Annotated in this window: 14 protein-coding genes and 1 tRNA gene (2 of these 15 cut by a window edge); 14 read left to right on the plus strand and 1 reads right to left on the minus strand. The window is 38.5% G+C overall.

Translation table 11 applies throughout. From position 1 onward, the window contains the following. The 10 genes from C0W29_RS03560 to C0W29_RS03605 all read left to right on the plus strand — a co-directional run. Positions 1-936 carry the 3' portion of an L-type lectin domain-containing protein gene (locus C0W29_RS03560; protein ID WP_107174112.1) on the plus strand. The gene continues 17703 nt to the left of window position 1, outside the view, so only the last 936 of its 18639 coding nucleotides appear in the window; the start codon falls outside the window, past its left edge; the stop codon is at positions 934-936. Between the two features lie 269 nt (positions 937-1205). Further along, positions 1206-16034 carry a GEVED domain-containing protein gene (locus C0W29_RS03565; protein WP_158260013.1) on the plus strand — a complete coding sequence of 4943 codons (14829 nt, stop codon included), beginning with the start codon at positions 1206-1208 and terminating at the stop codon, positions 16032-16034. Positions 16035-16420: 386 nt separating this feature from the next. Beyond that, positions 16421-26212 (plus strand): GEVED domain-containing protein, encoded by a 9792-nt coding sequence (locus C0W29_RS03570; protein ID WP_045045471.1) that lies wholly within the window; start codon positions 16421-16423, stop codon positions 26210-26212. Positions 26213-26350: 138 nt separating this feature from the next. Next, entirely contained in the window at positions 26351-30616 is a 4266-nt protein-coding gene (locus tag C0W29_RS03575; RefSeq protein WP_045045470.1) for a GEVED domain-containing protein, read from the plus strand. Between the two features lie 191 nt (positions 30617-30807). Next, entirely contained in the window at positions 30808-38094 is a 7287-nt protein-coding gene (locus tag C0W29_RS03580) for an L-type lectin domain-containing protein (RefSeq protein WP_235868993.1), read from the plus strand. A gap of 294 nt (positions 38095-38388) precedes the next feature. After that, positions 38389-38871, plus strand: a complete 483-nt coding sequence (locus tag C0W29_RS03585; RefSeq protein WP_036792252.1) for a DUF11 domain-containing protein — start codon at positions 38389-38391, stop codon at positions 38869-38871. Between the two features lie 104 nt (positions 38872-38975). Next, positions 38976-42320 carry a hypothetical protein gene (locus tag C0W29_RS03590; RefSeq protein ID WP_045043371.1) on the plus strand — a complete coding sequence of 1115 codons (3345 nt, stop codon included), beginning with the start codon at positions 38976-38978 and terminating at the stop codon, positions 42318-42320. Between the two features lie 106 nt (positions 42321-42426). Beyond that, on the plus strand, positions 42427-49086 hold the full coding sequence (locus C0W29_RS03595; RefSeq protein WP_045045469.1) for a DUF11 domain-containing protein: 6660 nt from the start codon (positions 42427-42429) through the stop codon (positions 49084-49086). A 13-nt stretch (positions 49087-49099) separates the two neighbouring features. Further along, positions 49100-49642 carry an OmpA family protein gene (locus C0W29_RS03600; protein WP_045043370.1) on the plus strand — a complete coding sequence of 181 codons (543 nt, stop codon included), beginning with the start codon at positions 49100-49102 and terminating at the stop codon, positions 49640-49642. 17 nt (positions 49643-49659) lie between these two features. Continuing rightward, positions 49660-52425 (plus strand): hypothetical protein, encoded by a 2766-nt coding sequence (locus C0W29_RS03605; protein ID WP_045045468.1) that lies wholly within the window; start codon positions 49660-49662, stop codon positions 52423-52425. Between the two features lie 161 nt (positions 52426-52586). Here C0W29_RS03605 and C0W29_RS03610 read toward each other — a convergent pair whose 3' ends face one another. After that, positions 52587-53705: an SEL1-like repeat protein gene (locus C0W29_RS03610; RefSeq protein ID WP_107174110.1), complete on the minus strand. Its 1119-nt coding sequence runs from the start codon at positions 53703-53705 to the stop codon at positions 52587-52589. 61 nt (positions 53706-53766) lie between these two features. On the opposite strand from C0W29_RS03610, the gene C0W29_RS03615 reads away from it, so the two are divergent. The 4 genes from C0W29_RS03615 to selB form a co-directional block, all read left to right on the plus strand. Then, positions 53767-54372 (plus strand): hypothetical protein, encoded by a 606-nt coding sequence (locus C0W29_RS03615; protein WP_036792264.1) that lies wholly within the window; start codon positions 53767-53769, stop codon positions 54370-54372. A 217-nt stretch (positions 54373-54589) separates the two neighbouring features. After that, positions 54590-54681 (plus strand) — tRNA-Sec (locus C0W29_RS21620). A gap of 99 nt (positions 54682-54780) precedes the next feature. Further along, positions 54781-56190, plus strand: coding sequence for an L-seryl-tRNA(Sec) selenium transferase (selA, locus tag C0W29_RS03620; RefSeq protein ID WP_045045467.1), 1410 nt, complete (start codon positions 54781-54783; stop codon positions 56188-56190). After that, positions 56190-57671: the 5' portion of a selenocysteine-specific translation elongation factor gene (gene selB, locus C0W29_RS03625; RefSeq protein ID WP_045045466.1), read on the plus strand. Its footprint extends 360 nt past the window's final position; only the first 1482 of its 1842 coding nucleotides appear in the window; it begins with the start codon at positions 56190-56192; the stop codon falls past the right edge of the window. Before selA ends, selB begins: the two co-directional genes overlap by 1 nt.

Below are 57671 nucleotides of genomic sequence, written 5' to 3' on the forward strand. Positions count from 1 at the left end.
GAAGTGCAAGTGGTTAAACAAGCTGCGTGGGTTGATATTTCTGAATCAGATGTGACAGATCCGGCCTTGAATTTAGTCGGTAAAGTTATTAATAGCTCACTGACAGATAGTTTGATGCTAGTCACGGCGACAGCGGGTGATTACTTAACGAATATTGATTTTGGTAAAGTGACCGTTCCAACGTTAGAGCCGGATAACTACACGGAAACAGAGCCGGGTTTAGCGGTGCTGTTTAGCCATAAGTTTGATGTTGATACTAGCGGTGATGTCAGCTTTAGTATTAGCGATCAACAAGCGTCACCATCCGGTTACCCATGGAATGAGATATTGTATTTTGATGCTAATTGTAATGGTGAATTAGATGCTGGTGTAGATGGCTTTGTGACCAATCCAACAGCGGTTAATGCTGATACCAATACCCAAGTGTGTATATTAGTGAAAGTGATAGTTCCTGGAGATGTGCCATTACATGCGGTGTATAATTATCAACTTAATGCCGACTTAGCCTTTGCCAATACCAGCGAAACCCGCCGAGTGAGTGATGTGGATACGATTAAAGTTAGCTTTAGTGGGGCTGGTGAACTTGAAATAGAGAAAACGGTGAAGAATATTACTACTAATGGTGCTGAAGGCCGCAGTAATCAAGCGATACCAGGTGATGAGCTAGAATATAAAATTTACTTTATCAACAATGGTTCAGGCCCAATTACTACGATTAAGCTTTATGATGCAGTACCAGAGTACAGCCATTTATCTCAAGTTATTGGTTGCACATCACCAGAGACATTATTGCCATCAAGTATAGTGAGTTGCTCAATCATAACGACCGACGGTACTAATGCCGTGAGTTATGAGGGCGGTATAGAGTGGCAATTAGGGGGTACGTTAGCACCAGGTGAAAGTGGTTATGTAACCTATCGAGTAATAGTGAAATAAACGAATCGTTTAATAAAAAGCAAAATAAAAAGCAAAATAAAAATATAAGAAAGTCCTTAACAGTAGGTGATTAATATTACCTGCTTCTAAGGGCTTTTTTTTTGGCGTGATAATTGCTGTATTGACGGGAGTATCATCTATAGGGATTTGACATGTTAAGAATCAATAAAAATTGGGTAGTTATTGCTATCACTCTTATATTGTCTTATTTGTTTTTAAATTTCAGTAATAAATTTTATTTTACTGAAAATAATTCCCATGGTTCTTCTTTGTCTAATAAAAGGATGGTATTTATTGATTCTGAATTAGCAGAAAAATCTTATTTTAAAGAAAATGGAATAGTCGTCCATGAAATATCTAATTTTGATCAATTGCTCGATAAAATAACAAAAGAAAGTAATGTTACTGTGATAGATATTTTTATTCATAGTGATAAACAAAAAATAATTATCGGACAAGATATAATAACGATAGATAATATTGAACGTTATCAACCAAAACTTAATAAATTCGGTCAATATTTACCAGCTGATGCCCATATCAATTTATTAGGTTGTGATATTGCCAAGACACTGGAAGGTAAAGCGTTAATTGATTTATTTGCAAAATACACGGGGGTGACTGTCGCCGCGTCTGATGATAAAACCGGTCTTACTGAATTAGGTGGTGATTGGGATTTAGAATATGTAACTCATATGTCAGTATTAAAATTATCACAAGTTCCGCTTTTTTATCAATCATATCCGGCAATTCTTTCTCACGATGCCAGTTATATTCATCCTACGAAAATTGATCCTAGTACCACGGATACTGATGGTGATGGTGTTATGGATGATGTGGATGTCGATGATGATAATGACGGTATTTTAGATACCATTGAGCGTGATGCATTTTGTGTTGCAGCTGGAACAAATTATATTGGTCCTGCTTATTTTTCACATGTAGATATCGAAAATGTAGCGGCTACACCTTATGGTCAACCTAAGCCTTATGAGTGGGTTGATGGTAATCCTTCATCGGGTTGGCAACCATTCACTTGGACTGATCAGAGTCTCCCCATTAAATTTACCTTCAATTTAGTGGCACCTTTAGCGGCAGATGGCTTTTCTTTAGCGAATGACTACGGTGCTCATGGTGACGGTGTATACAATGGTGATGGTATTAAGGAAGCCAAGATCTCGTTATATAATAGCAATGACGATTTATTAGGTACTGAAACTTTCACGCCCTTGTATACCACTTCAAATGTGACAAAACAGTATACTTTTAGTCAGCTGTATACAGATATTGCATATTTTATTATTGAAGCACCGTGGAAAGGACCTGGTACTGGTGGTGCTGCTCCTTATTATCAAGTCCGTGAAGTTGGGTTATTTACAGCCTCTGATTATTGTGCTCAATATGATACTGATGGTGATGGGATTCCTGATCATGTTGATTTAGATTCTGATAATGATGGCATACCAGATAACTTAGAAGCGCAACCAACCAATAGTTACATCCCTCCCAGTGGTATTTATGATGCTAACGGGCTTGATACCGCTTATGCTGGTGGGCTTACTCCAGAAAATACTGATGGCATTGATGAGCCTGATTGGCGTGATTTAGATACCGATAACGATTTAGGTTCGGATGAGAGTGAATCTGCGGTGTCGATAACACACAATGATTTAAATCATGATGGTATTGATGACAATATATTACCCCCGCCAGCCCCCGGCATTTGGGGACCTGGTATTGTTAATTTAACGGTTAATACTTCCGCAGATTTTCTTGCGTTTTACCCTCAAGCTGCAACTGTGTCAGAAGTCCTTTGGCGAACAGATGCTTACCCTGCCGCTGATTATGGTGATGCGCCCGATACATCAGCATCAGCTGCTATGAATAATTATCAAACCAAGGAATCTAACCTCGGCCCAGCTCACCTTATTGATCCTAATTTATATATTGGTACAACGCCTGCCGATATTGATAGTGGCTTATTGCAAGATCTAAATGCAATTTCTGATGACAACGATGGAATGGATGATGAAGGCGGTATGACATTAATACCTATTCAAATTTCGTCAACTGATTATAAAATTTATATTCCTACGACCAATAATACTGGATCGACTGCAACATTAGTGGGATGGATAGATTTCAATCGAAATGGACAATTTGAAGATGGTGAAGGGCAATTAGTTCAAATCCCATCGGGAGTGACACAAGTTAATACTGAACTTGAGTGGGATAATATTTCGCCAAGTAATAGTACTCATTTATTTATGCGTTTACGCTTAATTAATCGAGTTATCACCAATATTACTGATGTATCGTCGCTAGGTTTTGATGGTTCAGGGGAAGTAGAAGATCACTTAATTGTAATAAATGATATTGACTTAGGGGATGCGCCTGATAGTTATGGTATTGATCCGTCATTGGGTGGTGCATATCACTTAATTCATAACACTGCGAATTTATATCTGGGTAATTCAACGATTGATAATGACACTTCAGATCAAGCCTCAAATGATGCATTGGGTGATGATAATAGTGGCAGTGATGATGAAAATGCACTGACATCAATGTTAACGCCTATTGCGTTGAATAGTACTTCGTATGCTGTTGAATTAACTGTACGTAATACCACCGGTAATCCTGCTTATTTAGTCGGTTGGATTGATGCTAATCGTAATGGTAAGTTTGATGCGATTGAAGGGCAAGTTGTTACGATAACCACCGGACAAGACGGTGCTTACACCTATACTTTTAATAATAATCAGCTACGTTATCTAACGGCGGGTAATAGCTATTTACGTTTTCGTTTATCCACTGATCCACTGACGGTTATTGATAGTAATGGTGCAGCCAGTGATGGTGAAGTTGAGGATTATGCTGTATTGCTTGGTAGTATTGATTTAGGCGATTTACCTGATACCAACAATAATACTAGTGTCGGTAATTATCAAACTGATTTGGGCAATAATGGCGCACATCACAGTACTGATGGATTACCGACAATATATTTAGGTAGCCAATCCCCTGATGCTGATAATGTTTCTTTACAATCGACCAATGCTGATGGTGACAACCTTGATGGTATTAATGATGAAGATGGCTTACTGTCACCAATACTACCAGTACTAAATAATGGTGCGGGTTATCAAGCCAATATATCCGTTACTAATAATTCAACCCAAAATGCTTATTTATATGCTTGGATTGATTGGGATCGTGATGGTACCTTTGAACCTGATGAGCTGATTCAACAAGCTGTTACCTTACCTAATAATGTTCAATTTATACCTGCGAGTAGTGGTACTAAAACCTATACATTAAGTTGGATTAATGATGTCGCGACATCTAATGGTATCAAATATGGTGTGCGCTTACGCCTGACTACCGAGGTATTAATTGATGATACTGGTACGACATTCGATGAGCGTTCGCTTGGTTTTGCTGCTAATGGTGAGGTTGAAGATTATTTATTATCAGCGACGAATAAAATTGATTTAGGTGATGCGCCAGATACTTATCAGACAACTATAGTCAATAATGGCCCAACGCATACTTATTCCAATGGGTTATATTTAGGCGCAAATAATATTGATTCAGAATACAGTGTTGTGCCTAATCCTAATGCCACTACTGATGATGATACAGTTACGGATGATGAAACGGGTATTACTAAGCCATTAGCTTTTTATGATGCGCGTAATACAAGTTATAGCGTTGATATTGCAGCAAATAACTCTTCTGGTTCAATGGCAACACTCGTTGCATGGTTAGACATTAATGGTGATGGCCAATTTAGTAGTAACGAAGTAGTTGATAACATTAATGGACTTCCGTTTACGAACTCTCCTTTCAGTCCTGATAATTATCCTTCAGGTAGTAATAATCTCACTAATAAAATCACCTTAACTTGGAATAATATTACTTCATTGACTGCCGGTCCTGTTGCGTTACGGGTACGTCTTGCGAATACCTCGTTAACGGCATATTCATGGTTTGGTCATGCTAATGGTGGTGAAGTTGAAGATTATATGGTGCAAGTGCTGGGGGCTGATTATGGTGATGCCCCTGTAAGTTTTGGTAGTGCCTCACATTTAGCCAGTAGTCATGATATTAAGCTCGGTGTGTTATTAGATTTAGACTCTGGTAATTGGGGCGATGGTATTGATGATAATAGTAATGCTACAGATGATGATACATCTAACGATCCAATTGCCGGAGTCGATGATGAAGATGGCATAGGCTCTTTGCCAAGTCTTAACGCTGATGATAATAGTCTCAATGTCGATATTAGTGTGACGAATAATCATAGTGCACCAGCAACTTTATATATGTGGTTTGATAGTGATGGCAATGGCACTTTTGATGTTGATGAATTGGAAACAGCCACAGTAGCAGCTAGCTCTGGTACTAATAATCAAACAATTATATGGAATAGTATTTTCCCTAAATATGGTACTCGCTATATTCGAGCACGGATCACCTCAGATAATTTAACCACGACAGCAACGGGTAGCGATCCTGATCCTCGTGCAATTGTTCAAGCGAATGATGGTGAAGTGGAGGATTATCAATTACCCGTGATTTATACCCATCCAAGTATTACTACACCAACAACGACTGACACGGACTTAGATGGTGTGACTGATGATATTGATATTGATGATGATAATGACGGTATTTTAGATGTTGATGAGATGAATAACGATCCTAATTATCTGTATGTTGATTATTTTGAAGCCGTTAATCCAAGCGATCCTAATCAGTGTCCATTAGTTAAACATACTGGTGATGGTAATTATGGTTCTCCAGCTCATGTCGGTGGTGTTGGCGATTCAAATCCATCAGGTAGCCCATTAGCATGTGCAGGGCAGCATGGTATGGGCAGTTCAGGTCATTCACAAGTTAATAATATGTGGAGAAATTATGGCGGAAGTTGTTCGAGCGGGCGTTTTTATGGTTATCTCACGCTGTGTAATGAGTTTGATACGACCAGTACACGTTGTCCACCACCTAGTGGCGGTGGTGCACACGCCTTTAATAATAATTTCTATCGAGTATTAAATAGTTATCTACCGACGGTAACGCTACAAGCTGGAGTTACTTATCAATTACGAGCGTTAATGTCTCAAGGTGTGATGACTAAAACACAGGGAGTGATAAATGGTACCGCGATTAATCCGAATGAAACTATTATCGGAGGTGAGAATTACTATACCTTTGATTATACGCCGACAGTAAATGAGCCTTTATCAATGCTGGCCATTAAAAATAATTTTGTGGCGAGTGGCAGTAATAATAGTGGTGGCGGTAATGATTATGCATTATGCGGTGTTGATTTTGCAATTAAGGACTATGTGGCAGTCATTGACACTGATCTTGATGGTATTCCGGATCATCTTGATTTAGATAGTGATAATGATGGCATCCCCGATAATATTGAGGCGCAAACGACGGCTGGATACGTTCAACCTAATCCTGATTCAAATGGAACCTATGCCGCTAATGATGGTTTAAATAGTGCTTATATTACAGCTACCTATGGCCAGAATGGTATTACACCAAACAATAATGACGCGACAGATGAGCCAGATTGGCGCGATATTGATTCTGATAATACTGAAACTAATGATACAGAGGAGGCTGGGTTAACCTCTGTTCTATCGGGAGTCGATAGTAATTTAGATGGTATTGATGATGCCGTTCTTCCACCTGTTTCTGGTGTGTGGGGACCAATGAATGCCAATATTAATAACCCACTAAGTCATTATCCTGATAACGGTACAGAAATGCTGTGGCGCTCTTCTAATGGCCGTGATTATGGCGATGCGCCTACCACTTATGGTGAAGCTTCTCATGATTTACGGTTAGGATTAGCACAAGTTTATTTAGGTGCGACGCAACCCGATAAAGACAGTGGGTCTTGGGGAGATGGTATCGATGACAATACGAATGCCAGTGATGATGACACTATCGATGATCCAAGTGGTGGTATTGATGATGAAGATGGCTTAACCATACGACCACATTTAACGGAAGGTGATACAGCGGCTTTATTTACTGTTAATGCAACGAATAGTACAACTGATCCTGCAACGCTAATAGCATGGTTTGATAGTGATAAAAATGGCACATTTGATGCTGATGAAGCGCAAATAGTGACAGTAAACAGCGGCGAATTAAATAAAGCAGTAATACTTACGTTCCCAACATCGGCACTTACCGTTGGTGACCATTATTTACGAATTCGTATCACAACAGATAATTTAACGGTGATTAATGCTAGCAATGATGTTAGTGATGGTGAAGTTGAAGATCATTTAGTTATTGTGGCACCAATAGCAACGGCTGCTCATGATGGTGGTGATGCACCTGATACTTATTTAACGACTTATAGTAGTGGCGGCCCATATCATACACACAGTGCACAATTGTATTTAGGGGCAAATAACGTTGATGGTGAAGATGCTATAGCGAGTGTATCAGCTAATACGGATGATAATTTAGTTAATAGTGATGAAGAAGGTTTAACGCTTGTTGCCATGAACAGTGGTGATACTAATTACACTCTCACGGCCAATGTATTTAATAATACAGGTAATGATGCTCAATTAATCGTTTGGATTGATTGGGATCGCAGCGGTACTTTTGAGGCTAGTGAAGCGCAACTTCAAGATGGCTTAGTCAGTAATAATACTGTGTCAAATACCGTCTTAAATTGGACTGGAATTACCCCGGCTATATCTGGTGGACGCTATATTATTCGCGCACGATTAATGCCTACCAGTGATGGTCTAACGGTTGCGGATGTCGGTGGTTATGCCTCTAATGGAGAGGTTGAAGATCATCTGTTGTATGTTAAAGATGCTGATTATGGTGATGCTCCTGCTAGTTATGGTAGTGCATCACATAATATTGGGATTCATACGATTCAACTTGGTACAGTTGTTGATTTAGATGCAGGTGATTGGGGTAATGGCATTGATGATAATGGCGATGCTAGTGATGATGATGCCATTGGCGATCCGATTAACGGTGTGGATGATGAAGATGGTATTGCGACTTTACCTGATATTGAGGTAGGCAGTGATAATTCTTATAGCTTGACGATTGATGTTAATAATTCTCACCCAACATTAGATGCTTCTTTACATGTATGGCTAGACAGTGATGGCAGTGGTACGTTTGATGTTGATGAATATCAGATGGCGACGATTGTTGCCGCAACTGGCGTTACTACAGAAAATATTATGTGGTCTGGATTAAGTGGGATGACAGCAGGCACACGCTATGTCCGTGCTCGTATTACTACTGATAGTCTTACAACACTAGCAACAGGTAGTAATCCTGATACTCGTGCAATTGGTTTGGCAACGGATGGCGAAGTAGAAGATTATGCCATCACATTTAACTATATACATCCAAGTTCTACATCATCAAGTACAACGGATACTGATAAAGATGGTGTAATGGATGATATTGATATTGATGATGATAATGATGGCATTACTGATTGTAATGAAATGCTCAATGCAACGGATCCTTTTGATGGTTCAGAATTTTTACAATACAGTGCGGTTAATTATGATATCTCAAATGGTCTAAGTGATGTTGCTGCTTATCGTGTAAAAGCCGATACAACTTGGATATTAGGTACTTATCAAGCCAATCGCATTGTTGCAACAGGCGTATATGATAAAGTTGGCGCAACCCACCCAATGGATATTGTTTTAGGCGGGGGGACAACACAATATGCTAAAAATATTGTTGATACCACCGTTGGGTTAACCAATATTGTTTATCAGAATGGGTTTAGTTCAGGGAATGGGCCTGATTCGAATGTATTCAGGTTTACAACGACGATACCAAATAATATGGCAGGAAATTATAATTTCCGCTTGAGCAGTACTGATGAAGATAATGCGATTGCAGTTAATGGGGTAGTGATTGGCCATGGTGGTTCTAATTATTCAGGTTCTAACACCATTGATGTTCCAGTTACGTTGGCAGCTGGTGATGAATTAGTTATTGCATATAGAAATATTTATCCGGTTCATCAAAACGGTAATGTTTTTGTTACCTCAACGGTACAACTATGTGTGCCTATCGATACCGATAAGGATTCGATTCCAGATCACCTTGATCTAGATAGTGATAATGATGGCATTCCTGATAATCTTGAGGCTCAAGCAACTGCAAATTATATTCAGCCAAGTAATGAGAGCCATCTTATTACAGATCTTGATCAAGATGGCTTAGATGATGTTTATGATGCTGATACCTCTGATATGGACGAGACGGTTAGTGCAGGTCTTACACCCGTTAATACCGATAGTTCAGATAATGCAGATTGGCTAGATTCTGATTCTGATAATACAGAAACAGACGATACTACAGAGGCTAGTTTTTCCTTATCAGGTACTGATAGTAATTTTGATGGCATTGATGACGCAATCCTTCCACCACCACCCGCAACTGAATGGGGGCGTGTTAATTTTGTTGTTAATACAATAATTACTTCATCAACTGATTTTCTTAATCGTTACCCTTCCAATAATGGCGTAGAAGTCGATTGGCGTGCCTCACTAATGCCCGATTACGGTGATGCACCAGCACCTTATCAAGATGTGAGTCATACAACTTCATTAGCTGCTAAGCAGACTTATTTAGGTACAGTTAAACCTGATGGCGATAGTGGTTCATGGGGCGATGGTTCAGATACCTCATTTATTGCAAGAGATGACGATACTTGGGGTGATCCTGCTGGTGGAGTAGATGATGAAGATGGTATTGCCTTTGTTAAACTTGATGCTACTGATGTGACTTATAGCGTTGATGCGATGGTTACCAATACATTAGGTGTTGATAGTTATCTATATGCATGGGTTGATTGGGATAAAAATAATCGTTTCGATAAAGATGAGTTTATTGATGGTGGGGTGATTACCATCATCGATGGGACTAGCACTCAATCACAACCGATGACATGGACATCACTATCAGGATTGAGTGATGGGAATTACTATTTACGTGTTCGTATCACTTCTGATGTATTAGCCGATACCGTAACTGGCAGTAATGAAGATCCGCGCTCTTACGGTTCTGCAACTGATGGTGAAGTGGAAGATCACCGTATTGTGGTCGGTGAAGTTGATTTTGGTGATGCACTCGATGAATATCAAACAGCCTTGGTAACCAACGGTGCCTATCATGTTGTTACTCCAACCTTATTCCTTGGTGATCAAGTCGCAGACGGTGAAACGGATGCGATCCCCGATATTCTCGCTCGTAGTGATGATGCCAATACCAGCCCAGATGATGAAGATGGTATTAATATCTTACGTCCTGTTGCGATAGGTGCTTCAGAATATAGCACTATTATCGAAGCGACTAATAATAGCGGTATTGAGGCTAATCTATGGGCATGGGTTGATTTTAATCAAAATAATCAATTTGATAGTGGCGAAGCTCAATCGACTACAGTTCCAACTGGAACGAATCAAGGCCAATTTACGCTGACTTGGACGGGACTCAGTGGTGTTACGCTTGCGCCGCACCGGATGAGTTATATGCGGGTACGTTTAACAACAGATACATTAACCAGTAGCGATTGGATGGGTGGTGCCAGTGATGGTGAAGTAGAAGATTATCTATTAGCGATTGGGCTTGGTGACTTAGGCGATGCCCCCGATAGTTATGGTACTGATCGAGTCGATCTCAACGGTGAAGGCGTAGGGCCACTTCATATTGTTGAAGTAACTCCTATTGTCTATTTAGGTGCTATTGCACCTGATGATGAAGCTAATGGCTTTGTTGATGGTATCGATAATACGGGTAAAGCTGCTGATGATGACGTCGCAGGAGTCAATGATGATGAAGATGGGGTGACGATTCCAACAATTATAACCGCTCAACCAAGCGTCCCAGTTCAGTTAATTACTCGAGTACATACTGATGCTAACGCAACCTTATATGGTTGGATTGATTTTAATCGTAATGGTGTATTTGATGCTGCAACAGAAGCAGCCACGCCTATTTCATTAATTGCTGCTGACGACGATACAGATCAAGCCTTAACCTTTACCGTACCAAGTGATGTTGTTCCCGGTATTAGTTATTTACGGGTACGTATTTGTCGTGATAGCACCAATTGTTCAACGCCACATGGTTTAGCTAATGATGGTGAAATTGAAGATTATCAACTGACGTTAGAGGTTGAATATGATTATGGTGATGCGCCAGAAAGTGCAGGCTTTAATACCCTAGAGGCTAATAATGGACCACGTCATGCAACGGGAAGTCCATATATTTATTTGGGTGCTGTTGTTGCTGATGTTGATATTGATGGTTTTGGTGGTGGTATTGATAATGCTGGTAACGCTACTGGTGATGATATCGAAGGGGTTCCAGATGATGAAGATGCCTTTACGACGGCACCAATGTATACCAGAGGTAGTGGCACGTTAACGCTTGATGTGATGTGTAATGATCATGATGGCACTACTGATTTAGGAGCGGTGGTATACGGTTGGGTTGACTTTAATGTTGATGGTGATTTATCCGGTAGTGGTGAGTTTATTTCCGCACCTTGTAATGATGTTGATGCCATATCTAACGGTTCTGCAACGCTCAATTTTACTGTCGCTGATGATAGCGGCTTTGGCGAAATGTATGTTCGCTTGAGGATTACTACAGATACTTTGTTACAAAGCGATATAGATATTCAAGCACCGAATGGTGAAATAGAAGATCATGCCATATCAACTAAAGATTATGGTGATGCACCGATGACGTATGTTGCTGGTGGAATGGCAAGCCACTATGTACGTGCAAATTATATAGGAACGTCTGTTGATGTTGACTCAACACATTACACTACACCTGATGGTGATAATTTAGCGGTTGGGAGTGGTGGTAATGGCGATGATGAAACAGGCTCTACTATTAAGTTGTATAACCAAATCCAAAGTACGGGTTTAAATATGGCGGGGTCGAATATTGAATTAGATGCGACCCATGATGGCTATATCTCTGTCTGGATTGACTGGAATAACGATGGTGACTGGAACGACAGTGGCGAACAATCAATTAATGATACGGCAGTAATTGCGGGTAATAATATTTTACCTATTCCTACATCCAGTTCAGCCACAGGGACTAATTTTTGGACGCGAACGCGTTATTGTACGAATAGCAGTGATTGTAATACGGTTACTGGAGTAGCAAATGATGGTGAAGTGGAAGATCACCGTATTGCACTGACAGATCTGAGTTGCCTACCATTAGGTTCACAGTTCCGCATCGTAACAGGCGCTAATTCATATGTGGATAATAGCACTAATGAAATTATTATTACCCCTGATGCAAATAGTCAACGCGGTGGTTTTTGGACGACAGATAAATTTGATTTAGCATCAGCATTTAGAGTCCGCTTTGGTATTTATCTTGGTAGTAACGACGCTGGTGCTGATGGGGTCACTTTTACTATGCAGAATGATCCTGCAGGTAATCAAGCATTAGGTGTATTAGGGGGAGGACTCGGCTCTCAAGGGTTAGATCCTGCCGTTACGATTGATTTTGATACTTATCCAAATGGACCTTTTTCATCTTATCTTGATATTTCAAATGATCACACCGCTATTTATGATCCTGCTGCCTTACCATTTACTCGAATCGGAGCAACAACGTATGATTTGGGTAATATTGAGGATGGTCAATATCATGAAGTTATTCTTGATTGGGATCCGACTACAAACATATTCACTTATTACTTTGACGGCATGTTAAAAGAGACCTTGACCCGTGATTTCATTAATCTTGATTTTAATGGTGATAGTAATGTTTATTATGGCTTTACTGGCGCGACGGGAGGGGCTAAGAATCTTCAGAAAGTATGTATTTTAGAGCAAACTATTACATTTAGTGAGTATGACTATGGCGATGCACCTGATGGTGCGGCGGGTACAACGACTGCCGACTATAACACTCGTAACGATGATAATGGTGCAGCGCACTTACGTTATGATTTTGATGAAAATAACCAAGTTGATATTACGCTAGGTACCGAATGGGATACTGATGATGGTACTTTACAAGATTCATCTGCCACTGCCGATGATGTAACCAATACCCCCAATGATGAAGATGGTGTCACGTTGAATACGACGATGAAACCAGGTACTAATGAAAATATCACGATCTCGACCACGCTAGATCCTGGTTCTGATTTAACCACTGTTAATGTTTATGCTTGGATAGATTGGAATCGTAATGGTGATTGGAGTGATGCTGGAGAGCAGATTGTTAGTGCCGCAGCGGTTACGGCGAACACCGGATTAACCTATCCAGTGACGGTACCACCAGGTGCTAGCATGGGTTATACCTATATGCGGGTACGTGTTTGTTCTAGTACTGAATGTAATACCCCTATAGGCGAAGCGCCAAATGGTGAAGTGGAAGATTATAAAATCTTTGTTTCAGATCTCGTGACTACCAGTACTTGTGATAAGTTTTATGTCACAAAAGCGGTTACTGACCCTAATTATACTTATGCCTCGGTAACACCCGTCCCACCTTTAAGCTTCAACTTCAATAATATAAAAACAGGTGTGACTTATACTGGTTTGAATTCACTGGCGATTAATCGTGATACCGGTATTTTATATATGACTTACCGTAATGGCGCTGGCAAATTAGCTCTATTAGCTACTGATACTTTAGGCACTAATTTTATTCCATTGGGTGTGGTGCGCTCAGCAGGCTCATATACCTTACGTCATATTAGTAATGGTAATTCACGAACAGTTAATGCTGGGGATACATTGGCATTATTAGAAGGATTTATTATTCAGAATACATTCTTTGCTCCAAATACGGGCTCATTATCCCGTGATGGTACTAAATATTATATTACGCATAGTACATGGGATAGTTATTTAGTGATTGATTTAGCCAGTATGACTTTTGAGGCTAAACCAACGCCTGCAGCGATGATCAATACCACGTCTGATGCATTACGTATAAGTGCCGATTGGGCTGTTTCTGAAATTGATGGCTTGATTTACGCCGCTGATATTACTGGTAATGCTTTTGATTATGGCTTTACGTTTACAGAAGCAGAGCCAACCACACCTAAATTGTATGCGCTAGATCCTGTTGCAAATACGGTTGTTGTAACTGATCTTATTTTCAATGGTAAAGCGCCGAATTTATGGAGCGGGGCTGTTGTGACAGATGATCTTAATCATTTATATGTTATGACTAATGGCGGAGATCATGACTCTAATCATAATGGTAGCTATGATCTCTTCGATCAGATGGGGCTTTATCGTATTAATATGATCACCAATCAAGCTTCGTATGTTGTCGGTAGTGGTGATGGCTTATTATCTCAACATGATGCCTCTGGTTGTATTGCCAGTGTTGATCGTGGCGATGCCCCTGAAACTTACGGTAAAGCAGGGCACCGTAATCGTGATGTAGCACTCAGCGGTAGTCCTGATTTAATTCTAGGAACGCGTTGGGATCCAGATATTCATGACTTCTTCAGTGATGATGCCACAGGCGATAATGTCACGGGTGAGGATGATGAAGAAGGTGTTGCGATGCCAGCCGATATTATTGTCTCAACCGCAACTGTTATCCCGATTACGATCAGTGATACTACTGGTAGCGGCGGTCGATTGAATATCTTTGTCGATTTAAATAATAACGGTGTCTTTACTGACCCTGGTGAATTAGTCCTTGATGATTACAGCGTTACCAATGGGGTGAATAATGTCCCAGTGACACTGAATGCGGCCTATACCAATGGTTATAATGGCGATACCTTTATTCGATTCCGCCTGTGTGATACCGCTGATATTTGTGATACTGCCGTCGGGTTGGTTGATAATGGTGAAGTGGAAGATTACCAATTTAATTTGATCAACCAAATTGTACTGAATGGGTTGGTATTTGAAGATAATGGTAAAGGTGGGGTCACAGCGCATGATGGCAAACAAGAAGGTGATGAGCGAGGACTCGCTAACTTTGTTGTTAATGCTATCTATAAAGGCACAGGTATTAGTGGTTATGTGACCAATCAAGTTATTACCTCGACCGTGACGGGAGGCGATGGTAACTATACCCTTGTTATACCGGTTGAATTAGCGGGTGAGCCGATTGAAGTGCAAGTGGTTAAACAAGCTGCGTGGGTTGATATTTCTGAATCAGATGTGACAGATCCGGCCTTGAATTTAGTGGGTAAAGTTATTAATAGCTCACTGACAGATAGTTTGATGCTAGTCACGGCGACAGCGGGTGATTACTTAACGAATATTGATTTTGGTAAAGTAACCGTTCCAACGTTAGAGCCGGATAACTACACGGAAACAGAGCCGGGTTTAGCGGTGCTGTTTAGCCATAAGTTTGATGTTGATACTAGCGGTGATGTCAGCTTTAGTATTAGCGATCAACAAGCGTCACCAGCAGGTTATCCATGGAATGAGATATTGTATTTTGATGCCAATTGTAATGGCGAATTAGATGCTGGTGTGGATGGCTTTGTGACCAATCCAACAGCGGTTAATGCTGATACCAATACCCAAGTGTGTGTATTAGTGAAAGTGATAGTACCAGATAATGTGCCATTACATGCGGTGTATAATTATCAACTTAATGCCGACTTAGTATTTGCTAATACCAGCGAAACTCGCCGAGTGAGTGATGTGGATACGATTAAAGTAAGTTTCCACGGTGCGGGTGAACTTGAAATAGAGAAAACGGTGAAGAATATCACTACCAATGATGTTGAAGGCCGCAGTAATCAAGCGATACCAGGTGACGAGCTAGAATATAAAATTTACTTTATCAACAATGGTTCAGGCCCAATTACTGCGATTAAGCTTTATGATGCAGTACCAGAGTACAGTTATTTATCTCAAGTTATTGGTTGCACATCACCAGAGACATTATTGCCATCAAGTATAGTGAGTTGCTCAATCATAACGACTGATGGTACTAATGCCATGAGTTATGAGGGTGGTATAGAATGGCAATTAGGGGGTACGTTAGCACCTGGTGAAAGTGGTTATGTAACCTATAGAGTAATAGTGAAATAAAAATTTAATTAATTTTAAAATGATTTATTTAAATTGATTAAAATCATGGTTTTGATATAAGTGGATTAGGTTGTAATAATGTTTTTTAATATTATTAAGATATGATTTACTCATTATTGTTTTGATTTTAATAATTGAAACATTGGGTGTGTGCTATTTTAAATAAAAGATAAAGATTTATTTTAACACATTCTGTCTGTGGTTTCTGGTCGTATTATATACCAATATATAAATGATAATTATAATTTTTAGGTTGGCGAGCTATTAATTTTATTGAATGTATTATTTTTAATAAACAGCGTAATTATTACTTAATATATAAATGTAAGTTTATTTCTTATTTAGATGTCAATTGTATCTAACAAAAATAAATATGGAATTTCGGTATGTCATATTGTTATGCTTTATTTTGTAAATTTACTATTTTTTTATCGATAGTTTTTTCTGCTTCTATCTTTGCTACAGCAGAAGAGTACGATTTTGGTGATGCAATTGATGATGGAAATAATACTACTCCATCAACATTACTTACAAATGATGGCGCTCGCCATAAATATATCCCCGGTGGGGCAGTTACTGGTGTTGTAGTTAATAGTAACTTATCACCTGCTGTTAATGGCATTACTTGGACATATGAGAATATGCCAAATAATAGTAATGCGAATGGTGCTAATCAAAATGATATGCTTGTTATTAATAATAATTTACTGGCGCAAGGAGCAAGTTATTCAGGTGGTGACGGGTATGATAGATTAGTTCTTGGGCACGACCAAAGCTACTATATTGTTGTATCTCAAGGTACGCATGCATGGCGTGTAACATGGCCTAATAATAAATATTTAAACTTAAATAATGTTGAAGAGATATTATTTGGGAATGTAACAAATCAAGTTGAAAGTCCTGTCTATTTAGGAACAATAAAACCCGATACAGAAGCCGGTAATTATCAATCCTTAACGGCTGATCTTGACGATACAAATAATGGCTCACATAGCTCAGGCAGTAATGATGAAGATGCCTATCAAAATACAACGCATTCTATTCCAACAGATAGCTTTTCTCTCTCAGTGCCTTGTAATGATCATGATGGTACTCAAGATCTGGGTGCAACTGTTTATGGATGGGTAGATTTTAATAGTAATCAACAGCTTGAAGCAATTGAGTATGCACAGGCCGATTGTGTTGATAACAATGATAGCTCAAATGGTTCCGCAGCGCTTAGTTGGACTGGTTTATCTGGTGTCACTAATGGCGATCAACTGCTACGACTACGAATAACAACGGATACTTTGTCAGTTGATGATGGTGCTACAACTTGGGATGAGCGTGCTACTGGTGCTGCTAATGATGGTGAAGTTGAGGATCATATTTTAACAATTATCGATGCTCCAACCATCGATGAAGATGAAGGTGATCCTTCTCTTCTTGATTTTGGTGATGCGCCGAATACTTATGGTACTGACGATGCTTCAAACGGTGCTAAACATGAGATTTCAGCCAATTTATATATTGGTGCTACATTGCCTGATGATGAAACTGACGGCCAGCCAACAGCAAATGCTGATGGTGATGATGTAAACGGTGATGATGAAGATACTTTAACGCTTCCTGTACTTTCTCCTTCAATGAAAGCATGGTCATTAGATGTACCTGTAACTAATACTACTGGCAGCCCTGCAACTTTATATGCATGGGTAGATCATGATTTAGATGGGCAATTTCAAGCTGATGAAATGGCCTCTGTGACTGTATCTAATGGTACGAACAATGCCAACGTGACGCTGAATTGGACTAATTTATCGGGCAGTGATGGTGGTGACGTTGGTGATTCTGTGATCCGATTGCGTTTAACTAGCGATGATTTAGATGTTACGCAATCTGATAATGCAGCTACAACCAATGTTGATGAAAGGGCGTTAGGTGCGGCAAGTGATGGCGAAGTCGAAGATCACCATCATAAAGTCACGTTCCATTTATTGATTACTCAGGGTATTTCTGGAAAAGATCATAAAATAGGTGTGAGTGGTTCATCGGGTAATGATATTTACGCAATTTTTGAAGCGAAATTTGGTGTTGGTTATGTTACTCATGACGAAGTCGCACCTATTCAAGATTTAACGACGGAATTTACGTTAACAGACTACCAAACCATTTTATTTAAACATTTTAAAAATGCTGCGGGTACGCCTGAGTATGATACGAGCGACGAAATGGATGCATTAATCGCTTATCGTAATCAAGGTGGGATCTTACAGGTAACGACAGAAGGTGGACGTTTAGCTGATAATTATGAATATATACATTCATATATTGTTAATCGAATGGGATATCCAGGAGCAATAACAAACGCTTATAACGCTTATTCTGGTCCATCAAATATGACTCGATTACATACACCTACAGCCTCTGCTGGAGGTCTGGCAGTACAAAATACGATTACTACAAGTGGAACAATGGCATCATTACGAGGCATTGATCATCGTAGTATTTTATATGCAACGACAGCCGTTTCTGATTCATGTTCTAATATAGATGCTGTTGTATGGCTCATTCCTTATAACCCGACATCAACAGGAGGATATGCATTTCCTAAATCGCAGGTAGGGCCATATCTTGCTACTAGTGAGCGTGTTCATTATTTTACTTGGCATTATGGTGTGAGTAATAGTGTTAATTACCAAGAGTTTGCAAATTTTGCTTATGATTATTATGAAGATTCAGCGGCATTCAATGCGCGTAACAATTGGCTCAATGATCCAAATAATCTGAATTCAACCTGTCCTACTACTGAATTAGATTTTGGTGATGCGCCTGATACAAATGCCGCTCAGTTGATGAATAACTATTCTACCGCTTATCAATTTAATGGCCCACATCATACTAATAATGGCGACGTGTATATCGGTACTTCCCCGACATTAGAAACAGATGCTTATGTTTCAACAATGGCTGATGGTGATGTCGATGATGGAGTAACTCTACCTCCTGCATTTAGTGGTGAAAATACTTATATTGTCACAGTCAACGCGACCAATAACAAATCAACACCAGCTAATCTAGTCGCGTGGTTTGATTTTAATCGTAATGGCCAATTTGAAGCGTCTGAGGGCATTACTCAAGTAGTGCCACCGAATACTACATCACAAAATTATCCTCTTACCTTTAATTTGACGGGTTCTCTGGTTAATAACACCACTTATTATACCCGTTTTAGGATCACCACTGATGCTATTGATACTAGCAGTGAGCTCGGTGCTGCTAGCGATGGTGAAGTAGAAGATTACACCATAATGGTCGTTCAAAGTGGTATTTTCGATGGTGGTGATGCGCCAGAAAGTTATAAGACTACATTTGCTGTCGGCGGTCCTTATCATGAAAAAAGTACAACATTGTATTTGGGGAGTAATAATGTTGATGTAGAGACTGCAGTTGCTAGTGCATTAGCTGATGGGGATGATAACAGTGTTAATAATGATGAAGATGGACTCAGTGTAATCACTATCAATGCCGGTATGACTACTGCGAGCATAACCGCCCAAGTGTTTAATAATACGGGAGCTAATGCACAATTAGTTGTATGGGTAGATTGGGATAAAAGCGGTACCTTTGAAGCCAGTGAAGCCCAAGAACAAAATAGTCTTTCTAGCAACAATACCCTTACCGATATCACCTTAAATTGGGCGGGTTTAACACCGATTACTGGTGGTAATTACTTCATTCGTGCCCGTTTAATGCCAGGTGCTGATGGTGTAACCACTAGTGATATTGGGGGCTATGCAAGTGATGGTGAAGTGGAAGATCATTTGTATATAGTGACAGATACGGACTACGGTGATGCACCAACCAGTTATGGCAGTGCTTCACATTTTTTAAATACTGAAATAGTGCAATTAGGTGCCACCATTGATTATGATGCTGGCAATTGGGGCGATGGCACTGACAACAATGCTAATGCCACTGATGATGATACTGTTGATGATCCTACTGGCGGTGTCGATGACGAAGACGGTATTGCTTCACTGCCTGATGTGGATGTGGCTACCGATACTTCTTATTCGTTAGCCGTTGATGTCAATAATTCCCACCCAACTAATACAGCAACCCTTCATGTATGGTTTGACTCTGATGGCAGCGGCAGCTTTGATGTCGATGAATATAAAACAGTTTCTATTCCAGCAGCAACGGGTGCAATCACCGAAAATATTACATGGAATGGCTTAACGGGGTTGAGCACAGGCACTCGTTATGTACGTGCTCGAATTACTACTGATACTTTAACGACAGGCGCGACAGGGAGTGCTCCTGATACTCGCGCGACAGGGCTTGCTAGTGATGGTGAGGTAGAAGACTATCCCGTTAGCTTTACTTATGAACATCCAAGTATTGTTGATCCATCGACCACTGATACTGATAACGATGGTGTGATGGATGATATCGATGTCGATGATGACAACGATGGTATTTTGGATGTCGATGAAGGATATATTTGTTCAAGTACGCCTATTTTTGAATCGGCGTGGGACATAAAAGTATATCAGGGCGGTAGTGGGCCGAACTGTGGAGATCAACTTGGTATTGCATCTGTGACTGAAATAGCATCGGGTACAATGGATGAGTTTCCAGGAGAATTAAAAGTTGATTGGTACAACGCTGGAGCATCCACTTTACTGGCAACATTAAATAGCAATGGTGGTAATGTTACAGGAAGTAATCCAACAGGTTCGCATTGGATAGTTCGTCATGAACATACCTTTAACGCAGGAGAAGCAGGACTTTACGACCTTCTACCATCGGGAACAACACATGATAGTAAAATGGGAATCAAGGTTGATCAAAATGGTATAGAAACGGTATTGTTCTGTACTGCTGCATGGACATCACCGTCGCCAGGTGTTAGCAATATTCAATTTAATGAAGGTGATAAACTCCGTTTATATATCAATGAATATGCAGGCGGAAACCAAGGTTTAACTATTAATCTAGGCGGTGCTTCTGGACAAACATATTGTCCGTCTCCATCTTCTGTTGATGAGGATAACGATGGTATTCCTAATCATCTTGACTTAGATAGTGATAATGATGGCATCCCCGATAACATCGAAGCTCAAACAACTGCGGGCTATATCGTTCCTAATAACGATACAGCGACAGATTATCAGAATAATAATGGTTTAAATACCGCTTACCTTGCGACTAACGGCTTAACTCCAAATAATAATGATACTGTGGACGAACCTGATTGGCTTGATTTAGATTCGGATAATACCGAAACCAATGATACTGATGAAGCTGGGTTGAGCACTATTTTAACAGGCATTGATACTAACTTTGATGGTATCGATGACACCATTCTTCCGCCACCAAGCCCAACCGATATTTGGCAATCAGGTATTGTGAATGCGTCAACCGGCACAACCTTTACTTCAACGGCAGATTTACTGGATTATTACCCAACCGTTGATGGTGTTGAAATGAATTGGCGAGGTTCATTTGCGACTGATTTTGGTGATGCACCTGACAGTTACAAAACGCTGTTAGCCTCTGATGGAGCAATGCATTATGTCAGTCATTATTCCATCTATTTAGGGGTTGAGCTTGGCGATAATGAAGCCGACGGTGTCAATGGCAACGGTACAGAAGATGACACCACGGGCAGCCCTGATGATGAAGATGCGGTTGGGGGGCTTGTTTATGCTCGCTCAACAGGGGATCTCTCCATTACTTCCTTGTGTAACGATCATGATGGTAGTAGTGATTTAGCAGCCACCGTTTACGCATGGGCAGACATGAATATCGACGGTGATTTTGATGATGCGGGTGAATTTACTTCTGCACCTTGTGTTGATGCAGATAATACTAGCAATGGTACCAGTTCACTGGGCTTCACGGGCTATACCGCAGTGGATGGTAATAGCTATGTCCGTTTAAGAATTACGACAGACCCTCTAACGGCGACAGACATGGGCGGAATGGCCAGTGATGGGGAAGTCGAAGATCATCCATTGCTCATTCTTGCTGATACTTCCACGCTCGATGGCGGTGATGCGCCTGATAGTTATTTAGTCGAATTTGCTGAAGGGGGCCCGCAACATATACCGTCATCAACATTATATTTAGGGACTAATAATGTTGATGGTGAAGTCACCGCGGCCAGCAGCGATGCCACCGCCGATGATACCACGGGGAATGATGAGCAAGGTGTTACCTTACCGCAATTGTTACTTGATGAAACCAGTTATACCGCTACCGCCCAAGTGTTTAATAATACGGGTGAAGATGCGACTTTAATTGCGTGGTTAGACTCCGATCGTAATGGCACTTTTGATGCGTCAGAAGCAATTACTCAAACGGTGCCATCAAATAATACCTTAACGGGTTACGATATTGCATGGGCAGGGTTATCACCAATCGGTTATGGCACTTATAATGTACGAGTGCGTTTAGCACCTGCTAGTGATGGATTAACGACCGTAAGTGTTGGCGGAATAGCAACTAATGGTGAAGTGGAAGATCATCAGCTTACCGTTTATGAATGTAGCGTTACAGAAGCATCTGGTTATACCGATCTTACTCAAGGGTTATCGGTAGGAAGACATGTTGCTACCACATGGCAAAATAAAGGATTATTGATAGAAGAGGTGTCGACTTCATCTCCTTATGCTTACGTAAATGATGTATATATAATGAGTCATGGAGAGCCTGCGGGTTATCAAGTTGATAGTAAAATGCTTTATGCCGGTAATAATGCTGTATCGTATAAGTTAGTCAACATAGATGGCTCTCCACGAACAGCTAATTCAGTGTCAGCGGTAGGGGATCCAAATGGTTCATCAGGTACAATTACTGTGGTTGCACTGGATTTAAATGACACAACGATTGCAACGAAATACTACCCTGATAACGGACCAGCTTTTGAAGTTAACACATCAGATACTGGTGGCACGCCTATTCATCGTGTTGTGATGTGGTTTAACTCTACAGCGTTTGATGGCTTTGTCGGTGCACTTGAAAGTAGTTGTGAGGTTGCTGTTCTTCGCCAAGATTTTGGTGATGCTCCTGATATGGACGCAGGTACTGCTGTTGGTGATTATCAAACTCGATCAGTTGATGGTGGTGCTGCCCATAAGAAAACCGATACGGATGGTGATACTCAAATTGATATTACTTTAGGTACTGCATGGGATTATGACGATGGTATACATCAAGGTTTCCCTGCAAATGCTGATGATTTGGATGAGGCGACTGATGATGAAGACGGCGTAACCTTATCATCAGCCATGGAGCCACCGGGTGGCAGCTTTGATCTCGATGTTGTGCTGACCAAAGATGCCGGCTCAACCCTCAATGGCTTACAACTTCATGCGTGGATCGACTGGAACCGTGATGGTGACTGGGATGATGCGGGTGAGCAGATCATTAATAACCCAACTGCCACCGCAGGCACCATCAACACCCCTATTACCGTGCCGGGCGGTGCAGAGCTGGGTTACACCTATGTGCGAGTGAGAGCCTGTTCTGCTGATACCAGTTGTGATTCGCCGATTGGTGAGGCGAATGATGGTGAGGTGGAAGATCATCAATTCATGATTTCAGATTTAAACTTAGTCAACGTGTGTGATCAACTTTATGTCACCGAGTCTGCCGATGGTGGTAATAATTACACCTATTCAGCGGTCACTCCAGTTCAACCGCTGACGTTTGAATTTAATGCGATCCAAAATAACGTTTCTTATTTCCGATTAAATGCATTAGCGCTTGATAGAAATACCGGCATGATGTACGGCACGTATAATAGCAACGGTTATACGGAAGTGATGATGACTGATACTACGGGTACCAGCTTTAGTTCGCGAGGTCGAATTTTCTCTGATGGTAACTATAGTATTAGTGCACTTTCTGGAGGCACCGCGAACTTCTCTACAGGTACGGCTCTTCCCGCTACTATCGGAACGCTCTTTTTCCAACGCGGCCCTGTGAATATGGGTACTATGTCCCGTGATGGCACTAAATATTATGTCGCTAGTAGTGTATGGGATAGCCTGATTATTATTGATTTGCCAAGTATGACCTTTAGTGTCAAACAGCTGCCTACTCAATTGGTTGGCGGAGCACCTAATGGTGCATTAAGGATTGGACCTGACTGGGCCGTTTCTGAAGTCGATGGTTTAATCTATGCGGTAGATCTTACGGGGAATGGCAATATTGGTACAGAAACGGAGCCAACAACTCCAACTCTTTATACTTATAATCCAGATACTAATGCTGTTACAACCACACCATTAAACTTTAATGGTGCTAAAGCGCCCAATTTTGCTACTGGCGCAGTGGCAACTGATGATATTAATCATTTATATGCATTTACATTAGCAGGTGATCACGACTCAACCGGGGATGGTTACTATGATATTAATAATGTCGTGGGTATGTACCGTATTAACTTAATTACAGCGGAGGCTTCTTTTGTAATACCAAGCACTATTCCATCGGTTAACTTCCATGATGCTGCTGGTTGTATTGCTAGTATTGATAAAGGTGACGCGCCAGATACTTATGGACAAGTAGGGCACCGTAATGATGATGTAGATAAATCAGGCGCCCCAGACTTGATTTTAGGTACTCGTTGGGATCCAGATCTTCATGATTTTTATAGTAACGATGCAACGGGTGATGATCGTACAGGGGAAGATGATGAAGATGGTATCACTATGCCTGCCGATATTATTGTCGCTACGTCAACCACGATTCCTGTTACCGTAACAGGTGGTAATGGCTTCCTAAGTGCATTTGTTGATCTCAACAATAACGGTGTATTTACTGATCCAGGTGAAAGAGTCCTCGATGACTTAGCTGTGAGTGCGGGGAATAATAATGTGGCACTGACATTAAGTGCAGGACCAACTGGCGGGTTTGATGGACTGACCTTCATTCGTTTCCGTTTATGTACCGTAAGCGATCTTTGTGATACGCCAACGGGTACTGTTGCTAATGGTGAAGTTGAGGACTACCAATTTAATTTAATTAATCAAATTGTTATCACTGGTACCGTGTTTGAAGATAATGGTTATCTTGGTGGTACTGCACATGATGGCTTTATTAATGGATCCGAAAAAGGCTTAGGTAACTTTACTGTTGAGCTTGTTTATAACGGCACTGGTATTACAGGTTATAACAATGGTGATGTGATCAATACCAAGATTACGACAGGGAAAGGAGATTATAGGTTTGTTGTTCCTGTCACATTCGCTGGAGAGCCATTATTAATTCGTGTCGTACCACAGTCAAGATGGATTGATATCAGTGAAGGTGATGTCACAAGTATGCCACAAGTGACTAATACGAGTATCACTGATAGTGAAATGAGTATTATCGCTCAAGCTGGGGACAGTCTAACCGGATTAGATTTTGGTAAAGTTAGTGTACCAACATTAGAGCCGGATAATTATACAGAGACCGAGCCAGGCGTACCTGTGGTCTTTAGTCATAAATTTAATGTCAATACTTCAGGTGATGTTAACTTTAGTATCGTTAATCCTCAAGCCTCGCCATTAAACAACAGTTGGAATCAAATCCTTTACCTTGATGATAACTGTAATGGCGAATTAGATGTGGGTGTTGATGGGCCAGTGACGAATCCAACTGCTGTGAGTGCGAATGGTACAACTCAAGTGTGTGTATTAGTAAAAGTGATAGTGCCTGAGAATGTACCATTGCATGCGGTGTATAACTATCAACTTAATGCCGATATGGTGTTTAGCAGTAGCACGGTCACACGTCAACTGAGTGATGTTGATACCATTAAAGTGAGTTTTAATGGCGCAGGGGAACTTGAAATAGAGAAAACAGTAAAAAATATCACCCAAGCTGATAGCGAAAGTCGCAGTAACCAAGCGTTACCTGGGGATGTCTTAGAGTATAAGATTTACTTTATAAATAATGGCTCAGGTCCTATTGATACCGTTAGAATTTATGATGCAGTGCCAGAGTATAGTCAATTATCTCAAATCATTAGCTGTACATCACCAGCCACGTTACTGCCATCAAGCATTACAGCTTGTTCAATCATAACAGCTGATGGCGCAAATACTATGGGTTATCAGGGAGGTATTGAATGGCAATTCGGGGGTACATTATTGCCCGCTGAAAGAGGCTATGTGACTTATCGAGTGACGGTGAAATAGGTGAAAATAAGAAAGATCGGCATAGGTAATAACATAATTTAAGGAAAATCTAATTATTAATAAAATGAGACAAGATAATGGGTATTTAATTAAAACATAAAAGTGGCTTATTACTGTTTTAAATATATCGGAGGTGTTATGAATAGATTTCATAATATTATTATTCATAATACAGCCTTTATTTTATTATTATTTAGCGTCTCTATTAATGCAGAGCAACCTCGAGTTATTAGTAATAGTGGTTTTTCAAATGGTGTCTTTCAAACCTGTGCCGCAGTTGGTAAATATTATTGTATGCGAGTATTTGCAGGTAGAAATGGTGATAACTATTTAAATGCAGGTAGTGGTTGTGCAACATTCAATGGATCATCAACATTTTATATGGGGGATGTTGTTGTTCAAAAAGGAACAATTCGAACATTAAATGCTGATGATCGAGCGACATTTTATTTCCCCAATGGCGTAACAAAGCAAATAAATGGAGGCCATAACGCTGGCGGAAATTGTGAGACAGGATCTAATCATACACAAACATTTAATCAAGATATCGTCCCATTAGGTACGACATTTACTGTAGCAGCAGATGTTAAAGTTGGTGGTGGTGGCGAAGCATGGGGACAAATGGATGTGTATTTTGAACCTTACTTACAAGATTATGGTGATGCTCCTGACGCCACTAATGGAACTGGGCCTAATAATTATCGTACTCGACAAGGAGATAATGGTCCCTCGCATCGCGCATTAAAAAGTGAATATACGACGTATTTAGGGGTCAATGTTCCAGATGATGATGATACTGGGCTTCAAAATGCAGATGCAACGGCTGATGATATAAATGCTGGTAGTAATTTTTATGGTATTGCTGCTGATGATGAAGATGGTGTGACTTATCCTAGTGTACGATATATTGATACCAGCTATTCAATTACGGCTGATGCAACTAATACATCAGGATCAAATGCTTATTTATATGCATGGTTTGATTTTGATAATAGCGGTACCTTTGATGTCGATGAATTAATTACAAATGGTACCGGTCCTGGTGGCGCTTATATTGTTGCTGGTGGTACAAATAATGTTACTCAAACATTAACATGGAATTCTCTTGCTGATTTAACGGCTAATGGTTATTACTTTTCTCGTGTTCGTATCAGTTCAACATTAATTAATACAACGGCAACAGGTAGTAATGAAGATACTCGTTCTTTAGGCGCGTTAAACAATGCCGGTGAAATTGAAGATTACATGACTTGTGTTGGCTGCGTAGATATAACGGGTCATGTTTATGACGATGTAAATGGTGACGGTGATCTTAGTGATAAAGTTGCTGTTAATGGTGTAAGTGTTTATGTTTACACGGACGATGGTGACAATATTCCTAATGCAGCAGATGGCTCGCCAAGTTTCACTACCACAACAGATGTTAACGGGTATTATTCCTTCCTCCAAATTCCTGGTGTTACTTATTTTGTTTCTCCAAATCCTCCTGCTACAGGGGCTGCTGTTGCTGAACAAACATATACGACAACGTTAACCGATAATATTAATGGTACTTTTGTTACCAGTTATTGTGATGCTAATGGTGACGCAATTGCGGACGTAACCCCAATTAATACCACCGGCGTTTGTTTTGGGGGCTGGGATGGTGATCGAGCAAACAATAATGCTAATACTAATTTATCACTACGTGAGCATATTTCTCGGATTGCTTTTTCTGCTAATTCCTCGGCGGTAAATAATCTTGATTTTGGCTTTTCATATAATGTAGTAACAAATATAAATAATTCAGCCCAAGGTTCATTAAGGCAGTTTATCACTAACGCCAATACCATCTCAGGTGCAAATGAAATGCGGTTTGTTCCAGCGGTGCCAGCGAATGATACGAATGCCAGTGCTGATTGGTGGGTGGTGACACCAACATCATCATTAACAACAATTACGGGAGCGAATGGTGCGAATACTACATTAGATGGAACAGCATATAGTTATAGTGATGGCGTTACTGTTATCGATTCAAACTCAGGTAATTATTCAGCATCTCAAACCGTTGGAAGTAGTATTGGTTGTAGTACTGAAACTATACCGGCATTAATGAAACCAGAATTACAGATCGATATGGCAACGAGCAGCAGTCCTTACAGTGCTGAGTTAGTGATAATTAATGCTGATAATACAACGATTAAAAATCTGTCATTAACCGGCGGATCGTTGGGTATTAATATATATTCAGCAAATATTACCGATACATTAATTGAAAATAATTTAATCGGTATTGATCCTGCAGGAAATAATGATGTTATTGGTCAACAAACCTGTGGTACATCGTTAGGTTGTGCTGGTATAGCAATTGCTAATTCAGGCAACGGAACGCTAAGTGGTGATAATGGTATTATTCGAAATAATGCGATTAAAACAGCGCATAATAATATAGCGTTAAATAATTTAAATGCTCAGTCAAATACGGTTAATTGGCAGATTATTCACAATCAATTACTCGGTACAATATCTACAGCAGCAACTCCTTATCACAATGTTGTGATTAGTCGCGGGGTTCCTAGTTACTTAAATATTCAAGGAAATTTACTGCGTGATGCTACAGGAGATGGGATAAACCAAAGCTTGACGTCTAATGTGGATCTATTTCAAACACTCACCAGTAATGATATTCAAAATGTGGCAGGCGATGGTATTCATTACCGTAGTGGTCGTCATTCTATTATTGAATGTAATCTATTACACAATAATGGCGATTCTGGCATTTCTATTGATGGTAATACTAATGTTCGTGGATATCTAATTACTAAAAATAGTTTTAATAATAATGATTCTAATGCTATAGACCTTCAAAATGGGGCAACAGGTAACGGTGTTTCTGTTAATAGTGATTTATGTAATAACAATACAGGTGCTGGCGCGAATAATAATTTAGCTCGTCCTCAAATTATCAGTGCAGTTTATGATGGCACTAATCTAACGTTACAAGGAAATGTATGTAGTACTGGTGAATTTACCTTTGAAGTGTATAAGGCCAATGCGGGTATTGGTGATATTGGTGCTGATGCTAAAAATGCAGGAGAAGGAGAAGAATATCTTTATACTATTAGCGGTATTGTCGGTTCAGTTTTAAATCATGTTATGCCAATTGCTGGACTCGTTAATGGTGATGAAATAACGGTAATCGCTTCTCGTATTGTGACAGGAGGACTTGGCGTTTTACAAGATACTTCAGAATTTAGTGCTAATGTACCTGTTGATATGGATATTGTATTGAATGGTAAAGTTTTTGAAGATAATGGCCAAGGTGGTGCTGTTGCTCATGATGGTATTCAAAATGGTGATGAACAAGGATTAGATAATTTTATTGTTATTGCTTTTTATGATGATGTGCCAATAACTGACTATGTTACGGGACAAGAAATAGATCGGGTAATAACAAAGGATGATGGGCATTATAGTCTGACAATTCCAGTAGAATTATCACAAAAAGATATTAAATTAATTGTGGTATCAAAAGCGGTATGGATCGATATTTCTGAAAGTGATATGAGTTTAATGACTCAAGTTACCAATGGTTCTTTAACGGATAGTATGGTGCTAATTAATGCAACTGCTGGTGATAATTTAACGGATTTAGATTTCGGTAAGGTAAGGGAACCAATATTACAACCTGATAATTATACCGAAGCTCAACCGAATATTCCGATTGTTTTTAGTCATAAGTTTTATTTGAATACCAATGCTAATGTTAGTTTTAGTATTAGCAATATAAATAATTCTTCTAGTGGTTATATAAATAATCATGTTTTATATCATGATGTTAATTGTAGTGGTAAATTAGATAGTACGGTAAATAATCCGCTCATTAATCCAATACTCATGAATGCTGACACAAATACACAGGTTTGTATCTTAGTAAAAGTAATGATGTCAGATAATATGCCATTACATTCGGTCTATAAATACCAGCTTAATGCGCAAGTGGATTTTAATAATAGTGTAATACAACGTAATGTTACTGATAATGATACTATTGTCGTTAACTTTCGTGGTAGTGGTGAACTAGAAATAACCAAAACGGTAAAAAATATTACTCAAGGTGGCAGTGAAGGTGTGCTTAACACTGCGGAACCTGGCGATGTGTTAGAGTATAAAATTAATTTTATTAACAGTGGCTTAGGCGATATTTCAGATATTAAGCTTTATGACTCAACGCCTGAGTTTACAGATCTTAATTCAATGATTGATTGTAGTATTGCCGTAATACCGACTGGATTGTCTTGTAATATCACAATGGTGAACGGTAGTAATATTATTGGTTATGAAGGTGGTATTATATGGGAATTGGTCGGTTCGTTGTCTTCAGGAAGTAAAGGAGAAGTTATTTATCGTGTTAAAGTGAAATAATCTTTAAATGAATTGCATAATGCGATTATATTAAAATTATCCCATAAAGAATAAAAAGCAGTAATAATAAGACATTACTGTTTGTTTTTCTGTTTTTCTTAAATATAAACTCTGGCTTATTAGTTGCATATATTCTTAAAGTTGATTCTTTTTCTTAAGTTTATATTACGCTATATTCTGGAGTTATTATTGTGGGATTTAATAATTTTAAAAAAGCATTTTATGTCATTATTCTATGTAGTCTGTTTTGTTCACCATTGATTAACTCTGCTGAGTTAATTTGTAACAGTTCTAGCCAAACAATTGATGGTGCCAGCATTACTACTTTAGATAATTATAATAGTGATCCAGCTGATGGATTCAGTGGTATGTCTATTGTAGGTAATGAACTTATTTCGAGTGCAGCTAATTCGGTAGGTAATCCTCTTAAACGTTTTGAATTAGAAATCCTCTCACCTGGAAGTAGTTTTACCTATCCCATTGGTATTGAAATTGAGTTTCGATTAAAAGGTGGTTGGGTTGCCGATAGTGATACTGACCCTATGTTTTGGTTAACCGATCATCAAAATATGAATGGCGTATTAATTGGTGATAACGCGTTATGGGTTGGTAGCCATGCTACTTGGAATGGTGTTAATCAAACCATTAATTATACCAATGCATCGGTTAACAACATGTCTAATACTACAGGGAGATTAACCGCGACCTTTAAACGTTATCGAATGAAAATGTATGTGCAATCTGATAACTCGACCACGATTCAGTTAACGACAATGCAAGATGACGGTACTGTTATTGAAACCTCGCCAGTACGGACGGGAGTATTAAGTATTGATCCTGCCAATGGTATTTATTTTGCTCATACGACCCATTTTAATGATAGCGCCGCTAATAATTATCATTTTGGCGGAACTAATTTTGTTGTGAGTGACAGCAGTGATTGTGATTATGGTGACGCACCAGACCCTAGTGTTGGGGTTAATATTGGAAATTATGAAACATTGGCTGCAACAGGTGGTCCAGCACATCAAATAGATGGTGTTATTTATTTAGGAACAACGCCACCAGATGCCGATACTAATGCTTTTTTTGATGGTGTAGATACCAATGGTAATGCGACCGATGATGATATGGAAGGCACAGCAACGAATGATGAAGATGGCATTTCTAGTGCGATTATTGTTGCTGGGAGTAGTCATTCTTTAACCGCCATTTGTAATGATTATGATGCTATTAGTGGTGATCTAGGTGCTATTGTCCATGCTTGGTTAGACGTTAACCGTAATGGTGATTTTGAGGTTTCCGAATATTCATCTGCCGCTTGTAATGATACATCATCCACTAATGATGGAACGGCAACACTATCGTGGACAGGATTAACGTCATCTATTGGTATTAGTTATGCACGATTTAGAATTACAGACTCAATTTTAACTGATGATGGTAGTGGTAATGATGAGCGCGCTTATGGGGCGGTTAAAAATGGTGAAGTAGAGGATTATCAAATATCGATTACTCCCGTCGTTTCAGGATTTGTATTTAACGATAATGGCGCAACAACAGGGACTAAAAATAACGGTATAAAAGAAGGGGATGAAACTGGATTAGGTATAGCAGTTAATATTATCGCTCACGATACAGTTAACAATATTTGTTATACCACAACCTCCGATGCCGTAACGGGGGCTTATCAACTTTCGGTACCTATCGGTAGTTATAATATCTATGAGGCTGCACTAGAGATAGATATGGTAAACCCAACTTGTCCGCCTACCGTAGGGGTGTTTGATCCGTTAGCGGGTGGATATGATGGCGCGACAATTGGCGATCCCATCAATCATCATTCAAGTAGCGCGAATGTTCAAGCGGTTAATGTTATGGCGAATGTTACCGACGTTAACTTTGCAGATTTTGCTTATACCCCCTATCCAACATGTTCTAAATTGGCGTATTTATTAAAAAATGCCCCAACAGATGTAACCAGTATTGATTTAGCACAAGGGACTGTAACACCATTGTTTAACAACGTTCTTGCTAGCGCTATCGGCGTGTTTGGTGGTAGTGGATATAATTTTATTACCAATACGATTATTGGCGATAATATTCGTGAAAATGATGATGTATTAATGATTGATGGCAATGGTGATGTGTTTATTTTGCCTATCACGAATTCAACAATGGCACAAAGTAATTACAATAGTGGTGATATTGATGATAACGGTGTTTTATTTTTAGTTCATAGTAATGGTACTCAAATGTATCAAATTGATGTGAACCCCAACAGCAGTACTTATTTACAACAAATAGGCGTTACATCAATTACTGCTCCTCCAATGGCTGATTGGGCATTTAACCCTATAGATAATCAGTTATATACCTTAACAAGAACCGCTCAACTTTATCGTTTTAATCCAGCAACAGGAGCAAGAACAGATCTTGGGAATGTTGGAACGGCGGGTACAACATCAGCCGGATGGGGAGCTATTTATTTTGATGAGCAGGGGTTTATGTATGCGGCTCAGAATCCATCTCCTGGAAGAATTGTTAGAATAGATATTTCAGATCCTAATTTAGGAATTAATAATTATAGCGCTGAAAATTTCACTCAAACAAATTCGGCTACAGGACAAAATGATGGCGCTCGTTGTCGTTTTGCTACCATCTTAATTGATTGGGGTGATGCGCCTATCAGTTATGGTACGTTATTAGCGAATGATGGACCGCGACATCTTATTACAGGGGATGCGCCATATCTTGGGGGGCTATTACCTGATCGCGAAACGGATGGGCAAGCCTCATTACTTGCTGACGGTGATGATAGTAACGGTGCTCGACCGGATGATGAAGATGGGTATATTCAAACTGATATTAATTCAATTTTAGTGGGAGGGGATACTTACACTATCACCGTGCCGGTTGTAAGTTCTGGTGATGATAATCTTTATGGGTGGATTGATTTTGATAATAATGGAACATTTGAAATTGAAGAACGTGCGACGACCTCTGTAAATTCTAGTGGAAATGTAAGTTTAAGTTTTACGGTACCGAATGATGTCGTTATTGTTGAAACAACCTATATTCGCTTACGTGTTTGCTCATCAGCAACTAATTGTGAAGATCCAACGGGTAGTGCTGGTGACGGTGAGATAGAAGATCATTTAATTAACTTAACCCCAATTGGTGATCTGGAATTAACATTAAGACTCGATCCGTTATCAACAGTGACATTAGGTGTGCCATTTAATGTTATTGCAAGTGTGATGAATAAGGGCGCAACAATCGTCTCTAATACGACCTTATCTTTTCCTATTCCTTCCGGTTATAGCTTTGTTCGTGCCTATCAAGGTGATGGTGTTACGCCATTAACGATAACTGAATATGATCCTGCTACTGGTATTATTGATTTGGGTAATATTGGTACGGGATTTAATGATTACGCCATTATACGTCTGGCTCCTCAAAGCATGACCGCAGGTGTAATTAATTCTGAAATTAAAACGGCATCTGTACAAGATATTGATTCTACACCTAATAATGGTTTTAGTAATGGTGAAGATGACACTGATGCTGTTACTCCGACAATCACTAATATTATTCAACCTTCAACGTGTGATGCTCCTAGAGCGTATGCTGGAGAGGATGCTTATGTTGATACTAATGGTGAATATATTGTGACACCTAATGCTGGCGATAAAAAAGGGTATTTATGGAGTTTAGATTTTATCGATTTAAATCAACCTCTGTATGCGGAGTTAGCGGTTTATTTAGGTGATCGCAGTGCAAATTCTGGAGGGGCGGCTGGCGAAATAGGCGCTGACGGAATGACCTTTGTATTATCTGCTGATCCACGAGGAATTAATGCTATTGGTGGCTTCGGTGGGGGCTTAGGTGTTGGGCCCGTAAATGGTGGAGTACCTGTTTCTCCTTCTGTTGTCTTTGAATTTGATACTTTTGATAATACTTTTATTGGTGCTAATGATGATGCCCTCGGTGGGCAATATATTGATCATACTGGGGTATATTTAAATGGACAGATATATAACACTGCACCAGCGACAACATTGATACCTGCGACGTCTGTTAATGGCGGCGAATTAGAAGACGGTCGTTATCATATTGCTCAATTTGAATGGGACCCAGTAACAAATATTTTTAGTTATAAATTAGATGGGCAAACAATAGGAACATTTACGCGTAATATACGGACTGATTTAGGCACGAATACCGTCCGTTTTGGGTTTACTGGTAGTACTGGCGCTGCATGGAATTTGCAAAAAGGGTGTTTTACTTTTGCGCCGAATGTTTTAGGTTCTGATTATGGTGATGCGCCTGATTCAACGACATCAACAGGATTTAGAGATTATCAAACCACTTATCAAAATGGTGGTGCACAGCATGTCCAAAGTGATGTGAATGATGATGGCGAAATTGATTTATTGTTAGGTAATAAGTGGGATGCTGATATTGGTATTTTACAAGATATTGCTGCAGTAGCGGATGATGATAATAATATACCTGATGAAGACGGTGTTAATATTCCTCTAACGATGACAATTAACACTATGACAGATATCAGTATTACCGTAACAGAAGATCCTGTTCGTCCTGAAACTGATATTTATATTTATGGCTGGATTGATTGGAATCAAGATGGTGATTGGCTCGACACCGGCGAACAAGTGGTGACTGAAACAAGTGGAGTCTTAGGGACTAATAATTACTCAATACCAGTACCAGCGACGGCTAATGTTGGTTATACCTATGCTCGTTTTCGTCTTTGTGGAAGAAATGATTGTTCAACACCTTTAGGTCTGTCATCTGATGGTGAAGTGGAAGATTATCGTATTTTAGTGTCAGATTTGATCCCTAATACTACTTGTGATGTTGTTGTCCAAACACGTAAGCCACAAGCGAGTACGGACTATAGCTATAATGAATTGAATATTACCTCCGATCCTTTGTCATGGACCTCATTAGTTAGCCCTATTGCAATAACAAGTCTACCTAATTCAAATAATATTAATGCTATTGGCTTTAATCGTAATGTCGGACTTTTTTATGGTGCAGTTACCGACATGTCAACTACCGAACGCGAACATCATTTATTTGTAACTGATCGTATAGGCACGAGTTTTATCGATTTAGGAAAGATAACGGCTTTAAGCACATCAACTATAAAACGATTAGATACAGGAGATAGCTTTACCTTTAATAGCGGCGATGCATTAAGGCATACAGGATATGTATCAGCACCAGGAAAAGTGTTAGCTTCGCCAACAGTAGGTGATATTAGTCAAGATGGATCGACATTGGTTATTTGGCGAACAAGTTGGGATTCTTTAGTTAAAGTTGATCTCGCGACACAAACCTTTACAACCGTTTTGTTAGATATTGCGACATTGGGAACGTCGGTTGGTGGTGGTAATGTTGATGTAGGGGCTGATATTGCAATTAGTGCTCAAAATGGACTTGGTTATTTAGTTGATTTTGTTGGCGGTAATTTATATAGCGTTGATATTAATACTGGTGCAGTAATTGCTGCACCATTAAATTTTGTTGGCGCTCAACCAACACTTGATGGCAATAATAAGCTCCAACCCGGAGGCTTAGTTATTGATGACTGGATTAATATTTATGCCTTTACCAATGGTGGAAATCACGATAGTGACAATAATGGCACGATAGATCTCAATACTAAAGCGAGTGTTTATCAAATTAATGTTATTACTCAACGAACAAGCTTCATGCTGGATACCGATGAAACTCAATTACAAGGTAATGATGCCGCAGGTTGTGTTGAAGCGATAGATTATGGTGATGCGAAGAGTAGTTATGGCCAAGTTTCACACCCTTATATTGATGTGACATTAGATGGTAATGCTGATATTCAAATTGGTACGTTCTGGGATCCTGAATTTACCTCGTGGCATAGTCCCAATAGTGATGCAGATGATAGCCATAGTTTAGATGATGAAGATTTTGCTATACCAGCTTCTATTGTTGTTGAAACAAGTACTCCTCTATCGATAAATATTATCGGCAGTGGTGTTATTAATATTTGGGTAGATTTAAATAATGATGGTGATTTTTCTGATCAGGATGAGCAGGTAGCGACGGAAGTTGCAGTTGTTAATGGCCTAAATACGATCCCTATCATTCTTAATGGTACAACTGCAGCTGGATTCAATGGTTATACTGTTATGCGTTTACGTGTTTGTTCTTCAACGGGGGATTGTAACACAGCCTCAGGTATGGCGAGTGATGGTGAAGTCGAAGATCATCGTTTTGAACTACTTAATCGAATTATTTTACAAGGTGTTGTCTTTGAAGATAATGGCGTTGGCGCAGGCGCTATTGCTCATGATGGTATACAAAGTAATAATGAAAAGGGTATCGCTGGCTATATTGTACAAGCTATATATAAAGGTTCAGGAACGGTAAATTATAATAATAACGATATAATACAAACAAATATAACTAAAGGTAATGGTTCATATCAATTAATACTTCCTGTTGAGGTGGCCAATAGTGATATTTTGTTAAAAGTGGTAAAAAAATCCAACTGGATAGATATTAGTGAATTTGATAACACTCTTATTCCTCAAGTAGTATCATCATCGACAAATAGCATTACTGATAGCGAAGTATTATTAAATCCATCAGCGGGTGATATTATTAATAATCTTAATTTCGGTAAAGTTAAACAGTCAGTATTAGAATCTGATAATTTCTCAGAAGTAATACCAGGGAGTGCAGTTTATTTTACTCATAAGTTTACGTCTTTTACTGATGGTGATGTTAACTTTTCAATAATCAATAAGAGTCAAACCCCTAGCACTATTAATTACTCTACTGCTATTTATCATGATGAAAACTGTAATGGTAAATTAGAGACAAGTAACGAACGTTTGCTATTAAATAATATAACGGTAGATGAAAATAATAGAGATGTTTGTTTGATTATTAAGATATTTATACCTAATGAGACACCTTTAGGTAGTATTTATAAATATGACCTAAAAGCTGATATAACATATTCCGATAATATAAATACAGGACACGGAATAAAAGGGGTCATTATAAATGAAGATCAAATAAAGGTTGCTTTTAATGGTGCTGGTGAATTGTTTATAAATAAAACTGTCCAGAATATTACTCAAGGTACGGATATAAGTATAAGTAATAAGGCAGTTCCCGATGATGTAATAGAATATACCATTCATTTTAGTAATGTTGGACTAGGTAAAATTACGGATATTAAGTTATTTGATAGTGTTCCTCTTTATACATATTTACATGACCCTATTCAATGTTCTGGAGGAGATGTATTATTACCTTCTTTGATAACAATGTGTACGCTTGTTCTTAAAAATGGACTAAATACAAGTGGTTATTATGGTGGTGTGGAGTGGGTATTAACTGGTACATTACTTGCTGGTGAGAAAGGTTTCGTTAAATATAGAGTAAAAATAGAATAGATAATGTAGTTTATATTTATATTAACTCTAGATGTTAATATGAATTCAATGACTGATTTAAATAAAAACCCTCATTATGGCCCTTTCTTATATATAAGATATAAGAAAGGGCCACTTTATTATAATGTGCATTGTTCTAATGTTATTTTTTGTTTTGCAAAACTGATTTTTTTTCATTTTGCATTTTTATTTGCTATTTGATTAAAGTAAAAATAACAGTAATTAATAACTTATGTTTGGCACGTAATTAGCATTGATGAAACTGCAATGTAACTTTAAATGATGAGGTGTACTGTGAAGAAATTATTACTAATTATTTTTGCTACTGTAGTGATGTCATTCTCGGTTTATGCTGAAAAGATGGAACCGCTATCAAGCCAAATGGATGCATATGTTGTGATGACTGATGATGCAGGCGAGGAAAAATTAAAACCTGCTGATGAAGTTTTGCCAAAAGATAAAGTAGAGTACAAGTTAACTTATACCAATAATACAGATGATCAATTAAAAGGTCTCGTTATTACAGGGCCAATTCCACAAAATACTTTTTTTGTTTCCGGTACAAATAACACCAAGATTAAATCTGATTTTGTCGTAAGTATTGATGGAGGACAAACGTTTGAACCTGAGCCAGTAAAACGAATGGTAATGAAAAATGGGGAAGAAGTTGAAGTAATTATTCCACCAGAAAAGTACACCGCTATTCGTTGGATGCCAAGTGTTCCAATTAACGCAAAGGAGAAACAAATTTTCACATACCGTATAGAAGTTAAATAGTAATTATTTAAACGGTAGTGAAATGTCATGCCCCATGCTATTTGCAAGGGTTTAGCTACATTATCGTAAATTAACTTAATGACCTATAAAAAGGTAACCACTTTATGAATACGCATTTAAAGCCTATATGTCGATGGGTTGCAGCGGGACTCATAACGGTAGGTGCAGGTACTATTACTAGCCAAGCCCTTGCAGCTACTTCTTCAACTCTCGCTGGAACTGAAATAAAAAACCTAGCATCTGTATCGTATGAAGATACTTTTGGTAACCCATACCAAGCCGATTCAAATGAAGCTGTTGTAACCGTTGCTCAAATTTATGGTGCAACGTTAGAAGCTGATAGAGATAAAACTGCCGCACCTGGTCAACCTGTCAATCTTAATCATTCATTAATAAATACAGGTAATGGTTATGATTCATATGTATTAACGTATGGTCAGGATTTACCTACAGGTGATACTCGTCTTCCTGGTGGCGATAGCATCAATGCTGATAGTATTACTATGTATCATGATGTAAATGGCAATGGTGTAGCTGATACAGGTGAACCAGTATTACCTAATGGGCAAGTCATTACTGTTGCCCCTGGTGATACATATAATGTGGTGTTAGTTGCTGCAGTTCCTGTGACAGCATTAAGCACCGATACTCTTGGTGTTCAATTAAAGGCAGAGGCCCATGTTGGTACAGGAGCTCCTGTTCCTGGTAATGTGCTTGATGGCGGTATTAATTATGATTCAGCACCTGATACTAATGGTGACTTAATTCGTGTATCAACAGATGCTGTTGTAAATATACAAAAAACAGCAACGCAGCTTACAGGAGTGGGTACAGAGCAAGCATTAGGTATTGATGTTGATGGTAACCCGGCAAATGATTTACCTGTTAATTTAATTCGTTATGAAATAGAAGCGACCAATACGGGTAATACTGCTGCTGAAAACTTAGTGCTATTTGATGGCGCTCCAGAAGGTACTGTATTAGTTAAAACCAGTACGGGTAGTACGTATAATCCATCGAGTTCTGGTTTACTCGGTATCAATGGTGATACACCAATTACTACTGCTGATGATCTTACTGATGAAGGCAGTCATGGTGTTGATTTAGATCAAGATGGTAATGCTACTGATAATGGTGAAGCGGCACTTGATGGTGGTTTAGATCTTAATGGTAACTCAAAGAAAACAGATACTGGCGTTGCTGGTGTGTACGCTGTTGATACATCATTAGATCCTAGTACTAAAATTTCGATGACTTTCTATGTTGCTTATTCACCATCGTTAACGCCTGGTGATACTGAGTTCTCGAATACCGCTTATGGTTGTGCTGATTTAGATGGTGATGGTGCTTATACTAGCCCAGGTGAATGTAATGATCCTGATCCTAAAACTGCTGGGCCTGATACGTCAAACAAAACCAAGACTAATTCTGAAACCACATATGGTGTAATGATTACTGATACTGGTATTGACCATAATGGTGACTTTACTGGTAACGGTGGTGGTGATGATGACGGTACTGCGAATGATACTCAAAGAGTAGATAAAGCGGCTGCTGGTAGTAAGGTTATCTTCTTTAACCTTGTTACTAACGAAGGTAACGTAGCTGATGCATTTGATCTAAGTTATGACCTTGGTTCATCAACATTCCCAACTGATACTATTGTTGAATATTGGAATGCCGATGGTTCAGCTAAATTAGTGGATACTTCAGTACCAAGTGACAGTATTGATGATACAGGTATTATACCGCCATCAACGTGTGACAATACGACTCCTCAAACGCTATATGGATTTACAATTAATTGTAACCAAAAATTGATCCGTGTTGTTGCTAAATTACCTGCAAGTTCAGGAGCTAAATCAACAGCATCAACAATGGTTGTAAGTGCAACTTCTGATGGTGATAGTGCTGTAGTTGACACTAAAACTGAAGAATTAGGTGAGATTTCAGCACCAACAGTTGATGTGGCAAACCAACCATTTACAGCAACAGATATGGATCCAGCAGTAGATCTTGACCCTGTAGACACAGGTGATGGTTTCACTAATGCTGATGTTGCCAATCATTTTAATGATGTACCTTTAGGCTCTATTGTTAGTGCTGATATCTATGTCGCTAATAAAGGTGGAACAAGTGATTCATTTATTCTAACGCCTGAGGGAAGTTATAATACTGGGACAACAAGTTGGGATGCAATGCTACCATCGGGTTGGTCTGTTAAGTTTTATGATAATGGTATTACTAATGGGTTAACTGGTGCTGTTATTGCTGCACCAACCAGTGCTGAATTAACTCAGACTGATACATTACCACCTAATGCTGTTCAACATATTATTGCTAAAATCCAAGTACCTTCAGATGCTGTGTTGGCATTAGCAAATAGTAATCAGGCTAATGCAATTGATGGTAATCCAACTCCTGATGGTGATCTTGACTATATTATTTCAATATTAGTTACTTCAACATCAACCGGTGCAACTAACCGTAAGGTTGAGTCAATTGATGTGGGTTCTTTAGCTGCAATTTCTCTTACACCAACAGCAATCACTAACCAAGTTGAAGCTGGTGGTACTGCTTCATATAGCCATGTATTAGAGAATACAGGTAATACAACAGAAGATATCCTACTTACATCTACTAATAATAAGCCTGATTTCTCAAATACAATTCGTATTGATACTGATGGTGATGGTGTAGCAGATACTGAGCTAGGTAATGTCTGTGCAGGAACGCCTCCTAGTCCTATCCAAGTAATGCAAAACGATAAGATTAATGTCGTTACTGTTGAAGTTATTTGTGATAACGCAGCGGATACTACCCCTGAGTTTACTTTAGAGCCAGGTGAGCAAATACCTCTAGATGTTACGGTATTAACACCAAGTAGCGCACCTAATGGTTTAGTTAATATTACTGATATTACTGCTCAAACAACAGGTGGTTCAGCTCTTACAGTTAACGCTCAAGATTCTACTGAAATTGTAGAAGGTCAAGTACGTTTGTATAAGTATGCAACCTTGGATAGCGACTGTGATGGTACTCCTGATGGAGATAAAGAGTTTGTTGTTCAATTTGATGGCATAGCGCCAGAGCAATGTATTATTTGGAAATTAGTAGCTTGGAACCAAGGTACTACCGATGCAATGAATACACTGATTCAAGATCAGCTTACAGAATATACTGATTTTGCAACTGTAGGCGGTGTTGTTGGTGGGCTAACTGATTGTCGTAATACAACTGATGTTGGTGCGATAGAGATGCCAACCAGTGCTACTTATGCATTGAAAGTTGCAGATGTTGGTGCTTTATGTAATCCAACCACAGCAACCGGTGGTGATATCAACGGAAATATTACAGTAGTAGCTGGTGCCTCAAATGTTACATTTGATGTAGGTACTCTATTAGCTGGTGATAAAGCTGTAGGTCAATTCATCGTTAAAATTAAATAAAGTAATCAAGCCTCCATTTTATTATGGAGGCTTATTAAGCTTATTTAATTTAAATAAGTTTAATAAGCCTAACTATCTTTGAATTATTTGCCAGTGGAGAGCGCTTATGGCACTCTTAAATTTAATGTTTAAAGTGAAAGTTTTTATTATATTCATTTTATTATGTATGAGTTCATATGCATTTTCTATGACAAGTGCAGGGACTAAAATATTAAATCAAGCAGAGATGAGATATTTTAATACTGAACTTGGTGAAACATTAATTATATTATCGAATTATGCGTCAGTGAGAGTTGCTGTTGTTTATGACTACGCATTAACACCTGAAGATGATAATACGACAGAACCGGAATCAACACGATTTGCGGCTGCTGGTAGTATTGTTACTTTTCCCGAAGTATTAGAAAATACAGGTAATATAAAAGACAGATACACTTTATTTGTTGAAAATTTACAAGGAGATACCGGTGATATATATACTCGGGATAATGAAATAATCATTTATTATGATCCTAATGGTGATGGCTTAAATAATCCTGGTGAAAGACGATTAGAATTAGAAAAAGATGAAGATGGACATTATATTACACCCATCTTAAAGCCCGGTGAATTTTTACAATTAACGTATGTCGTTATTGTTCCACCAACAGCTAGAGATGAGGATAATTATTTATTTTCTTTTAATACACAATCCGTGGGTGATCCTGAAATAACACGTAAAAATGAGCAACAAATAATTATACGTGAAGGTCCTGCAGTGAATCTGGCTATTCTATCAGACCCTGTTTGTCAGGAGTTAGTCTCAAAGGGGAATGAAATTGAATATAGAGTGACTTATGATAGTATCGGTACTGAGCGACCAGAAGCTGCAACTGAACCTTATTCATTCTTTATTAGTGATGGTGCTAATGGTTTAGAAGAAGTAAGTCATGCTGGTTTGTTAATATCTGTTGCGCTACCTGCAAATATAACGATTCAACCTGATAAACGTATTAATGGGGAACCAGCAAGAGATTATTCACCGCGAACGATTATACCTGCAACATCAATGTTTGATGGCGGTATAGTGTTAGTTGGACTTTATGACAATATTATCAGTGGTGGTAATGATAGATTATTAAAATGGATTGATTATTCTATTTGGGATGGTCAAGGTATTGTTGAAAAAATGGGATTCTTAGTTACACCTAGTCATATGGATCCTAATACCAACGGACATTTCACATATTATTCTATTGTTGATGATGTTGTTGGCGATGAACCCTTTAAGATTTATAGTCAAGCAAGTTTAGAATTGCTTAGTGATGATTCGCTGAATGTGAAAAGTAATGAGCAATGTAATACTTTAAATAATATACAGTTAGAATATAGCGGCGATACTAATATTAGTTTTCAAACTATTAGTATTGATGCTCAAGATTCAAAGCTTAATTATTCAAATGAGTTGGATTTCTCATCCGCAGACTTTTACTATCTAAATGAAACTCCTAATTTTGATAATAAATTAGATGCAGTATACGCTTACTTTAAATATTCACCAGCAAATGAGAATCGAGGGGAAATAGATGTAATTGGCTCTAAAGATTCTAATTTTCCTGTTGTAATAACATCTCAATTTGGTGATGAATTGAATTGGATTTTTGTTGAGACCGGAGCAAATACGGGTATTTTTAGAAGTGTTGTGCCTATATTTGCGGTTTCACCTGAAAGTGCTGATAGTCCTCGTGAGCGCCTTGGTAATGAACATTGTGATAATTTTGATCTAGCAGGGAACTCTAATGAGGAAATACAAACAAAAGCTAATGATTATATCAATTTAACAGCGAATGGTTTCAATGGCTCGACAGATTCTAATTGTAGAATTGAAGCGAATCCTAATGATATATTAACGATAGAGGTATACAAAAAGGATGGAACAAGTACGAATCTTCGTACAACAGCTAAAGTTAGCCCTCAATTGACTGTCTTTGATTCAACGCATTTTTTAACGGATAAGAATAGTCAGATTATTTCGGGTTTAGCTGGAAATATTGTTAAGTTTTACAATACGGTTAATGGCCAAGTACCTCAAGTATTAGGTGAGCCTGTTGTCAGCGCAACATCTAATGATAGAGGTAAAATTCTATTTCCTAAATTACCCGTAACAGCGGAAGGTTATTTTATTGTTGTTGAGCCAACTGATGAATATACATGGCCAACAAGATATACCGATCCGACTGTTTTTAATACATATAGCGTTGGAGCTCCATCTTATGGTGTTAATGGGTATTCGGGTGTTGCGAATTCAGGATTATTTTATATTCAATCATTAAATGGTCTACCTACATTTGAAGGAATAACAAGTCTTGTACCTAATGCAACGGGTACTATAGTACATATATTTGATATTCCATTAGATCCCGTTGGGCTAGAACGTCGATTAACATTACAAAAAGATGCAGATAAAGAGACCGCAGAAATAGGTGAGTTTGTTAAATATACCTTAACGTTGCGTAATAACTTACCAAATTCGACAGTATATAATACGCGTGTTATTGATGAACTTCCGTATGGTTTTAAATACATGCCAGGTAGTTCGAGGTTGAATGATAAACCACTAGCTGATCCCGAAAAAATAGGCACATCTACAGTTCGATTTAATATTGGAGATGTTGATGGTAGCGCAGTTGAGCCGAATAGAGGCGTATATGTTATTACTTATGTGCTGCAATTAACTGCTGGTGCTATTGATTCTGACGGTATTAACTCAGCTTCTGCTATTGCACATACATTAGCGACAAGTAGTGATGTGAGTGCGGGTGATGATGGCTTCCCTATTCTTTCTAATATTGCCAAGTATCAGCTAGGGGTTACTCAAACAGGGGTGATGTCTGAGCGCGGTATTATTTTTGGTAAAGTCTATGTTGATGCTCAATGTAGTGAAGAAATTAAAAATAGTATGTGGCCGATTGGTGGTGTAAAAATTTATTTAGAAACGGGTGATTATGTTATTACTGATGAAAATGGTCAGTATTCAATGTTTGGTATCAAACATGGTAATCATGTTCTGAAAGTTGATAAGTTAACATTACCTACTGGAATTGAACTAATGCCAATAGATACGCGGAATGCTGGTGTTGGTGATTCTCGATTTGTTGACTTAAGACGTGGTGAGTTCCATAAAGCTGACTTTGTTGCCCCATGTCCAATCGATAACCAGCAAGCTATTTATGAAGAGTTACAAGGAAGAAATAATAATATAAATGGTGATTGGTTATTTGAGACGGCTGAAAAATTTACAGGCTTAAAAGAGAATTCAATTAAGCCTAAAGTAGGAGAACTAGAGTCAGGGATTGTGAGTGGCCCTAATTCGGCACCTAATAATAGTCAGCAAGTTCCAACTCTAGTAAGTCCAATGTTATACCCATACAGTGGTTATGCTTTGGAATATAAGTCTGGAAATAAACAAGAAATAGAGAATTTATATAAAATATTGCCGGTAGACATTAAAGATGAGGCTTATATATATCGTATTGATTCAAATAAAGAAGCAATAAGAATTGGATTTTCACATCAAAAAGACAATTTACTTAAGTTAGAAAAAATATTAGCTGAAAAAAATATTGCAACGATGACTGTGCCAACGATTTATAATCGTATTCCATATGAATCACGTTTGAATATTAATAATCAATTAGCAGATATGATTCCATTACCAGAAAAAGATGTAATGAGAATTACAGCAGCAGAAGCCAAAGAAGGAACTTGGTATTGGCCAAAGAATAGTTATAGTTATCACGGTCGATTTATTGTTGTAGTTAAAGGTAATAATCTTCCTATCCTATATGTCAATGGTAAAGCTGTTAATAATGATCAAATGGGTGAGCGGATCATTAATAAGGAAAAAAATGCGCAAATTATAGGTTGGTATGGTGTTAATTTAGAACCCGGTGACAATTTAGTTGAAGTAAAAGTAAATGATAATTTTGGTAATTTCCGTGTTTTATTAACTAAAGTATTTTCACACCCTAAATCAGCAGAGCGTATTAATTTAACAACTGATGGCGAGGTATTAAAAGCTGATGGTGGGCGTTCTGTTTTACCAATTAAACTGCAGTTATTAGATGAAAATAATAACTTAGCAAGAGGTACTTATTTTGTAACATTAACGACGGATAAGGGAAATATTTGGTTAGACCCTGATATTCAAGATCAAGAGACGGGTCATCAAGTTCGTGTAATTAATGGTGAAAAGACAGTTTATTTACGTAGTTCAGATGCGACTGGCCAAATAGAGGTTGTGGCTAATCTTGATGATTTTTCAGATACTTTAAAAGTTTATCAAGTTGCTGCACAACGGTCATTATTTGTCTCTGGTTTACTTGAATATACTGGACGTTATGGTCGAATGAGCGGTGAAACACCATCTCGTCAAGCTGATGGATATGAAGATCGTAGTTATAGTGATGATGAACGTGCTGCTTTATTTGTTAAAGGTAATGTTAAAGGCGGTATGCACTTAACACTTAGTTATGATAGTGATAAATCAGATGAAGAGTATCTACGCGAAATATCACCTGATAGTTATTACCCATTACCGGGTGATGCGAGTATCCGTGGTTATGATGCCAGAAGTACCAGCAAATGGTTTGCTAAGTTAGAAAAAGAACGTCACTTCATTATGTGGGGAGATTACAACACCCAAGAGGGGGCTGATACAGCTGATTTAGGCGTAACGAGTCAAACGCTAAATGGTTTCAATGGTATGTATAACAATGGTAAATTTACAGCACAGTTATATGCTGCACGACCTGATGATTTACATAAAGTTGTTGAAATTAATGGTAATGGTACTGCCATGTTCTACAACATTGGTGATCAACGAATTGTTCGTCATACAGAGACAATAACATTAGTAACTTATGATCGAAATAATCCAGGTTTAGTATTAAGAGAGCGAAGCTTAACTCGTTATATTGATTACACCATTGATTACTTTACGGGTGATATTCAGTTTAGTCGAGTGGTTCCAAGTTTTGATGATGAGCTTAATCCGATAAAAGTACGTATTGCTTATGATCTTAATGATGATGGAGAAGCTTATACTATTGCTGGAGGTCGATTATCTTACCTATTTACACCATATTTAGCGGTTGGTATTAGTTATGAATCCAACGATCACGAGTTAGAAGGTTATGATCTTGGAAGTCTTTGGGTCAATTATGATATTGATAGTCAAACCCAATTAACAGCGTCTGTTGCGACAATGTCACATGAAGGGAGTGAAAGTGCTAATACAGTAACGACCTCATCAGTTGCAGGAAATAAGCTTAAAAATGGTACTGCTGCTAAGTTACGTTTAAAGCGTGATTGGGCTGATTCCTCACAAACAGAACTTGAATATGCTTATGCTCAAGAAGGTTTCACCAACACAACTGGTGGTGTGACACCTGCACGTCAAGAAGTTCGTTTACGTCACCGTCAGAAATTGATCGGCTTAACGAATTTAAACATTGAAGCTAATCATTCAGAGTCTTTAACAACAGATGAAAAACAACAATCTGTTGGTGCGACGATTGATACTAAGGTATTTGGTAGTGCATGGACGACTCGTTTAGGTTCTCGTTATATAAAGAATGAGACCAGTGATGGCGACAAGGAACAATATACAACAGCAATTGTAGGTGTTGGCCGTAGCTTTAACTTGTTTAATCGAGCTGGTCGTATTGATAGTGAATATGAGCAAAGCTTTACGAGTAATGAGCAACGACGCTTTAGACTTCAAGCTGATTGGAATATTCATAAGCAAGCTAACCTCTATACGCAATATGAATATATTGACTCAATTGGCGGTATTAGTAATTTAGGTAGTGGTACTACAAGTTTACTTACTGCGGGTATTGATGTTGATTGGCAGCATGGTGGTAGTACTTTCAGTGAGTTCCGTCAACGTGGTGCATCAGACGGTCGTATATTAGAAGTTGCGAATGGTTACCGCGGTAAGTTTGAAGTTATTCCTGGTATTAGTATTGATCCTGCTGCTGAATATATTGAAGTCATAAAAGGTGAAGGTGAATCAGGTGTTGCTGTTTCATTAGGCATTGCGGATGTACGTAGCCCAAATTATAAGACCACTGGACGTATTGAATATCGTCATGGCGATGATCAAGATTATTACGGTATCTTAGGCGCATGGGTAACACGGTTAAGCCAAGATTGGAGTGCATTAGTTCGTGAAGAATACCGTTATATAAGTAATAAATCGGCAACTAATAATTGGAATAATCATTTCAGTGTTGGTATCGCTTATCGCCCACGTTTAACTAATCGTTATAACATGTTGGGTGCTTATGAGTGGAAAGTTGATCGGAATGATATTAAACGTATCGCGCATATTCTATCTACCCATCAAAATTATCAAGCATCGAAGGATTGGTTATTATCTGGACGCCTAGGGATTAAGTGGGAAGATTATACTGATTATGATCAACACTATAATTCAGTATCTACTATTATTGATGGCCGTGCTCTGTATTACATTAATCGTCGTTGGGATTTAGATCTCCATGCTGGCGTATTAGGTACTGATGGATTAAGCAGTCGTCGTTATTCATATGGTGTCGGTATTAATTATCTAGTAATGAAAAATTTACGTGCTGGTATTGGCTATAACGTGATTGGTTTTGATGATAGTGATCTTGATCCTCAAGGTTATAACCTGCAAGGTTTTTATTTCAATGTAATGCTCAAGCTTGATGAAGGTTTATTTGGCTGGTTGAGCGAGTAGAGGTAATTAAATAATGAAAGTTATATTCTTTTTATTGCTTGTATGTGCCTGTTTAAGTGGTTGTGTAAATGATAGAGAAATATATACAGACTACGGTAAATTGGCATGTAATAAAGTATGCCCTGAGATTAAGTCATTACTTTGGCCTAGTGTTATTCATTTTGATTTTGATAAATCTAATATTACGGCAGCAGAGAAAAGTAAGCTAGATCAAGTTGCTAAAGTATTAAAACAACGCTCATCATTTAATATTGCAATTATTGGAGCCACAGATCCAACGGGAACTGTTGAATATAATAATGCATTATCATTGCGTCGTTCAGAAGTCGTGGGTAATTATTTACAAACACAAGGAATTGCAAACTCACGGATGGTATTAATTGGCACCGGTGAACATGAGTTGTTTCTAAAAACAAATAATAAGCAAAAAAATGTCGTAAATCGTAGAACATACCTTATTTTGCTTGATGCCAATCATAATCCAGTAGATCTTTATTTTAATCAGCTGTCTTTACCATCAGAGCCTCTCATGATGAATAAAGTAAATAGCTTATAATAGGCGAGGATCGTCATATGAATTTTTTCTACAGGTTACTTCCTAAATTTTTGATAACAGTTGCATTGTTATTTAGTTTTGGTGCAATGGCATTGACTGAGTCCGGTATGGTTATTAAAAATCAGGCAGGAGCAACATACCGCGATAGTGCTGGTATTGAGAGAAGTACAACCTCTAATTTAGTTGAGACTATTGTTCAGCCTGTAGTTGCAATGACGCTAACGTCAGATCAATCCAAATTAGGTGCGCCTGATGGCAAGGTTATTTTTACACATGTGTTAACTAACACTGGTAATGTAACTGATACCTATAAGCTTGATTTAACATTGCCTGCAACCGTTATTAGCAGTGCGACTATTTATCCTGATATGAACCCTAAAGATGGTATCGCTGACGTTGGTGATCCCATTATATCAGGAACAACTCTTATTGGTCCTTTAGCCCCGAATGAAACATATTCTTTTGTTATTGTGGCTGATATTTATTCAACGGCAACTGTTGGTGATGTTGATTCACTGACGATTAAAGCCACCAGTCAAGGCGATGTTGTCGATGGTATTCCGGTATCAAGTACTGGAGTTGGTAACGCAACCAATACCGATACGGTAACAGTGACAGATTTACCTATTATTGAAATTACTAAAGCGATTAATGCCGATAATGGTGCTTCTCCAAGTGGCCCTTATGTCGTGACTTTCACCTATAGTAATGTTGGTTTAACCAATATGAACGTTGCTAATACAAATGGTGTTATTTTAAAAGATATTTTACCTGAAGGTATGAAATTTAATGGCGCGGTTAACTGGAGTATTTCAGGTACAGAATTAACACCGACGACAAATACAGGTGGAGGAAATGGCACCGATGGTAATTCAGATCTGACGTTTACAACCTGTATTGCCCCTAATACTGGATGTAGTGTGCGTGATGAAGTTGAATTTACAATGGATGGCCTTGCTTCTGGTGAATCAGCAACTATCTCATTTGAAGTGATGATTGCTAACGGTCTTTCTGCTGACACGTTATATAATAACGGTATTTACGGTTTTGATGCTGATAATAGTGGTCAAGTTGATCCTGGAGAGAAAGAAACCACGAATACTAATATTGTACCATTTAGGGTCAATATGAATTTTGGTGTTATTGCCAATAATGGTGGTTGTGATGCTGGTACGGATAATAATTGTGATGGTAATGACGATACGAATCATGAAACCGTAAATGTACCTACAGCTAAACAGGGCGAACGTGTTGCATTTACTAATTATATTTGGAATATTGGTAATTCAGCCGATACGTTTAATATTACTTATGATACATCTTCTTTCCCAACAGGAACCAGTTTCTTCCTTTATAAAAGTGATGGTATAACACCATTGGTAGATACGGACGGCACATCAGATCCTGATACTGGGATTATTCCTGCAACGGGAGAAACGTGTCGTGCATATCAAGTAACTGACTCATCAAATAATTGTGGTTATAAGGTGGTATTAATTGCAACATTACCGCCAAACTTTTCGGGGACTGGTCCTTTTAAGGTCTTTAAACACGCGACATCATCTAATGATACGTCGATAACAAACAAAGTCATCGATGAGTTGGGGGCAATTGAAGCTAGTACCGTTGATTTAACTAATAATTTTAGAGCTGAAACTGCGACAACAACCGAAGATAATTGTGACGACTCGAGTGATAATTGTGGTTTTGGTGCAGGAGCTGAGCCAACACCTGTAACGACAAATATTGTTGTGCCTGGTCAAACAACGCGCTTTACATTATATGTGACCAACACTTCAGCTGTCGCTGATGGTTATCAACTAGAATACAGTAGTACTGATTTTAATGCTGGCGTGTTACCTGCTGGTTGGACGGTTGAATTTAAAAATATAAGTAATGCTAAGATCTCGGATATCGCAGTTGTTTTACCCGATGCGACACAGGTATTTTATGCTGATGTAACCGTACCAATTACTAGCCCCACGGTAACTCAATCGATATATTTTAAAGTATCATCAGCAACTACAGGTGTGAGCGATGTTAAGCATGATGCTGTAACTACAGATAATAGTGGTTTATGTATTGGTTTAGTGTCTGATTCAAGCATGACAATTCCAGTCGGATCGTCAGGGGTTTATAAGCATACAATTACTAATACCAGTAATGATGCTATTAATAATATTCCGTTGACTATAACCAATAATATTACTGGATTTAGCGCTATTCTTTATGAAGATACAGATAGTGATTTAAACTTATCAACGGCAGATGTTGCCATTACGTCAATTGCAACATTAGCGGCTAAAGAAAGTAAGCTTCTTTTTGTGAAAGTATTTTCAGCTCCGAACTCTGCGGAAGGTATAACTAATATCACGACAGTAACAGCCACAGTTCCTTGTGGTACGGTGACAGTACAAGATTCAACGACGATATCTAACACCAATATGAGTGTTACTAAAGAGCAAGCGTTAGATGCTGGCTGTGATGGGAGTGCGGATGGGCCGTTCTCTACCAATAATATTTCAGCAGCACCTGATGAATGTGTTATTTATCAACTAAAAGCACAAAACATCGGGATCAAAAATGCTGTGAATGTAAAAATAACAGACGCAGCACCAACATTTACTACTTTCCTTGTCATTCCTGGCACAATTCCAACCATAACGACGGGAACAATTAATCCGATAACGAATGGTGGACAGGGGGCTATTGTAGGTACCGCTGGTACTGTTACTCCTGGTAACTCAGAGACATTAATATTTGGTATAAGGATAGATAAATAAGAGCTAATTAAAAGTTATCGTTATTGTTGACGGAAACCCTTGCTTGGTTACTATTGATCAAGCAAGTTTTTTTGTTTAGATAAATATAATGTTCAATTATTAAAATAAAACCCTGTAATTAAATAATTAATTACAGGGTTTTGTCTTTCTATATTAACAAACTAGTTATTGTTAGACAGGATATTTATTGCTCGTTTATTACCTTTTAATGCGGATTTTTTGAGCCAATACTCAGCTTGTGAAATTGATGAATTAACACCATCGCCATTTATATAAATACTTGCTAAATTATACATTGCTTTATTATTGCCATGAGATGCTGATTTCTTATACCAATAAATAGCTTCATTGAAGTCTTGTTTAATTAATTCACCTTGATCATATAATTTTGCTAATTCAAAGCTTGCTGCAGGGTATCCTTTTTCATCGGCTGATTTTAGATTGTTAATAGCAATGTTAATATCGTTATCTATTAATTCTAAATTATCAATGCTTAAAATAGCAAGATCAAATAATGCTTCTGGTAGTTCATTCTCTGCTGCAGTTTTTAAATGCGTAAAACTTTTTTTAGTATCAATAGGGACATCATATAGTCCATGATGATAGATATCACCTAATAGAAGATGTGAGTATTGATGGCCTTTTTCTGCTGATTGTTGTAATAAATTTATAGCTTGTGAAATATTACGATTTAATTTTAGATAAGAAATGGCCAATAAATGATTTGAATATTCATTATTATTTTTGTTATTTTTAAGAAGCTCAATAACTTTTAAATGTTGTTGTTGTCTGAAGTAGATGTATCCGAGTGAATAGGATGATGGAATGTGTTGATTTTCATGGTTAATTATCAAATATGATTCAGCTTCTTTGTAGTCAATATCACCACCTCGCCCATCAATTAACATTAAAGCATAGTAATAACGACTAAGGAGATGATCTTTTTCAGCGGCTTGTTTATAAAGAGAACGCGCTTTATCTTCAGATAACGGAATTAATTTACCTTCTTCATATAGAGCGGCTAAATAAAACATTGCATCAGGATCGTCCCTTGCGTAAGAAATTATTTTATCAAGATATAATTTACGTTGACTAACGGATGTGTTTTTGTCTTCTATAGCTAAAATAGCGATAGTTAATGGAGACGGTTGTTGGTCTTTATTTTGTGACGAAATTAAGTTTTGTTTGTTTTTATCTATATTAGAATTAGTTTGTAGGAAAGTATTTTCTGCTGAGCAGCTAGTTAGTATTATTAAACTTGATAATATGAGTCTTTTCATTATTGATTTCTCCTATCCCTGTACTATTGTTATTTTAGAACATAACTTAAAGGGATGTATTATGCGCGTGATATTTATTTCATTATGCTTTTTGTTATTAACAGCATGTGCTTCAAGTAATTTAACATCGTCATGGGTAGATAAGACATATACTAAAATGCCAATTAAAAGTTCATTAGTGGTCGCTATGTCTGATAATTTACGTATCAGACGTATATTTGAAGATGATATGGTTCAAGACTTACAAGCGAAAGGTGTTAATGCTATTGCTAGTTCGCAATTATTTCCTAATCGATTACCATCAAAAAGTGATATAGCAGGGTATATTAATAAACATAATACCCAAACAGTTTTTGTTGCTAAATTAGTTAATATTGAGGAAAAAAATATTAATTATCCAGGAAGTCGTTATGGTTATGGAGGCTATAGTAGTGGGCTTTCATTTAATAATTATTATAATAACTCTTATAGTTATATTTATGATGATAGCTATACCGTATCGTACGAATTCGTTAATGTTGAATTTACGTTGTTTGATACACAAAGTCATAAGCCGATTTGGTCAACATCATCAGAGTCAGTTGATCCAAACAATATGAACGATATTATTGCTGAGTTAACCCATATTTTAATTGAAAATATGCAAGATAATGGTGTTGTGAGATAACGTTATTACTATAACCACATGTTTTTTGTCTTAGCCTTACGGCATTAGTGCCTGCCGTAAGGCTTTTTAAATTGTGGTAATGACAAAAATCAACTTTTGTATGATGAAATATTACGCACTTGAGTTGATTCCTTGTGGGTATTTTGATATTTGTGCTACGAATTGATATAAATCAAATAATAACAATGGCAGTTACACTATTATGCACAAGAATCTCGGAATGAGATGAGGTCTGGTGGCCTTCTCGGTCTTCAAAACCGATGTGAGCTGTATAAGCTTTGGTAGGTTCAATTCCTGCCTCTTCCGCCATTTTTCGCGCGTTTAAATGGTTCCTCTGCTACTCTTACTATCTCATTTTGAGTTCATAGTATGAGTGCTGTTGTCTGCAATTCAGCCAAGGAACTTACCGTGACCACGATAACATCTTCAGATCTACCTTCTTCACCGACAGTACCAACTCTCAATTATCGTTTACCTCAAATTGAACAATTACTGCAGCATCCAGATTTAGCTGATTACGTGCGTTTACTCAGCCGTCCAGTTGTGACCAATACCTTGCGAGACTTATTTACGTCTATTCGTCAACATCCTGATTTTAAAACCCAAGGTGTCAATGATATTGATGTCATGGAATTAGTATTTAATAGTTGTCGTCAACTGTACCGACGTCGTCAACAACGGGTGATTAATGCTACTGGTATTGCAGTGCACACCAACCTAGGGCGTTCACCAATTAATGAGCAAATCTGGGACAATGTAAAAGCAGTTAATACTGGCTATAACAATCTTGAATTGAAGCTAAGTGATGGCAAGCGTGGTGATCGTAATGGCCTATTATCAACGTTAATCCATTCGTGGATAGGGGCTGAAGATTGTGTGGTGGTGAATAATAACGCCGCATCAGTATATTTAGTCCTCCATGCTCTAGCGGCCGGCAAAGAAGTTATAGTGTCACGGGGTGAGCAAGTACAAATTGGTGGCGGTTTTCGTATTCCTGATATTTTAGCACTTTCTGGGTGTAAGTTAGTTGAAGTTGGTACTACTAATATCACTACGAGCGATGACTATATTAATGCGATCACTGAAAATACAGCGATGGTATTAATGGTGCATCAGTCTAATTTTTCAATGCAGGGATTTACTGAGTCACCTGATATTCAAGATGTAGCTCAACGTTTACCTGAACATGTTTCATTAGTGATTGATCAAGGGTCCGGTTTATCGTCAGAGCAATACGCCCAAAGTGAGGTGTCTTTACCGCGCTATTTGCAGATGGGCGCCGATTTAGTGTGTTTTTCTGGTGATAAAATTATCGGTGGACCGCAAGCAGGTATTATTGCTGGTTGCCAAACGCTTTGCCAACAATTAGCCAAGAATCCGATGATGCGTACTTTCCGTCCAGGACGAATTGTATTATCGATGCTAGAGCAATTATTAGTCCAGAAACTAAACCGTAATCCTGCCGCGTTTGGTGTGGCTCAGCAAGCGTTAGATCGTGCTAAAGACAGTCAATCTCTCGCTCAACAATGGGCGCAACGCTGGAAATCTTATGTTCAGGCTGTGCCTCTTGTGATGCAAGTTGGTGGTGGCGCAATCCCAAGTGAAACTTATCCTTGTTATGGGCTAAAACTTACCTTACCGGGTAAAGCCCAATTACATTTAGATGCGCTACGTGACTTGCCGATACCCATTATTGGTTATGTTAATAGTAATCAGCTGCTATTGAATGTCGCGACCTTATTAGAAAGTGATCATGCAGCATTTATTGCTCAACTTGACAACTATATTCAATCTTACATCCATACTGAGGCTAAATAATGGTGGCATCATCAACACAATATCAAGCAGTGGTTGGTCTTGCTGGCCATGTTGATCATGGAAAAACCGCACTTATCGAAGCATTAACAGGCATGATAACCGCACGACCTCATGAGCAGCAATTAGGGATGACTCAGGATTTAGGCTTTGCCCATTTTCAAGACGATAATGGCAATACCATCGGGGTGGTTGATGTTCCTGGTCATGAGCGTTATTTACGCAATATGGTTGCTGGTGTATGGCATTTGAATGTGCTGCTGTTGGTGGTTGCTGCGGATGAAGGCTGGATGCCAATGACTACTTCACATCTTGATGTCGCCCATGCGATGGGTATTGAAGATATTGTGGTGTGTATTAACAAACGCGATAAAGTCAGCGCAGAACATTTAGCAATAATAGAAGATCAAGTTTTAGAACAGGTGATGGAACGCAGTGGATTATTACCTGAAATTGTTACAGTTTCTGCGTTAAAAAAAGACAATATTGCTGCTTTACGTCAGCTTTTGATTGAAACAGTACAAGTTAATATTGCTCGTCATAAAGTAGTCGTACCATCGAGTAGTGATGAAAATATCGACGCTGACCAAGTTAGTGCGCCTTTAATGTATATTGATCGGGTCTTTGTCGTAAATGGTATTGGTACAGTTCTCACTGGTACGTTAGCGCAGGGGCAATTAGCGATTGGTGATAAAGTACGTTGTCAGCCATCAAATCTTGTTGGAACTGTGCGATCTATTCAAGCTTATCATCAACAGTTAACTTCAGTTTCGGCAACATGTCGTGTGGCTGTTAATGTCAAAGGTGTTGGTCGTAAAGACGTTGCCAGAGGACACTTGATAACTGGCATGGATCAACAAATCACTTTACGTGATCAATGCATTGTTCGATTAACAAAAACAGCGCTTAAGTTAAAAGTTAAAAAACAACGCCAAGTGGAAGTTGCAATGGGGACGTGGCATGGTACTGCACGTTTGAGTTATATCCCTAATACTGAGCTGGCACGATTAGTGTTTGAAAAGCCAATGCCATTATTATTTGGACAACGATTAGCGATGATCCAAAAAGGCGGTAGTGGTTTACAGCACGGTGCAGAAGTGGTGTGGACTGATTATATCTTTGGTTATCAAAAACGCCGTTTATATGATGTGTTGAATAATTTACCCCAGCAATTACAGCCAGAGTCACAACGACAGATGTTGTTAGTATTACAGGGGTATTTTGAATGCCATGAAGTTGATTTCAAACCGTTAGAACAACAAACTTTCATCGCCCCATTTTGTTTTGATAGCCAATGGTTAGCCAATATATCTCTGCAGATCGAAACATTACTCAATGCCGGGATCTCAATGGCTTCAGCTGAATTATGCAGTCGTTTGCGAATCAACGATGCTGTGATTGAGTTGATAATGCAGCGCTTGAAACAGCAAGATAAAGTCCATTTAAGTTACGGTAAATGGTGCAGCGGACAAGGCGATAATGAA

Origin of the sequence: Photobacterium kishitanii (genome assembly GCF_003026355.1) — a bacterium.
Lineage (GTDB): Bacteria > Pseudomonadota > Gammaproteobacteria > Enterobacterales > Vibrionaceae > Photobacterium > Photobacterium kishitanii.

Excerpts from the sequence above, each read along its gene's own strand:
- C0W29_RS03570 (WP_045045471.1), top strand. The coding sequence starts at position 16,421 with ATGTCATATTGTTATGCTTTATTTTGTAAATTTACTATTTTTTTATCG.
- C0W29_RS03575 (WP_045045470.1), top strand. The coding sequence starts at position 26,351 with ATGAATAGATTTCATAATATTATTATTCATAATACAGCCTTTATTTTA.
- C0W29_RS03590 (WP_045043371.1), top strand. The coding sequence starts at position 38,976 with ATGAATACGCATTTAAAGCCTATATGTCGATGGGTTGCAGCGGGACTC.
- C0W29_RS03595 (WP_045045469.1), top strand. The coding sequence starts at position 42,427 with ATGGCACTCTTAAATTTAATGTTTAAAGTGAAAGTTTTTATTATATTC.
- C0W29_RS03600 (WP_045043370.1), top strand. The coding sequence starts at position 49,100 with ATGAAAGTTATATTCTTTTTATTGCTTGTATGTGCCTGTTTAAGTGGT.
- C0W29_RS03605 (WP_045045468.1), top strand. The coding sequence starts at position 49,660 with ATGAATTTTTTCTACAGGTTACTTCCTAAATTTTTGATAACAGTTGCA.
- C0W29_RS03610 (WP_107174110.1), bottom strand. The coding sequence starts at position 53,705 with ATGAAAAGACTCATATTATCAAGTTTAATAATACTAACTAGCTGCTCA.
- C0W29_RS03615 (WP_036792264.1), top strand. The coding sequence starts at position 53,767 with ATGCGCGTGATATTTATTTCATTATGCTTTTTGTTATTAACAGCATGT.